Source organism: Streptomyces prunicolor NBRC 13075 (assembly GCF_000367365.1).
Classification (GTDB): domain Bacteria; phylum Actinomycetota; class Actinomycetes; order Streptomycetales; family Streptomycetaceae; genus Streptomyces; species Streptomyces prunicolor.
This window is the reverse complement of record NZ_BARF01000038.1, coordinates 1-55,765: the sequence shown is the minus strand read 5'-3', so window position 1 is coordinate 55,765 and position 55,765 is coordinate 1. Positions and strand designations below refer to the sequence as shown.

General features: G+C 68.4%; 54 protein-coding genes. 26 read left to right on the top strand and 28 right to left on the bottom strand.

Going from position 1 to position 55,765, the window contains the following annotated elements; genetic code table 11:
* Window positions 1-26 precede the first annotated feature (26 nt).
* Window positions 27-791: a GntR family transcriptional regulator gene (locus SPR02S_RS17535; protein ID WP_019058290.1), complete on the bottom strand. Its 765-nt coding sequence runs from the start codon at window positions 789-791 to the stop codon at window positions 27-29.
* A 309-nt stretch (window positions 792-1,100) separates the two neighbouring features.
* On the opposite strand from SPR02S_RS17535, the gene SPR02S_RS17530 reads away from it, so the two are divergent.
* From SPR02S_RS17530 to SPR02S_RS17515, 4 genes are all read left to right on the top strand, one after another.
* Window positions 1,101-2,387 (top strand): extracellular solute-binding protein, encoded by a 1,287-nt coding sequence (locus tag SPR02S_RS17530; RefSeq protein WP_019058289.1) that lies wholly within the window; start codon window positions 1,101-1,103, stop codon window positions 2,385-2,387.
* A 106-nt stretch (window positions 2,388-2,493) separates the two neighbouring features.
* Complete coding sequence (locus tag SPR02S_RS17525; RefSeq protein WP_019058288.1) at window positions 2,494-3,477, top strand: carbohydrate ABC transporter permease; 984 nt, start codon at window positions 2,494-2,496, stop codon at window positions 3,475-3,477.
* Complete coding sequence (locus SPR02S_RS17520; protein ID WP_019058287.1) at window positions 3,474-4,337, top strand: carbohydrate ABC transporter permease; 864 nt, start codon at window positions 3,474-3,476, stop codon at window positions 4,335-4,337. The genes SPR02S_RS17525 and SPR02S_RS17520 overlap by 4 nt, the downstream gene beginning before the upstream one ends.
* An 8-nt stretch (window positions 4,338-4,345) precedes the next feature.
* On the top strand, window positions 4,346-5,875 hold the full coding sequence (locus SPR02S_RS17515; RefSeq protein ID WP_019058286.1) for a glycoside hydrolase family 3 protein: 1,530 nt from the start codon (window positions 4,346-4,348) through the stop codon (window positions 5,873-5,875).
* A 475-nt stretch (window positions 5,876-6,350) separates the two neighbouring features.
* On the opposite strand, the gene nagB is transcribed toward SPR02S_RS17515, so the two are convergent.
* Window positions 6,351-7,136, bottom strand: a complete 786-nt coding sequence (gene nagB / locus SPR02S_RS17510; RefSeq protein WP_019058285.1) for a glucosamine-6-phosphate deaminase — start codon at window positions 7,134-7,136, stop codon at window positions 6,351-6,353.
* Window positions 7,137-7,350: 214 nt separating this feature from the next.
* Here nagB and SPR02S_RS17505 point away from each other — a divergent pair, with 214 nt between their 5' ends.
* Window positions 7,351-8,421, top strand: coding sequence for an SIS domain-containing protein (locus SPR02S_RS17505; RefSeq protein ID WP_019058284.1), 1,071 nt, complete (start codon window positions 7,351-7,353; stop codon window positions 8,419-8,421).
* A 65-nt stretch (window positions 8,422-8,486) separates the two neighbouring features.
* On the opposite strand, the gene SPR02S_RS17500 is transcribed toward SPR02S_RS17505, so the two are convergent.
* The gene (locus SPR02S_RS17500) at window positions 8,487-9,239 is read right to left on the bottom strand and encodes an SDR family oxidoreductase (RefSeq protein ID WP_019058283.1); all 753 of its coding nucleotides are present in this window, start codon (window positions 9,237-9,239) and stop codon (window positions 8,487-8,489) included.
* Window positions 9,240-9,346: 107 nt separating this feature from the next.
* Here SPR02S_RS17500 and SPR02S_RS17495 point away from each other — a divergent pair, with 107 nt between their 5' ends.
* Both SPR02S_RS17495 and SPR02S_RS17490 read left to right on the top strand, forming a co-directional pair.
* Window positions 9,347-9,976, top strand: coding sequence for a TetR/AcrR family transcriptional regulator (locus SPR02S_RS17495; RefSeq protein ID WP_019058282.1), 630 nt, complete (start codon window positions 9,347-9,349; stop codon window positions 9,974-9,976).
* A 372-nt stretch (window positions 9,977-10,348) separates the two neighbouring features.
* Entirely contained in the window at window positions 10,349-11,815 is a 1,467-nt protein-coding gene (locus SPR02S_RS17490) for a sensor histidine kinase (RefSeq protein ID WP_019058281.1), read from the top strand.
* Between the two features lie 243 nt (window positions 11,816-12,058).
* On the opposite strand, the gene SPR02S_RS17485 is transcribed toward SPR02S_RS17490, so the two are convergent.
* Window positions 12,059-12,316, bottom strand: a complete 258-nt coding sequence (locus SPR02S_RS17485; protein ID WP_006142322.1) for a WhiB family transcriptional regulator — start codon at window positions 12,314-12,316, stop codon at window positions 12,059-12,061.
* Window positions 12,317-12,636: 320 nt separating this feature from the next.
* Window positions 12,637-13,605 carry a diacylglycerol/lipid kinase family protein gene (locus SPR02S_RS17480; RefSeq protein WP_019058280.1) on the bottom strand — a complete coding sequence of 323 codons (969 nt, stop codon included), beginning with the start codon at window positions 13,603-13,605 and terminating at the stop codon, window positions 12,637-12,639.
* Between the two features lie 116 nt (window positions 13,606-13,721).
* On the opposite strand from SPR02S_RS17480, the gene SPR02S_RS17475 reads away from it, so the two are divergent.
* Window positions 13,722-14,180 (top strand): hypothetical protein, encoded by a 459-nt coding sequence (locus SPR02S_RS17475; protein ID WP_019058279.1) that lies wholly within the window; start codon window positions 13,722-13,724, stop codon window positions 14,178-14,180.
* A gap of 14 nt (window positions 14,181-14,194) precedes the next feature.
* Here SPR02S_RS17475 and SPR02S_RS17470 read toward each other — a convergent pair whose 3' ends face one another.
* From SPR02S_RS17470 to SPR02S_RS17460, 3 genes are all read right to left on the bottom strand, one after another.
* On the bottom strand, window positions 14,195-15,307 hold the full coding sequence (locus tag SPR02S_RS17470) for an RNA polymerase sigma factor SigF (protein WP_373283324.1): 1,113 nt from the start codon (window positions 15,305-15,307) through the stop codon (window positions 14,195-14,197).
* Between the two features lie 17 nt (window positions 15,308-15,324).
* The gene (locus SPR02S_RS17465) at window positions 15,325-15,738 is read right to left on the bottom strand and encodes an ATP-binding protein (RefSeq protein WP_019058277.1); all 414 of its coding nucleotides are present in this window, start codon (window positions 15,736-15,738) and stop codon (window positions 15,325-15,327) included.
* A gap of 277 nt (window positions 15,739-16,015) precedes the next feature.
* Window positions 16,016-16,276 (bottom strand): UBP-type zinc finger domain-containing protein, encoded by a 261-nt coding sequence (locus tag SPR02S_RS17460; RefSeq protein ID WP_026150638.1) that lies wholly within the window; start codon window positions 16,274-16,276, stop codon window positions 16,016-16,018.
* Between the two features lie 62 nt (window positions 16,277-16,338).
* Here SPR02S_RS17460 and SPR02S_RS17455 point away from each other — a divergent pair, with 62 nt between their 5' ends.
* A complete protein-coding gene (locus SPR02S_RS17455) occupies window positions 16,339-17,934 on the top strand; it encodes a Na+/H+ antiporter (protein ID WP_019058275.1) in 1,596 nt (531 codons plus the stop codon).
* 32 nt (window positions 17,935-17,966) lie between these two features.
* On the opposite strand, the gene SPR02S_RS17450 is transcribed toward SPR02S_RS17455, so the two are convergent.
* Together SPR02S_RS17450 and SPR02S_RS17445 are read right to left on the bottom strand one after the other, a co-directional pair.
* On the bottom strand, window positions 17,967-18,908 hold the full coding sequence (locus SPR02S_RS17450; protein WP_019058274.1) for a 1-aminocyclopropane-1-carboxylate deaminase/D-cysteine desulfhydrase: 942 nt from the start codon (window positions 18,906-18,908) through the stop codon (window positions 17,967-17,969).
* 58 nt (window positions 18,909-18,966) lie between these two features.
* Window positions 18,967-19,557 carry an N-acetylmuramoyl-L-alanine amidase gene (locus SPR02S_RS17445; protein ID WP_026150637.1) on the bottom strand — a complete coding sequence of 197 codons (591 nt, stop codon included), beginning with the start codon at window positions 19,555-19,557 and terminating at the stop codon, window positions 18,967-18,969.
* Between the two features lie 296 nt (window positions 19,558-19,853).
* Here SPR02S_RS17445 and SPR02S_RS17440 point away from each other — a divergent pair, with 296 nt between their 5' ends.
* From SPR02S_RS17440 to SPR02S_RS17405, 8 genes are all read left to right on the top strand, one after another.
* Window positions 19,854-21,260: a family 2B encapsulin nanocompartment shell protein gene (locus tag SPR02S_RS17440; protein WP_019058272.1), complete on the top strand. Its 1,407-nt coding sequence runs from the start codon at window positions 19,854-19,856 to the stop codon at window positions 21,258-21,260.
* Between the two features lie 86 nt (window positions 21,261-21,346).
* Complete coding sequence (locus SPR02S_RS17435) at window positions 21,347-22,435, top strand: family 2 encapsulin nanocompartment cargo protein polyprenyl transferase (RefSeq protein ID WP_026150636.1); 1,089 nt, start codon at window positions 21,347-21,349, stop codon at window positions 22,433-22,435.
* A gap of 295 nt (window positions 22,436-22,730) precedes the next feature.
* Entirely contained in the window at window positions 22,731-23,336 is a 606-nt protein-coding gene (locus SPR02S_RS17430) for a GNAT family N-acetyltransferase (RefSeq protein ID WP_019058270.1), read from the top strand.
* A gap of 4 nt (window positions 23,337-23,340) precedes the next feature.
* Window positions 23,341-23,538 carry a hypothetical protein gene (locus SPR02S_RS55870; RefSeq protein WP_043258339.1) on the top strand — a complete coding sequence of 66 codons (198 nt, stop codon included), beginning with the start codon at window positions 23,341-23,343 and terminating at the stop codon, window positions 23,536-23,538.
* 85 nt (window positions 23,539-23,623) lie between these two features.
* Window positions 23,624-24,037, top strand: a complete 414-nt coding sequence (locus tag SPR02S_RS17420; RefSeq protein WP_019058268.1) for a YciI family protein — start codon at window positions 23,624-23,626, stop codon at window positions 24,035-24,037.
* A gap of 5 nt (window positions 24,038-24,042) precedes the next feature.
* A complete protein-coding gene (locus SPR02S_RS17415; RefSeq protein WP_019058267.1) occupies window positions 24,043-25,260 on the top strand; it encodes an RNA polymerase sigma factor in 1,218 nt (405 codons plus the stop codon).
* 9 nt (window positions 25,261-25,269) lie between these two features.
* Window positions 25,270-25,629, top strand: a complete 360-nt coding sequence (locus tag SPR02S_RS64885; protein WP_019058266.1) for a DUF952 domain-containing protein — start codon at window positions 25,270-25,272, stop codon at window positions 25,627-25,629.
* Window positions 25,617-25,847, top strand: a complete 231-nt coding sequence (locus SPR02S_RS17405; protein WP_019058265.1) for a hypothetical protein — start codon at window positions 25,617-25,619, stop codon at window positions 25,845-25,847. The genes SPR02S_RS64885 and SPR02S_RS17405 overlap by 13 nt, the downstream gene beginning before the upstream one ends.
* Here SPR02S_RS17405 and SPR02S_RS17400 read toward each other — a convergent pair.
* The 9 genes from SPR02S_RS17400 to SPR02S_RS17360 all read right to left on the bottom strand — a co-directional run bounded on the left by SPR02S_RS17400 (window position 25,834) and on the right by SPR02S_RS17360 (window position 38,824).
* Entirely contained in the window at window positions 25,834-26,586 is a 753-nt protein-coding gene (locus tag SPR02S_RS17400) for a VOC family protein (RefSeq protein WP_019058264.1), read from the bottom strand. The genes SPR02S_RS17405 and SPR02S_RS17400 overlap by 14 nt on opposite strands.
* Before the next feature lie 106 nt (window positions 26,587-26,692).
* Window positions 26,693-27,109, bottom strand: coding sequence for a VOC family protein (locus SPR02S_RS17395; protein WP_019058263.1), 417 nt, complete (start codon window positions 27,107-27,109; stop codon window positions 26,693-26,695).
* 10 nt (window positions 27,110-27,119) lie between these two features.
* Window positions 27,120-27,530, bottom strand: coding sequence for a helix-turn-helix transcriptional regulator (locus SPR02S_RS17390; protein WP_019058262.1), 411 nt, complete (start codon window positions 27,528-27,530; stop codon window positions 27,120-27,122).
* Window positions 27,531-28,311: 781 nt separating this feature from the next.
* The gene (locus SPR02S_RS63140) at window positions 28,312-28,776 is read right to left on the bottom strand and encodes a hypothetical protein (protein WP_158697838.1); all 465 of its coding nucleotides are present in this window, start codon (window positions 28,774-28,776) and stop codon (window positions 28,312-28,314) included.
* Window positions 28,777-29,744: 968 nt separating this feature from the next.
* Window positions 29,745-35,888, bottom strand: coding sequence for a DNRLRE domain-containing protein (locus tag SPR02S_RS55865; RefSeq protein WP_245607573.1), 6,144 nt, complete (start codon window positions 35,886-35,888; stop codon window positions 29,745-29,747).
* A 510-nt stretch (window positions 35,889-36,398) separates the two neighbouring features.
* The gene (locus tag SPR02S_RS17375) at window positions 36,399-36,752 is read right to left on the bottom strand and encodes an ASCH domain-containing protein (RefSeq protein WP_019058259.1); all 354 of its coding nucleotides are present in this window, start codon (window positions 36,750-36,752) and stop codon (window positions 36,399-36,401) included.
* A complete protein-coding gene (locus SPR02S_RS17370) occupies window positions 36,749-37,864 on the bottom strand; it encodes a hypothetical protein (protein WP_026150634.1) in 1,116 nt (371 codons plus the stop codon). Before SPR02S_RS17370 ends, SPR02S_RS17375 begins: the two co-directional genes overlap by 4 nt.
* A 28-nt stretch (window positions 37,865-37,892) precedes the next feature.
* Complete coding sequence (locus tag SPR02S_RS17365; protein WP_043258341.1) at window positions 37,893-38,369, bottom strand: hypothetical protein; 477 nt, start codon at window positions 38,367-38,369, stop codon at window positions 37,893-37,895.
* Entirely contained in the window at window positions 38,363-38,824 is a 462-nt protein-coding gene (locus SPR02S_RS17360; RefSeq protein ID WP_019058256.1) for an ATP-binding protein, read from the bottom strand. Before SPR02S_RS17360 ends, SPR02S_RS17365 begins: the two co-directional genes overlap by 7 nt.
* A 104-nt stretch (window positions 38,825-38,928) precedes the next feature.
* Between SPR02S_RS17360 and SPR02S_RS17355 the strand changes: the two genes are divergently transcribed.
* Together SPR02S_RS17355 and SPR02S_RS17350 are read left to right on the top strand one after the other, a co-directional pair.
* The gene (locus SPR02S_RS17355) at window positions 38,929-40,266 is read left to right on the top strand and encodes a helix-turn-helix transcriptional regulator (RefSeq protein WP_019058255.1); all 1,338 of its coding nucleotides are present in this window, start codon (window positions 38,929-38,931) and stop codon (window positions 40,264-40,266) included.
* Window positions 40,263-41,087, top strand: a complete 825-nt coding sequence (locus tag SPR02S_RS17350) for a class I SAM-dependent methyltransferase (RefSeq protein ID WP_019058254.1) — start codon at window positions 40,263-40,265, stop codon at window positions 41,085-41,087. The genes SPR02S_RS17355 and SPR02S_RS17350 overlap by 4 nt, the downstream gene beginning before the upstream one ends.
* Window positions 41,088-41,099: 12 nt before the next feature.
* Here the strand turns inward: SPR02S_RS17350 and SPR02S_RS17345 are convergent, their stop codons facing one another.
* The 4 genes from SPR02S_RS17345 to SPR02S_RS17330 form a co-directional block, all read right to left on the bottom strand.
* A complete protein-coding gene (locus SPR02S_RS17345) occupies window positions 41,100-42,794 on the bottom strand; it encodes a relaxase/mobilization nuclease domain-containing protein (RefSeq protein WP_019058253.1) in 1,695 nt (564 codons plus the stop codon).
* Window positions 42,784-43,359: a MobC domain-containing protein gene (locus SPR02S_RS17340; RefSeq protein ID WP_019058252.1), complete on the bottom strand. Its 576-nt coding sequence runs from the start codon at window positions 43,357-43,359 to the stop codon at window positions 42,784-42,786. The genes SPR02S_RS17345 and SPR02S_RS17340 overlap by 11 nt, the downstream gene beginning before the upstream one ends.
* Before the next feature lie 308 nt (window positions 43,360-43,667).
* The gene (locus SPR02S_RS17335) at window positions 43,668-44,867 is read right to left on the bottom strand and encodes a DUF3631 domain-containing protein (RefSeq protein WP_019058251.1); all 1,200 of its coding nucleotides are present in this window, start codon (window positions 44,865-44,867) and stop codon (window positions 43,668-43,670) included.
* Window positions 44,868-45,504: 637 nt separating this feature from the next.
* The gene (locus SPR02S_RS17330; RefSeq protein ID WP_019058250.1) at window positions 45,505-45,699 is read right to left on the bottom strand and encodes a helix-turn-helix transcriptional regulator; all 195 of its coding nucleotides are present in this window, start codon (window positions 45,697-45,699) and stop codon (window positions 45,505-45,507) included.
* 120 nt (window positions 45,700-45,819) lie between these two features.
* Here SPR02S_RS17330 and SPR02S_RS17325 point away from each other — a divergent pair, with 120 nt between their 5' ends.
* Together SPR02S_RS17325 and SPR02S_RS17320 are read left to right on the top strand one after the other, a co-directional pair.
* On the top strand, window positions 45,820-46,323 hold the full coding sequence (locus SPR02S_RS17325; protein ID WP_019058249.1) for a helix-turn-helix transcriptional regulator: 504 nt from the start codon (window positions 45,820-45,822) through the stop codon (window positions 46,321-46,323).
* Window positions 46,324-46,344: 21 nt separating this feature from the next.
* On the top strand, window positions 46,345-47,499 hold the full coding sequence (locus SPR02S_RS17320; protein ID WP_019058248.1) for a tyrosine-type recombinase/integrase: 1,155 nt from the start codon (window positions 46,345-46,347) through the stop codon (window positions 47,497-47,499).
* A 7-nt stretch (window positions 47,500-47,506) separates the two neighbouring features.
* Here SPR02S_RS17320 and sodN read toward each other — a convergent pair whose 3' ends face one another.
* A complete protein-coding gene (gene sodN / locus SPR02S_RS17315; RefSeq protein ID WP_019058247.1) occupies window positions 47,507-47,902 on the bottom strand; it encodes a superoxide dismutase, Ni in 396 nt (131 codons plus the stop codon).
* A gap of 145 nt (window positions 47,903-48,047) precedes the next feature.
* Between sodN and sodX the strand changes: the two genes are divergently transcribed.
* Window positions 48,048-48,482: a nickel-type superoxide dismutase maturation protease gene (sodX, locus tag SPR02S_RS17310; protein WP_019058246.1), complete on the top strand. Its 435-nt coding sequence runs from the start codon at window positions 48,048-48,050 to the stop codon at window positions 48,480-48,482.
* Here the strand turns inward: sodX and SPR02S_RS17305 are convergent.
* Window positions 48,386-49,015, bottom strand: a complete 630-nt coding sequence (locus SPR02S_RS17305) for a CGNR zinc finger domain-containing protein (RefSeq protein WP_019058245.1) — start codon at window positions 49,013-49,015, stop codon at window positions 48,386-48,388. The two genes, sodX and SPR02S_RS17305, sit on opposite strands and share 97 nt — an antisense overlap.
* Window positions 49,016-49,115: 100 nt before the next feature.
* Here SPR02S_RS17305 and SPR02S_RS17300 point away from each other — a divergent pair, with 100 nt between their 5' ends.
* From SPR02S_RS17300 to SPR02S_RS17290, 3 genes are all read left to right on the top strand, one after another.
* Window positions 49,116-49,874 carry a class I SAM-dependent methyltransferase gene (locus SPR02S_RS17300; protein WP_019058244.1) on the top strand — a complete coding sequence of 253 codons (759 nt, stop codon included), beginning with the start codon at window positions 49,116-49,118 and terminating at the stop codon, window positions 49,872-49,874.
* Window positions 49,875-50,047: 173 nt separating this feature from the next.
* Entirely contained in the window at window positions 50,048-50,449 is a 402-nt protein-coding gene (locus SPR02S_RS17295) for a hypothetical protein (protein ID WP_245607572.1), read from the top strand.
* Between the two features lie 28 nt (window positions 50,450-50,477).
* Complete coding sequence (locus SPR02S_RS17290; RefSeq protein ID WP_019058242.1) at window positions 50,478-50,828, top strand: hypothetical protein; 351 nt, start codon at window positions 50,478-50,480, stop codon at window positions 50,826-50,828.
* 100 nt (window positions 50,829-50,928) lie between these two features.
* Here SPR02S_RS17290 and SPR02S_RS17285 read toward each other — a convergent pair whose 3' ends face one another.
* From SPR02S_RS17285 to SPR02S_RS17275, 3 genes are read right to left on the bottom strand one after another with little or no spacing between them, the layout of a single operon-like run.
* Window positions 50,929-51,729: an amino acid ABC transporter ATP-binding protein gene (locus tag SPR02S_RS17285; RefSeq protein WP_019058241.1), complete on the bottom strand. Its 801-nt coding sequence runs from the start codon at window positions 51,727-51,729 to the stop codon at window positions 50,929-50,931.
* Window positions 51,726-52,661, bottom strand: coding sequence for an amino acid ABC transporter permease (locus SPR02S_RS17280; protein ID WP_026150631.1), 936 nt, complete (start codon window positions 52,659-52,661; stop codon window positions 51,726-51,728). The genes SPR02S_RS17285 and SPR02S_RS17280 overlap by 4 nt, the downstream gene beginning before the upstream one ends.
* 28 nt (window positions 52,662-52,689) lie before the next feature.
* Window positions 52,690-53,649 (bottom strand): ABC transporter substrate-binding protein, encoded by a 960-nt coding sequence (locus tag SPR02S_RS17275; RefSeq protein ID WP_019058239.1) that lies wholly within the window; start codon window positions 53,647-53,649, stop codon window positions 52,690-52,692.
* A 501-nt stretch (window positions 53,650-54,150) separates the two neighbouring features.
* On the opposite strand from SPR02S_RS17275, the gene SPR02S_RS17270 reads away from it, so the two are divergent.
* The gene (locus SPR02S_RS17270) at window positions 54,151-55,374 is read left to right on the top strand and encodes an NAD(P)-dependent malic enzyme (RefSeq protein ID WP_019058238.1); all 1,224 of its coding nucleotides are present in this window, start codon (window positions 54,151-54,153) and stop codon (window positions 55,372-55,374) included.
* The last annotated feature ends 391 nt before the right edge of the window (window positions 55,375-55,765 follow it).

Sequence of the window (55,765 nt, the reverse complement as noted above, 5' to 3'; positions counted from 1 at the left end):
TGCGGGCGCTTCACTCGCGCCACGAACTAGTCCTGTGGTCGCTTGAGGCGCGCCACGAACTTGTACCTGTCCCCCCGGTACACCGACCGCACCCACTCCACCGGCTTGCCCTCCTTGTCGAGGGAGTGGCGGGAGAGCATCAGCATGGGCAGGCCGACGTCGGTGCTGAGCAGGCCCGCCTCGCGCGGGGTGGCCAGCGAGGTCTCGATGGTCTCCTCGGCCTCGGCGAGATGGACGTCGTAGACCTCGGCCAACGCGGTATAGAGGGACGTGTACTTGACGAGCGACCTGCGCAGCGCGGGGAAGCGCTTCGCGCTCAGGTGGGTCGTCTCGATGGCCATCGGCTCGGCGTTCGCCATGCGGAGGCGCTCGATGCGCAGGACCCGGCCGCCGGCGGTGATGTCGAGGAGGTCGGCGAGGGTGTCGTCGGCGGTGATGTAGCCGATGTCCAGGAGCTGCGAGGTGGGTTCGAGGCCCTGGGCGCGCATGTCCTCGGTGTACGAGGTGAGTTGGAGGGCCTGCGAGACCTTCGGCTTGGCGACGAACGTGCCCTTGCCCTGGATGCGCTCCAGGCGGCCCTCGACGACCAGTTCCTGAAGTGCCTGGCGCACGGTGGTGCGCGAGGTGTCGAACTCCGCGGCCAGCGTGCGCTCGGGCGGGACCGGTGTGCCGGGCTGCAACGTCTCCGTCATGTCGAGCAGGTGCTTCTTCAGGCGGTAGTACTTGGGCACACGCGCGGTGCGGACGGTGGCCCCACCCTCGTTCTCCGCACTGCTGACGTCGGTGCTCATGCTCCGCCTTTCCGGCTCCGGACAAGGGTCACTTGGTGATCCCCTCTGTATACCGTCGCCGCCTGTTTTGGTCTAGTCCACAGCGCCAAGTGGTCTAGCGGAAGACAGTACTCCGGCAGCGTTGTTTTCGCTGCCTTCTTACTTAAAGGTTCCTGCATATGTAGGTCGCATAACGGCTGGTCAGGGGTGTTTCGGGGGCCCTTGACAGGCTCTGTGGTCTGGTCCAAGCTCCCGGTACTGGTCTACACCATTGGTTCAGGTCCCGGCTCTTGGGCGGGAGGTGTGGCAGGCATCCCTGAGGAGGGTGGCGTGAAGCGCAAGCTGATAGCCGCGATCGGTATCGCGGGCATGATGGTCTCCATCGCGGCGTGCGGGGGCAACGACGACAAGAGCTCTTCGAACAGCGGCGCCGACGCCAAGGAGCTGACCGTCTGGCTCACCGTCGACGCGCAGAACAACTGGCCCGACCTGGTGAAGGCGGCCGACGCGACCGTGCAGAAGGCGCACCCCGGCGTCAAGATCAAGCACGAGTACTACGGCTGGCCCGACAAGAACACCAAGCTCGACGCGGTCCTCGCCACCGACAAGGCGCCCGACGTGGTCGAGATGGGCAACACCGAGATGCTGAGCTACATGGTCAAGGGCGCCTTCGCACCCGTCGACGCCTCCAAGTTCACCAACTCCTCCGCCTGGCTGGACGGCCTCAAGGCCTCGGTCACCTACGACGGCAAGACCTACGGCGTCCCCTACTACGCCGGTGGCCGCGTCGCCAACTGGCGCAGTGACATCGCCGCTTCGGTCGGCATCAAGAAGCCCCCGACGACGTACACCGAGCTGACCGCCGACCTGGACAAGATCCAGAAGAAGGAAGGCAGCAAGTTCAGCGCCTGGTACCAGCCCACCCGTGACTGGTACGCGGCCATGTCCTTCGTCTACGACGCCGGCGGCTCCATCGCCGCGGAGTCCGGCGGCCAGTGGAAGGGCAACCTCTCCTCGCCGGAGTCCATCAAGGGCCTCAACGAGTTCAAGACCGTCATCGACAAGTACATGCACGGTGACAAGACCAAGGACGAGTCCGACCGCTACATCGTCTACGGCCAGGGCAAGGCGGCCATGATCTTCGGCGCCGCCTGGGAGGGCGCGAGCGCGGCCGACCCGAAGGCCGACAAGACCGGCGGCAAGCTGAAGACCAGCCTGGTCAACTTCGTGATGCCCGGCCCGTCCGGCAAGAACATGCCCGTGTTCCTGGGCGGTTCTGACCTCGCGATCCCGGTCAAGTCCAAGGCGCAGGCGCTCGCCGCCGAGTGGATCAACGCCTTCACCGGTCCGTCCGGCCAGAAGGGCCTGATGGCCAAGGGCAACCTGCCGAACAACAAGACCGACCTCGCGACGCTGAAGAGCGACCCCGCGACGGCGGTCCCGGCCACCGCGGCCGAGTCCAACTGGTTCGTCCCGATGGCACCGGGCTGGGGCCAGGTCGAGAAGGCTCAGGTTCTGCAGACGATGCTGCAGAACATCGGCACCGGCAAGCAGTCGGTCGAGGACGCCGCGAAGGCCGCGGACACCGCGATCGACAAGGTCATCAACACCAAGTGACCTGAGTGCGGGGCCCTGTTGGACGCCATGCGTGTCCTCGGGGCAGGGCCCCGCCACTCGTACGAAGCACGGCCGTACGACCTGAGGGATCGCTGAGGAGCGCGCGATGAGTGCCGACACGACCACACCTGCCAAGGTGCCGCCGCAGCGGCAGGCGCCCCCACCGCGCGTTTCCGGCGCACCTCGCAGACGGCGGACAGCGAACGGCGCCGGGATCCCCTGGCTGCTGCTCGCCCCTTGTCTGCTCGTTCTCGCCCTGGTCATGGGCTATCCGCTGGTCCGCCTGGTCACGCTGTCCTTCCAGTCCTTCGGGCAGTCCCAGTTGTGGGGCTTCAAGCCCGCCGAGTGGGTCGGCTTCGACAACTTCTCCGGGATCCTCGGCGACGGCGAGTTCTGGGGCGTCGTCGTCCGCACGATCGTCTTCGCGGCCGGCTCGGTCATCTTCACGATGGTCGCCGGCATGGCGCTCGCGCTGCTCCAGCAGAAGGTCTCCGGCTGGGTGAAGACCCTCATCAACGTTGTCCTGGTGGCGAGTTGGGGCATGCCGGTGATCGTCGCGACCACCGTCTTCAAGTGGCTCTTCGACACGGACTACGGCGTCTTCAACGCGCTGCTCAGCAGGCTCCCCGGCGTCGACATGGTCGGCCACAACTGGTTCGCCAGCGGACCGCAGGGCCTCCTCGTCATCATGCTGCTGGTGGTGTGGGGCGCGGTGCCCTTCGTGGTGATCACCCTCAGCGCCGGACTCACCCAGGTCCCGCAGGAGTTGGAGGAGGCCGCCCGCCTCGACGGCGCCGGCGCGTGGGGCGTCTTCCGGTACGTCACGCTGCCCATCCTCAAGCCGATCATCGTGATGCTCACGACCCTGTCGGTGATCTGGGACATGGGCGTCTTCCCCCAGGTGTTCGTGATGCGCGGCGGCCACCCCGAGGCCGACTTCCAACTGCTCAGCACCTATTCCTACGACCGTGCCTTCGTCGTCAACGACTACGGACAGGGCTCCGCGATAGCCCTGGTCACGGTGGTGCTGCTGCTCGGAGTCGTCGCCGTCTACATGCGTCAGATGCTTCAGATCGGAGAGGTCGAATGAGCGCGCTCACGACCGACGCGCCCCGGAAGCCGACCGGTGGGCGCCGGAAGTCCAAGGTCGGCTGGAACCTCCTCGGCCTGCTCGTCTTCGTCGTCGTCGGCTTCCCGCTCTACTGGATGCTCGACACGGCGTTCAAACCGGCCAAGGACGCCATCGACCCGGACCCGAGCCTGCTGCCCACCGGCATCACCCTCGACAACTTCCGCCGGGCACTGGACATCGCCGACTTCTGGGGCCCGGTCGGCCGCAGCCTCATCGTGTCCCTGTCGGTGGTCGTGATCGGCGTCATCGTGGGCCTGCTGGCCGCGCTCGCGATCTCCCGCTTCGCCTTCCGGGGCCGCAAGATCGTGATCGTCGGCATCCTCGCGGTCCAGATGGTCCCGCTGGTCTCGATGATCATCCCGGTCTTCCTGCTCCTGAACGACCTCGACCAGTACGACAAGCTCTCCGGCCTGGTCATCACGTACCTGACCTTCATCCTCCCGTTCACGGTGTGGACCCTGCGCGGCTTCATCGTCAACATCCCGAAGGAGCTGGAGGAGGCGGCCATGGTCGACGGCTGCTCCCGCACCGGCGCCTTCATCCGCGTGGTCTTCCCGCTCCTGGCCCCAGGCATGGTCGCCACTTCCGTATACGGCTTCATCCAGGCCTGGAACGAGTATCTGTACGCCCTCATGCTGCTCAGCCAGGAGCACCAGACGGCGACCGTCTGGCTCGGCAACTTCACCACCAAGCACGGCACCGAGTACGCCCCGATGATGGCCGGCGCCACGATGATGGCCGTGCCGATCGTCGTCCTGTTCCTCATCGTCCAGCGCAAGATGGCCGCGGGGCTGACCGCGGGCGCTGTGAAGGGATAACGCAACCGATGACGACACTCGCCAGCGGTACAGACACCCTGACGCGCGACGCCCTCACCGTCCTGCAGCCCGGCTTCCCCGGCACCACGGCCCCCGACTGGCTGCTGCGCCGCCTCGGCGAAGGCCTGGCCTCGGTGGGCCTGTTCGGCCGCAACATCGCCTCGCCCGATCAACTGTCGTCCCTGACCGCCCAGTTGCGGTCGGAGCGGGACGACGTACTGGTCGCGATCGACGAGGAGGGCGGAGACGTCACCCGCCTGGAGGCCCGCACGGGCTCGTCCTTCCCGGGCAACCACGCACTCGGCGCGGTGGACGACGTGAACCTGACGAGGGAGGTGGCGCACGAGCTGGGCCGCAGACTCGCAGCCTGCGGAGTGAACCTGAACTGGGCCCCCTCCGCGGACGTGAATTCGAACCCCTCCAACCCGGTCATCGGGGTCCGATCCTTCGGCGCCGACCCGGAGTTGGTCGCAAGGCACACGGCGGCCTATGTCACCGGCCTCCAGTCGGCGGGCGTCGCCGCCTGCACGAAACACTTCCCGGGCCACGGGGACACGGCGGTCGACTCCCACCACGCGCTGCCGCGCATCGACGCGGACTCGCCGGTCCTGGAGCGGCGCGAACTGCTCCCGTTCCGCGCGGCCATCGCCGCCGGCACCCGCGCGGTGATGAGCGCCCACATCCTGGTCCCGACCCTGGACCCGGACCGCCCGGCCACCCTCTCCCTCAGCATCCTCACCGACCTCCTCCGTGGCCGGCTCGGCTACGACGGCCTCATCGTCACCGACGGCATGGAGATGCAGGCCATCGCCGCCACCTACGGCATCGAACGCGGCAGCGTCCTCGCGATCGCCGCCGGCGCCGACGCGATCTGCGTGGGCGGCGGCCTCGCGGACGACGAGACGGTACGACGGTTGCGCGACGCGCTGGTGGGGGCGGTGCGGTCGGGGGAGCTGCCGGAGGAACGCCTGGCCGAAGCGGCGGAACGGGTACGGGGGTTGGCCCAGTGGACGGCTTCGGGTGCGGCCGCGTCCACCCCGGCCGAGGGCTCCGCTTCTATGGCCTCTACGGCTTCTACGGCAGAGGTGACGCGCGTCGACATCGGCCTCGTCGCCGCCCGTCGCGCCCTCACGGTCACCGGCGCCGACGACTTCACCCCGCTCACCGAACCGCCGTACGTGGCTCTCCTCACCCCGGTCGCGAACATCGCCGTGGGCGACGAGACGCCCTGGGGCGTGGCCGCGGAACTCGCTCACCGGCTGCCCGGTACGGAGACGGCCGGCTTCGCCGGGGAGGACGCGGGGGACGCGGTCCTGAAGGCGGCCGGTACGCGGCGCATCGTCGTCGTGGTCCGGGACGAACACCGTCACCCCTGGATGGCGGCCACCCTCGACACCCTGCTGGCGGCCCGCCCCGACACCGTCGTGGTCGAAATGGGCGTCCCGCAGGCACCGCCCCGAGGCGCCCTCCACATCGCGACTCACGGCGCGGCCCGAGTCTGCGGCCACGCGGCGGCGGAGGTCATCGCCGGGACGTGACCGTGAGCCGGGGGAGTGACCCCGACCAGGGGAACACCCCCGAATACACCGGTGCCGGACCCTCCACGAGGGGGCCCGGCACCGGCACGTACACGGGGGGAACGGGGGCAGATCCCTTGCGGGTCGGGCTTGTTGAGGAGCCCGGGCCTCGGCTCTTTTGCCGGCCAGGCGTGTTGGGAACCCGGGCTGCGGACCCTTCGCGAGCCGGGCGTGTTGAGGACCCCGTTCCTCAGATGTCCTGCTGGTCGGGCACGTTGAGGAACCTGAACCTCAGAGGCCCCGCCGGTCCGGCGTGTTGAGGAACGCGTACCTCGGACCCTTTGCGAGCCGGGTGTGTTGAGGGCCCTGGTCCTGAGACGCCCTGTTGGTCGGGCACGTTGACGAACCTGAACCTCAGAGGTCCCGCCGGTCTGGCGTGTTGAGGCACTCGAACCTCAGAGGCCCCGCCGGTCCGGCGTGTTGAGGACCCCGCGCCTCAAATGCCCTGCCAGTCCGGCTTGTTGACGAACGTGTGCCGGAAATAGTCCGCGAGCTTCAGCTTCGACGCGGCGCCCTCGTCGACCACGACCGTCGCATGCCGGTGCAACTGCAGCGCCGATGCCGGGCACACCGCGGCGATGGGCCCCTCCACGGTCGCGGCGACCGCGTCCGCCTTGCCCTCGCCGGTCGCGAGCAACACCAGGTGCCGGGCCTCCAGGATCGTGCCGATGCCCTGCGTGATGACGTGGTGCGGGACCTGCTCGATGTCGCCGTCGAAGAACCGCGCGTTGTCCACCCGCGTCTGCTCGGTCAGCGTCTTGATCCGGGTCCGCGAGGCCAGCGACGAGCACGGCTCGTTGAACCCGATGTGCCCGTCGGTCCCGATGCCCAGTATCTGCAGATCGACCCCGCCGGCCTCGCCCAACGCCGTGTCGTACGCCTCGCACGCCGCCTGCACGTCCTCGGCCGTCCCGTCCGGCCCGAGGAACGCGTCGATCCCGACCCCGAGCGGCTCCAGCACCTCGCGCCGCAGCACCGAGCGGTACGACTCCGGGTGCTCGGCGGGCAGCCCCACGTACTCGTCGAGCTGGGCGATCCGCGCCCGCGAGGTGTCCACGGCCCCGGCGCGGACCTTCGCCGCCAGTGCTTCGTAGATGGGCAGCGGCGTCGACCCGGTGGCCACGCCGAGAAGGGCGTCCGGCTTGCGCCGGAGGAGCTGTGCCATGGCCTCGGCGATCAGCTCGCCGCCCGACTTGGCGTCCGGAACGATGACAACTTCCACGCTGGCCTGCCGTTCTGCAGAGGGGCTTCGAGGAGCCCGGAGGAGCTGTGTGGTTTAGACCAATCTGCGCACCAATCTAACAGAGGAGGCTCTTGCCTCCCAGAGTTCGCCGCCTGTCCGAAAACCGGTAACCGCCCAACGGAGGCGCACCTCCCGCAGAGGGGGTGAAATGGACACCGCACCACAGCCCCGACCGACCTCCGGAGGACCCCGCATGACCGCCACGACTTCGGCCCCTCAGGGCGACCTCCCCGGCCGGATCATGGCCCGCGAGATGGCCGAACAGCCCGCCGTCCTGCGCCGCATCCTGGACGAGGGCGCCCCGCGCATCCGCCAGGTCGCCCAGGACGTGGCCGCCCGCAGGCCCCGCTTCGTGCTGCTCACCGCCCGCGGCACCTCCGACAACGCCGCCCTCTACGCCAAGTACCTCCTGGAGATCCGCCTCGGCCTGCCCTGCGGACTCACCTCCATGTCGACCACCACGGCATACGGCGCTCGCCCCGACCTGACCGACGTCCTCGTCGTCACCGTCAGTCAGTCCGGCGGCTCCCCGGACCTGGTCGCCTCGACCCGGGCCGCCCGCGAGGCCGGCGCGATCACGGTCGCTGTGACCAACAACCCGGACTCACCGCTGGCCGCCGTCTCCGAGTACCACATCGACGTCATGGCCGGCCCGGAGAAGGCCCTCCCCGCGACCAAGACGTACACGGCCTCCCTCCTCGCGCTCTACCTCTTCGTCGAGGGCCTGCGCGGCGGCGACGGCGCGGCGGCCAAGGCGCTGCCCGACCTCGCCGAACAACTCCTCGCCCGCCAGGACGAGGTCCGCACCCTCGCCTCCCGCTACCGCTTCGCCGAACGCATGGTGATCACCTCGCGCGGCTACGGCTATCCCACCGCCAAGGAAGCCGCCCTCAAGCTGATGGAGACCAGCTACATCCCCGCCCTCGCCTACTCCGGCGCCGACCTCCTGCACGGCCCCCTCGCCATGGTCGACAACGTCTCCCCGGTCATCGCGGTCGTCACGGACGGCAAGGGCGGCACCGCCCTCCAGCCCGTCCTCGACCGGCTGCGCGGCCGGGGCGCCGACCTGGTCGTCATCGGCCCGGCCGGCCAGGTCGACCAGGCCTCGGCCGGTTTCGTCCTGCCGGTCGAGGGCGTCCCCGAGGAACTCCAGCCCATCCTGGAGATCCTCCCGCTCCAGCTCCTCGCCTACGAGGTCACCATCGCCCGCGGCCAGGACCCGGACGCGCCCCGCGCCCTGGCCAAGGTGACGGAGACCCGCTGAACAAGGTGGCGGAGACCCGCTGACCGCACGTCCTCACGTCCTCACGTCCTCACGTCCTCACGTCGTCAGGTGAGCGAACCTCCCGTCACATCCACCCAGCTCCCGGTGATCCACCGTCCGCCCTCGGACGCGAGGAACGCCACCACGTCCGCCACGTCGGCGGTCTCTCCCACCCGCCCCAGCGCGGAGAAGGCGGCCACCCGCGCCCAGCTGTCCTCGCTCCCGTGCAGCAGCTCGGCCGTGTTGTCCGTGTCTATGACGCCCGGCGCCACCGAGTTCACCGTGATGCCCCGGGGGCCGAGCACCTTGGACAGGTCCCGGGAGAAGACGTCCAGGGCGCTCTTCGTCATGGCGTACGCGATGTTGTGCGGCATCGCCGCGGTGCGGGCCAGCCCCGACGAGATGTTGATGATCCTGCCCCCGTCCCGCAGCCGGTCCATGCCGTGCGCGACCAGGAAGAACGGCGCCTTCACATTCACCGCGAAGACGCGGTCGTACTCCTCTTCCCCTATCTCCTCGATCGGTGCGGAGGATCCGATCCCCGCGTTGTTCACCAGAATGTCCAGCCCGTCCGCGTGCCGGTCGAACTCCGCCCAGAGCCCTTCGGCATCGCCGGGCCCGCCCAGCTCCGCACCGAGCGCGAACGCCGAGCCGCCCGCTTCCTCGATCGCGGCGACCACTTCCTTCGCCGCCGCCTCACTCCTGCCGTAGTGCACCGCGACCCGCGCCCCGTCCCGCGCCAGCCGCTCCGCGATGCCCCGCCCGATGCCCCTGCCCGCACCCGTGACCAGTGCGGTCCTGCCCGTGAGCACACCCATGTCGAAGCCCCTCCGTGTTTCTGTAGTGAGTTCTCTAGCGGTCGCTACAGAAAAACCGTACAACAGCCCGCCGACATTTCTCTAGCACTCGCTATACAATTCACTCCATGGTGCGCAGCGAGGAGACGAAACCGCAGGTCAAGGCAGCCAAGACCCGAGGTCGGCCGCGTTCCTTCGACCGTGCCACCGCGCTGGAGCAGGCGGTCCTCGCGTTCTGGGAGCACGGCTACGAAGCGACCTCCGTCTCCGATCTCACCCGCGTCATGGGTATCGGTGCCCCCAGCCTCTACGCGGCCTTCGGCGACAAGCAGGCCCTGTTCGCCGAGGTCGTGGCGGAGTACGGCACGCGCTACGGCTCCTTCACCGACCGCGCGCTCGCCGAGGAACCCACCGCCCGGGCCGCCGTGGCGCGGATACTGCGCGAGGCGGCCGCCGAGTACACCGCACCCGACCGGCCGCACGGCTGTCTGGTCGTCCACGCGGCCACCAACTGCACGACCCCCGAGGTGGAGGAGTCGCTGCGGGAGCGGCGCAACGCCAACCTCGTCACCTTGGAGCGTCGTATCGAGGCGGACATCGCGGCGGGGGAGCTGCCCGCGGACCTCGATGCCGCCGCGCTCGCCCGGCACACGGGGGCGGTCATTCAGGGAATGTCCCAGCAGGCGCGGGACGGGGCGGGCCGCGAGGAACTGGCGGCGGTCGCCGAAATTGCCATGACCATCTGGCCCCGCACATGACTCAACACCATTAGGCTTCCCCGTGCATGCTGGGACGTCCTACGAGTGGCGGACCGAGCGGATCGCAGCGGAAAAGCGCCACCATCAAACATCCTTCAACGCATGGACACGGATAGTGGTCTAGTCCACAATGTGTTAGAGGCGTAAGCCTCCGTCCTCCCCGCACAGGAGGACGGACCGAGGAACCGAGGCTCTCTGCCCTGACTGCCCCGGCTCCTCATCCATCGGCCGATCGGGACCGCACACCCCGTGGCCGTTGCTGCTCCGGGCTGCGGTGCCGAGAGGGCTGAGGGTCCCTCTCAGGCGCCGCGGCCCGCGGGTGTTTTTTAGGACAGGTACAGACCGGCGGGTACGCTCGCAGACGTGCCCTCCATGAACGAACTCGTACGCCAGCACACCGCACTCGACGACTCCGACCTCGAGTGGCTCCACCTGCTGGTCTCGGAGTGGCAGCTGCTCTCCGACCTCTCCTTCGCCGACCTGGTCCTATGGGTCCCCACGCGCGACGGCACCCGCTATGTCTCCGTCGCCCAGATGCGGCCGAACACCGGCCCCACCTCGTACCAGGACGACATGGTCGGCCACCTCGTCCCGCGCGGCCGCCGCCCCATGCTGGACGCGGCCCTGGACGAGGGCCGCATCGTCCGCGAGGGGGACCCGGAGTGGCGCGAAGAGGTCCCCGTCCGGGTCGAGTCGATTCCGGTACGACGGGACGGGCGCGTCCTGGGTGTCATCGCGCGCAACACCAATCTCCTCACCGTGCGCACCCCGAGCCGCCTCGAACTCACGTACCTGCAGAGCGCGTCGGACCTCGCGCAGATGATCGCGGCCGGTTCCTTCCCGTTCCCGAACCAGCAGGTCGACATGGACGCCTCGCCGCGCGTCGGCGACGGACTGATCCGGCTCGACGGCGATGGCATCGTGCAGTACGCCTCGCCCAACGCCCTCTCCGCATACCACCGCATGGGCCTCGCCACCGACCTCGTCGGCCAGCCGCTGGGCGTGACCACCGCCGAACTCGCCCCGACCCGGGGCCCGGTGGACGAGGCGCTAGCCAAGGTCGCCAGTGGATGGGCGCCGCGCGAGTTCGAGATCGAGGCGCGGGACGGGGTCATCCAGTTCAGGGCGATCCCGCTCAAACCCAAGGGCACCCGCATCGGTTCACTGGTGCTGCTCCGGGACGTCACCGAACTGCGGCGCCGCGAGCGGGAGTTGATCACCAAGGACGCGACCATCCGGGAGATCCATCACCGGGTGAAGAACAACCTCCAGACAGTTGCCGCCCTGTTGCGTCTCCAGGCCCGCCGGATCGACTCCGAGAGCGGCAGGGAGGCGCTGGAGGAGGCCGTCCGCCGGGTCGGTTCGATCGCGATCGTGCATGAGACGCTGTCCCAGAACCTGGACGAGCGGGTGGAGTTCGACGAGATCGCCGACCGGGTGCTCGCGATGGTCGCCGAGATCTCCCCGGGCAAGGTCACCGGCCGGCGCAGCGGCCGCTTCGGAATACTGGACGCCGAGGTCGCCACCCCGCTCTCCATGGTCCTCACCGAGATCCTGCAGAACGCCCTCGAACACGGCTTCCGCGAGGGCGAGACGGGCACGGTCGAGGTCTCGGCCGTCCGCGGCGGCACCTCGAAGGACGCCCGCCTCCTGGTCACCGTGCAGGACGACGGCGTAGGCCTCCCCGAAGGATTCGACCCGCACCGCTCCGGCAACCTGGGCCTGCAGATCGTACGGACGCTGGTGGAGGGCGAGTTGGGCGGCACGTTCGACATGGTGCCGGGGCCGGAGCGGGGGACCCGGGTGATCCTGGATGTGCCGGTGCAGGCGCACAAGTGACGTATGTGCACACGACCTACACATGCGTGGGCCCGAACTGCCGTGCACGCGCGGGCGTTTGAACGGCCGTACCTGAACAGCAAGGGTCGTACCTGAACAGCAAAGAGCCCCGGATCAATTGATGATCCGGGGCCAGTCGCTCGTTGCTATGCGCATCGGGGGTACTGCGCGCTGCGGCTCGGGGGCGGGAGATGCGTACTCGCTGTACGCGCCGCCAAGCTCAGGCTGTGAGCGGGGTGGACGTCAGGCGGAGGCCTGACGGGCACGGTTGCGAGCGGCGCGGCGCTTCATGGCGCGGCGCTCGTCCTCGCTGAGACCACCCCAGACGCCGGAGTCCTGGCCGGACTCGAGCGCCCACTGCAGACACTGGTCCATAACGGGACAGCGACGGCAGACGGCCTTGGCTTCCTCGATCTGCAGCAGCGCAGGACCGGTGTTGCCGATGGGGAAGAAGAGCTCGGGGTCTTCCTCGCGGCAAACGGCGTTGTGACGCCAGTCCATGGCTGCTACCTCTCCTTGGTATTACGTGCGGGTTGCTTGTGAATGTGAACGCTTTCACGAATCCCTCAACAAGTGAAGGGCCGAACGCCAGGTTCACTGGCGGAGGTCCTGTGGATTGAAGAGGGGTTCCGGTGATCCGTGGAGGCCGGTGTTGCGGGCCGTCTCGATCGCCACGTAGAGACTCGCAAACCTCAGCGGCGGATACAACCCCTTCCGGAAAGTTTTTTTTGATTCCTCGGTGTCGACTAGGTCACAGCCGTACTTCCATGGGGTGGACCCTGGTCTAAACGTTCGAGTGAAAGGACTTCAGCCCTTTCTGCTCACACAATCACACGCAGTGCACGGCGTACGCCTGTGAACGTCACGCTCGTACGCAGTCCGAGGTGGTCGCCGTCCATCTGGAGGGGCAGGGGGACCTTCGAATGCAAGGTGAACTCACTCAGGTCGTGCAACGTCGCAGCGTGCTTGCCATGGGGTCCGCGTTCGGGGGACGAAGTGAGCAACTGGGTGCCATACCGGGCAACCGCGGCGCTGGACAGGCGGCTGAGACCGAGTACGTCGAGGCCTTTATCGAACGACGCCTTAGGTGACGTGTACATCGGGCGATTGCCGAGATACGTCCAGGGCGAGGTGTTCGAGACTATGGCTACGACGAGATCGGTGACCGGGTCCGCGCCGGGCTGCTCCAGCGTGATCGTCCCGTGCCGGCGGTGCTGCTCGCCGAGGAACTGCCGGACCACCTGACGCACGTAGAGCGCATGCGTGGATTTCTTGCCCTGCTCCCGCTGCTGCTCGACCCGCCCGACCACCCCGGCGTCGAACCCGAGTCCGGCGTTGAAGGTGAACCAGCGCGAGGGCACGGCCTCGTCCTCGGTGCCGGGCGTCCCGGAGGTCAGCCCCAGGCCGACCGTGCGCTCGCTGCCCTCGCGCAGGGCGTCCAGGATGGCGCCGGTCGCCTCCACGGCGTCGTTGGGCAGCCCCAGGGCGCGGGCGAAGACGTTGGTGGAGCCGCCGGGGACCACGGCGAGGCCGGGCAGGCGCTCCGGGTCGGGGCCGGTGTGCAGCAGGCCGTTGACGACCTCGTTGACCGTGCCGTCGCCGCCGAGGGCCACGACCAGGTCGACGTTCCCGGTCTCCGCGGCCTGCCGGGCGAGGTCGCGCGCGTGGCCCCGGTACTCGGTGGTGACCGCTTCCAGCTTCATCTCGCTCGCGAGCGCGTGGAGCAGGACATCGCGCGTACGTGCGCTTGTGGTGGTTGCCGCCGGATTGACCACGAGAAGTGCACGCATGAGTTGCAGCGTACCTACTGGGGGGTACCCGGCCCATACCGAGGTAGGGGTTGGGTAAGAGGAGACGGCGTGAGCCTGAACACCTGGGGCCGGATCCCGGGGACTACCCTGCTGGGGTGAGTGCTGAGCAGATCCCCGCCCCGCAGACCGACGGCCCCGACGGACCCCGCCCGCGCCGCCTGACCTACGCGGCGGTCCTCGTCGCGCTGGAGGGCCTCGCGCTCGCCGTCGCCGGGGTGTGGATGCTCGTCCTGGGTCTCACCGGCGAACCGGACGACCGGCAGCAGGCCGTCACCGGTGGGGTGACCCTGGTGGTGCTCGCGCTGCTGCCGCTGCTGGCCGCGCGGGGACTGATCGGGCAACGAAGTTGGAGCCGGGGTCCGGCCGTCATCACCCAGGTCATGGCGTTGCCCGTGGCCTACAACCTGCTCCAGGCCGACAGCGTGGCGATCCCGGCCGGTATCGCGCTCGCGGTGGTCGCGATCGGCGCGCTGGTGCTGCTGGTGAACCCGGCGACGACACAGGCCCTCGGAATCCGAGGGCCCGGCCGTGGCACCGAAGAGCCGAAGAGCTGACTTCGGCAGGCGGATCACTCCTCGACGAGGAGCTTCTCCCGCAGCTGGGCCAGTGTCCGGGCCAGCAGCCGGGACACATGCATCTGCGAGATGCCGACCTCCTGCGCGATCTGCGACTGCGTCATGTTGCCGAAGAAGCGGAGCAGCAGAATCCGCTTCTCCCTGGGCGGCAGGTCCTCCAGCAGCGGCTTGAGCGACTCGCGGTACTCGACGCCCTCCAGTGCCTCGTCGTACGCGCCGAGCGTGTCCGCGACCGCCGGGGACTCGTCGTCCGTGTCGGGGACGTCCAGGGACAGCGTGGAGTAGGCGTTGGCCGACTCCAGGCCCTCCAGGACCTCCTCCTCCGAGATGCCGAGCTTCTCGGCCAGCTCGTGGACCGTGGGGGAGCGTCCGTGCCGCTGCGAGAGCTCCGCCGTCGCCGTGGTCAGCGACAGGCGCAGCTCCTGGAGCCTGCGCGGGACACGCACCGCCCAGCCCTTGTCACGGAAGTGCCGCTTGATCTCGCCGACGACCGTCGGGGTCGCGTACGTCGAGAACTCGACGCCGCGCTCCGGGTCGAAGCGGTCGACCGACTTGATCAGGCCGATGGTGGCGACCTGGGTCAGGTCGTCCAGCGGCTCCCCGCGGTTGCGGAAGCGGCGCGCGAGGTGCTCGACGAGCGGCAGGTGCATACGGACCAGCCGGTTGCGCAGCTCCGCGTACTCGACGCTGCCGCCATCGAGCGTGCGCAGCTCGATGAAGAGTGCGCGCGCCCCGCTGCGGTCCTGGGGGTCGTGCCGTGTGACCTGCACGCTCTGCGTGGCCGCCACGTTGTCCCGCTCGTGCTCGCTCATCGCCTGGCCTGTCGCCCCTTCCCGAGCTTTCGCCTCCTCCCCCACGCTCGACTCAGTCGGAGCGGGGGAACCCCCGGCAACGGGGGAGACCCCACCAATACGCACGGCACCGTCCTGCTCACGTTGACCGTCGTCCATCACACCGGCCTCCGAGGTTTCTTCCTCCGGGTGCGGCCGGGCCTGCTCGGGGATCTGGCCGCGTGGCACGAGGGCGCCGTCGTCCGCCGTGCGGCGGGATCCGCCTGAGCCGCCCTCGGCCGGCAGCTCCCGTGTGCCGCGCTCTTCGTCCCGCACCGGCCCGTCCCCGTTCCTCACGCCGGCCCGGGTCCCGCGCCGCGCTGTTTGTAGAGGCTGATCGAAACGGTCTTGTCCTCGTCGACTGCCGATGAGACCTTGCCCGCGAGGGCCGAGAGCACGGTCCACGCGAAGGTGTCGCGCGCGGGGGCGTGACCGTCCGTCGTCGGGGCGGAGACGGTGACTTCGAGCGAGTCGTCCACGAGGCGGAAGACACAGCTGAGCACCGAGCCCGGCACGGCCTGCTGGAGCAGGATCGCGCAGGCCTCGTCCACCGCGATGCGAAGGTCCTCGATCTCGTCGAGGGTGAAGTCCAAACGGGCTGCGAGGCCGGCCGTGGCCGTGCGCAGCACCGACAGGTATGCGCCCGCAGCCGGCAGCCGGACTTCCACGAAGTCCTGGGTCGCGGGCTCGCCTGCGATCTGGGACACCCTCACCTCCAAGGTGGTACAAGCTCTTTCGGGGGCCCAGGGGTCGCCCCCCGGGGTAACGCGATACTTGGTTCAGCGGTGACGCTACCGCGCTCCGAACTTTTCTGTCCCCGGGACCCCAACCCCATGCTGTCACTCATAGTAAACCTACGGATACGCTCCGTGGCTAGGGGTCCTGCGGGCCCAATTGGGAAGAGCGCGCGCCGGGTTGACGTACCCAGACGTCAGACGGTCGAACCGTCGAAACGGACGGGAAACAAGCGGCCGGATTACGGGGTCACAGGAGTACGTGGTCGACGAAGCACCAACGCCAGCTCTCCCCGACCTCGAACGTCCGCATCACCGGATGCCCGGAGTCCTTGTGATGTGCTGTGGCATGGCGCAGCGGCGAGGAGTCGCAGCAGGCGACATGGCCGCAGAAGAGGCACAGTCTCAGCTGCACCGGGTGGGTGCCTGCCGCCAGACACTCCAGACAGGTCTCGCTCTGGGGCCCCGGTTCAGGGAGCGGCAGCGCGTCGGCGTGCGTGCACTGTTTCATGATTGCCAGATTACGACGGGTGTGCGGTTGGCCGCGCGGAAAAACGAGGGCGGGCGAGGACGATGGACGTGATGCCACTGCTGTTGCTGGTGGCGGGGAGCGCCGTGGTGGCCGCCGCGGCCCGGCGCACCCCGGTGCCTGCACCGCTGCTGCTGGTCGCGGTCGGGCTGGTCGTCTCGTACGTCCCGGGGGTGCCCGACTACACCCTCGACCCGGAGGTCGTACTGCCGCTGCTGCTGCCCCCGCTGCTGTACACCTCGGCCACCGACAGCTCGTACCTCGATCTGCGGGCCCAAGTGCGGCCCGTGGCACTGCTGTCGGTCGGCTACGTGCTCTTCGCCACGTTCGTCGTCGGCTGGGCCGCGTATGTGATCGTCCCGGGGCTGCCGCTGACCGCCGCCCTGGTGCTGGGCGCCGTGGTGGCGCCGCCGGACGCGGTCGCGGCGACGGCGGTGGCCCGCCGGGTCGGGCTGCCGTCACGGATCACGACGATCCTCCAGGGCGAGTCCCTGCTGAACGACGCGACCGCGATCACCGCCTACAAGGTGGCCCTCGCGGCCGCGATCGGCGAGGGCGCCACCTGGGCCGGCGGCATCTGGGAGTTCCTGCTCGCGGCCGTCGGCGGTGTCGGTATCGGGCTGCTCCTGATGGTGCCGATCCACTGGCTGCGCACGCACCTCAAGGAGGCGCTGCTGCAGAACACGCTCTCGCTGCTGATCCCGTTCATCGCTTATGCGGTCGCCGAGCAGGTGCACGCCTCCGGGGTGCTCGCCGTCGTGGTCGTGGCGCTCTATCTGGGCCACCGCGCGTGGGAGGTCGATTTCGCGACCCGCCTCCAGGAGGAGGCCGTCTGGAAGATGGTCGCCTTCGTCCTGGAGTCCGCGGTGTTCGCCCTGATCGGACTCCAACTGCCGGTGGTCCTCAAGGGACTTGGCGAGTACCGGGGCCTGGACGCCGCCTGGTACGCGATCGCGCTCTTCCTGGTCGTCGTCGCGACCCGGTTCGTGTGGGTGTATCCGGCGGCCTTCATTCCCCGCTTCCTGTCGGCGCGGATCAGGGAGCGCGAGGACAGCCCCACCTGGAAGGGGGCGATGACCACCGCGTGGGCCGGCATGAGAGGCGTGGTCTCCCTGGCCATCGCCTTCTCGATCCCGCTCACCGTGCACGGCGGCGATCCCTTCCCGCAGCGCAACCTCATCCTGTTCCTGACCTTCACGACGGTCATCGGCACGCTGGTGGTGCAGGGCCTGAGCCTGCCCCCGATCATCCGGCTGCTGAAATTCCCCGGCCGCGACCAGCAGGCCGAGACCCTCGCCGAGGCCAACGCCCAGGCACAGGCCTCCCGAGTCGCCGAAAAACGCCTGGAGGCCCTCCTGGAGGACGAACGCAACGCCCTGCCGCCTCCGCTCGCCGACCGCCTCCGCGAGGTCCTGGAGCGCCGCCGCAACGCCGTCTGGGAGCGCCTCGGCGCCACCAACCCCGTCACCGGCGAGACGGTCGACGACACCTACCGCCGTCTCTCCCGCGAGATGATCAGCGCCGAACGCTCGATGTTCGTCCGCCTCCGCGACGGCCGCTACATCGACGACGAGATGCTCCGCACGTTGCTGCGCCGCCTCGACCTGGAGGAGGCGGCGGCTTACCGGGAAGCGGCCTAGCGGTTTCGGTTTCTACGGCACCTGGAGTGCGCTTATGGGAACGGCCGCCCGGTGATCACCGCGGCGACAGTGCTCCCGCGCGGGAAGGCGCCTTCGTCGGCGAGGGCGACAAGTCCGTAGAGCAACTTGGCGACATAGAGACGCTCTACGGGCACCCCGTGCCGCCGCTCGAAGTCCCCGGCGAAGGCGTCGAGTTCGGTCGGCACGCGCGCGTAGCCCCCGAAGTGGAAGCGGTCGTCGAGCGACCAGTCACCCCGCCGACCGCCGAAGGCGCGCTCCTGAAGGCCTTCTGTGTCGGCGGCCAGGAAGCCGCCCCTGAGGACCGGTATCCCCAAAGCGCGCTGGTCGGGGCCGAGTCCGGCGGCCAACCCGGCCAACGTGCCGCCGGTACCGCACGCGAGGGCGACGACATCCACATGGACATCGGCATCGGCATCGGCATCGACGTCGACGTCGGCACGCGCGCGTAGTTCCTCGCCCAGGGCCCGGCAGCCGCGCACCGCAAGGGAGTTGCTGCCGCCCTCGGGGACGACGTACGCGTCTTCCGCGTCCACCGCGCGCAGGACGCCGGCCAGCGTCTCCGGTTCGGACTTGCGCCGGTACGTCGACCTGTCGACGAAGTGGAGGCGCATCCCGTCGGCCGCGCAGCGGGCCAGGGACGGGTTGAGCGGGCGGTCGGACAGTTCCTGGCCGCGGACCACGCCGACCGTGGGCAGACCCAGGAGGCGGCCCGCGGCGGCGGTGGCGCGCAGGTGGTTGGAGTAGGCGCCGCCGAACGTGACGACTGTACGTCCGGCCGCCGCCGTGAGGTTGGGCGCGAGCTTGCGCCACTTGTTGCCGATCAGGTCCGGGTGGATCAGGTCGTCCCGCTTGAGCAGCAGCCGGATGCCGTGCCGCCCGAAGCGCCCGTCCGCGATCTCCTGCACCGGCGACGGGAGCCGGGGCCGTAGGGCGGCGAGGTCGGGGCTGGTCACGGCACCATTGTCACCCGGGTCGGCGGTGTCGCCCGTGTCGCCTGTGCTGTCCCGGGAGTCACTTCAGCCGGTCACGGACCCGGTCCCGCAGCCACGCCATCGTGAACCCGCGCGGGTCCACCTTTCCGGGCTGCCACTCCAGGTGCCCGATCACCGACCGCGCCGACCAGCCGTGGTGGCGGCAGATCGCCGCGCAGACCTTCTCGATCGTCTCCAACTGGGCCTCGGGCCAGGGGTCCTCGCCGTCGCCGAGGTTCTCGCACTCGAAGCCGTAGAAGTGCCGGTTGCCGTCGGTGTTGGCCTCGTTGTCGTGCGGCAGCGCCTTTTCGGCGATCACCGCGCGGAGCACGTCGTCGTCGCCGAGGCCCGCGTGGTTGGCGCGGCCGTAGCCGACCAGGTGGAGGTGGCCGTCCTTGGTGATGACGCCGTGACAGAGCGGGCCGGGGAGGTCCGGGCGGCCGTCGCGGCACAGTGCCACCGTCTGCGCGCTGCCCTTGGTGACCGTGTGGTGGATCATCACGCCGTGGACGGGTCCCCACGGGCCCTTGTGGTTGCGGTTGTGGTGCTCCCACTCGCCGACCTCGACGACCTTGACGCCCTCCGCCTTCAGACCGGCCAGGAAACCGCCCGCGGACATGGGTGAGGCCATGAACGCCTCCTTCGTGCTGTGCGACGGCCGCCGTACAAGGCCGTCTCGTATCGCTGCTTGTACCGAAAAAGCGCGGTACGGACGACTTCTTCGTACGGTGTGCGAGTCGATCCGGACACCGGCCGACCCGGCAGCAACTCGAACAACATTCGACGTGAACAGCCCCTGTGCCCAGCAGTTGAAGATCCATTCCCGCTCTTTCGGGTAATACCATCAGCACGCTCCGTGAGGAAGGCTGGTGCGCGAGAACGATGCCCGGCGCACAGGTGCCGGGCGAATGGGGAGGGCATTTCTCTATGTCGGTAGGCGAAGAGGTCCGCGCGGAGCAGAACAAGCCGCAGCAGAGTCTTGGTACGGCGGCTGCGCGGAACCTGGCCACGACCACGAAGTCCGCGCCGCAGATGCAGGAGATCAGCTCGCGCTGGCTGCTGCGCACACTGCCGTGGGTGAACGTGCAGGGTGGCACATACCGGGTGAACCGACGGCTGAGTTACTCCGTGGGCGACGGCCGGGTGACATTCGTGAAGACCGGCGACCGCGTCGAGGTCATCCCCGCGGAGCTCGGCGAACTGCCCGCGCTGCGGGACTACGAGGACGAGGAGGTGCTCTCGGAGCTGGCCGTCCGCTGCCGGCAGCGCGAGTACGCCCCGGGGGAGGCGATCGCGTCGTTCGGCGGCCAGGCCGACGAGGTGTACCTGCTGGCGCACGGCAGGGTGGAGAAGGTCGGCACGGGCCCGTACGGCGACGACACGGTCCTCGGGGTCCTCGCCGACGGTGCCTACTTCGGCGACGAGGCGCTGCTCGACCCGGAGGCCATCTGGGAGTACACGGCCCGCGCGGACACCGCCTGCACGGTGCTGATCCTGGCCCGCGGCGACGTCGAGCAGGTCGCGGAGCGCTCCGAGACCCTGCGGGACCACCTCGCGCAACTGCGCGCGATCCCCGAGCAGCGCACCAACAAGTACGGCGAGAAGTCCATCGACCTCGCCTCGGGCCACTCCGGCGAGCCGGACATCCCGCACACGTTCGTCGACTACGACGCCAAGCCGCGCGAGTACGAACTGAGCGTCGCCCAGACCGTCCTGCGCATCCACTCGCGCGTGGCCGATCTCTACAACCAGCCGATGAACCAGACGGAGCAGCAACTCCGGCTCACCGTCGAGGCGTTGAAGGAGCGCCAGGAGCACGAACTCATCAACAACCGCGAGTTCGGGCTCCTCAACAACTGCGAGTACGACCAGCGGCTCCAGCCCCACGACGGCGTCCCCGGCCCGGACGACCTGGACGAACTGCTCAGCAGGCGGCGCGGCACCAGGATGCTGCTGGCCCACCCGCGCGCGATCTCCGCGTTCGGCCGCGAGCTGAACAAGCGCGGACTGGTCCCGGAGTCCATCGAGGTCGGCGGCAACCGCATCCCGACCTGGCGCGGGGTGCCGATCTACCCGTGCAACAAGATCCCGGTCAGCGACCGGCGGACCACCTCGATCATCGCCATGCGTACCGGCGAGGCCGACCAGGGCGTCATCGGCCTCCAGCAGGCCGGCATCCCGGACGAGATCGAGCCGAGCCTCTCGGTGCGCTTCATGGGCATCAACGAACAGGCGATCATCAAATACCTGGTGACGGCCTACTACTCGGCGGCGGTCCTCGTGCCCGACGCCCTCGGCGTCCTGGAGAACGTCGAGATCGGCCGCTGGAGGTGACGTTTCAGCAGCTGGACGCGGTGTTCCCGCCCGCAAGGGCGGGTACACCCCAAGTCACCGTCCGCGGACTCTCCGAGGGGGACCCCATGGCCGAGCTCGGGACGGAGACGAAACAGCCCGCCGGCGGGACACCGGCACCGACACCGCCGTCCGAGGGGCACGAGGCGGCGGTGTTCCTGGAGGGGGCCAGGGCGTCCGTCGACCCCGAGCTGCGCTCGGCGATCGACTCGCTGCCCGGCTCGATGCGCCGGATCGCGCTCTACCACTTCGGGTGGGAGCACGCGGACGGCACACCGGCGGCGGGCAACGCCGGCAAGGCGATCCGCCCCGCCCTCGTCCTGGCCGCCGCCGGCGCTCTCGGCGGCGAGCGGGCACGGACGGGCGCGCTGCGGGCCGCCGCGGCGGTGGAACTGGTCCACAACTTCACGTTGCTGCACGACGACGTGATGGACCGGGACACCACCCGCAGACACCGGCCCACCGCGTGGACCGTGTTCGGCGACGCCGACGCGATCCTCGCCGGGGACACCCTCCAGGCGCTGGCCCTGCGACTGCTCGCCGCGGACCCGCACCCCGCGTCCCCGGCCGCCGCCGCCCGGCTCGCGGACTGCGTCATCGAACTGTGCGAGGGCCAGCACACGGACACCGCCATGGAACAGCGCGCCCCCGGCGAGGTCACCCTCGACGAGGTGCTCGCCATGGCCGAGGCCAAGACCGGCGCGCTGCTCGGCTGCGCCTGCGCGGTGGGCGCGCTGTACGCGGGGGCGTCCGCCGAGGACGTCGAGGCGCTGGACGCGTTCGGCCGCCAGGCCGGGCTCGCCTTCCAGCTGATCGACGACGTCATCGGCATATGGGGCGACCCCGCCCGCACCGGCAAACCGGCCGGTGCCGACCTCGCCGTCCGCAAGAAGTCCCTGCCCGTGGTCGCCGCCCTCACCTCGGGCACGCCGGCGGCCGTGGAACTCGCGGAGCTGTACGGACTGCCGTACGAGGAAGGGGAGTTGGAGCGCACCGCGCTCGCCGTCGAGCGGGCGGGCGGCCGGGACTGGGCGCAGGACCAGGCGGCCGACCATATGGCGCGCGCCGTCCAGGAACTGGCCCGGGCGATCCCGGACCCGCAGGACGCGGGCGGTCTCCTCGCGCTGGCCGAGTTCGTGACCCGGCGCAGCAGTTGATGACTCCGGAGCCTGACGGAACCGTGCGGTCCTGACCCCGCACGGCAACCGGGGCTCCGGACAGACGGGTCCCGCGCATCCCCACGGTGCGCGGGGCCCGCACCCCTTTATTTGTGGCTCGGTTCGCCTCCGGGGCGCCAAAGTCGTTGTCGAGAGGCCGACCGTGCTCGACCCTTCGGGCCTCCGCGCGCTCGCCCTCTCGACAACGACGCGCCCCTTCGGCTCACTCGCCCGTAAGTCCCGCTAGTCTCAACACCCTTTCAAGTGACGGCGGTTGAGAGCTAAGGGGCGGAACATGGGCGTGGCGATACGGGCGGCGGGCGAGGGCGACAGAGAGCTGGTCGTCCGGCTGTTGGACGAGGCCTTTCAGGACGATCCGGTGAGCGGCTGGATCTTCCCCGACGCCGAGTACCGCCGTACGACCCACCACAAGCTGATGGCCGCCTTCACCGACGCGGTGTTCGCCGACGGCCGTATCGACCTCGCCGAGGACGGCGCGGCGTGCGCGCTGTGGCTGTCGGTGCCGGGCGAGGCGCATGCGGAGAGCGGCGAGGACGAGGCCGTAGAGCTGCGGGAGTTGGTGGATCCCGACAACGAGCGGGTCGAGACGATCGCCCGGCTCATGGCGGAGGGACATCCCGCCGGCCAGGCCCACGAATATCTGTGGATGATCGCCGTGGCGCCGGGCCGGCAGGGCGAGGGGCTCGGCGCCGCGCTCATCCGGCACGTCCTGGAGCGCTGCGACCGCGAGGGCCTGCCCGCGTACCTGGAGGCGAGCAGCGAACGCAGCACCAAGCTGTACGAGCGGCTCGGCTACACCTTCACCGACAGCACCCTCGACCTCCCGGAAGGCCCGCGCATGTATCCGATGTGGCGCGAGCCCCGCACGGTCCTAGGCTGAGTACATGGGCAGAGAAGAGCACACCTGTCCCGACTGCGGACAGCCGGTGGCCACCGTCGTGCGGCGGTACAAGACGCTCGGCGCATGGGTACCGAAGTGGGTGGCCGGCCCGTGCCGGAACCCCGACTGCGAGGCGTACGTCGGCGAGGGCGCCGGGCCCAAAGAGGAGCCCGGGGCCGAATCCGGCCCGAAAGAATCCTGAACCCGTGTCGAGAATCCCGGCCCGGCTCCGATGTCTCCTGTGACAGCCGCCCGGCACGGGTGGCACGAGCCGAAGGAGCGGACTCATGAAGTACCTGGTCATGGTGCAGGGCACACAGGCGGACTACGACGGCATGCAGGGCAAGCCCACCCCCGGTTCCCCGGCCTGGAGCGAGGCCGAGATGCAGGCCATGTTCGCCCACATGGGAGCCATCAACGACGACCTGTCCGAGACGGGTGAGCTGATCGACGCGCAGGGGCTGACCGAGCCGGCGCGGACCCGGCTGGTGGCGCTGGGCGCGGACGGCAAGGCAGTGATCACCGACGGGCCGTACAGCGAGACCAAGGAGCTGATGGCCGGCTACTGGGTCCTGGAGTGCGCGAGCCTGGAGCGCGTCACGGAGATCGCCGACCGCGTCACCCGCTGCCCCCTGCCCGAGGGTGCCGCCAACCGCGCGGTGGTGATCCGCCCCATCGGGGACGGCGGCGGGGACATCTGAGCCGTATGCGGGACACCACCGGCACCACCGGCATCGAGGACCTGCTGCGCCGACACGCGCCGCAGGTCCTCGGCGCGCTCGTGCGCAGGTACGGCCATTTCGACACCGCCGAGGACGCCGTTCAGGAGGCGCTGCTCGCGGCGGCCCGGCAGTGGCCGGAGCGCGGTGTGCCGGAGAATCCGCGCGGCTGGCTGATCCGGGTCGCCTCGCGGCGGCTGACGGACGCGCTGCGTGCCGAGGAGGCGCGGCGGGCACGGGAGGAGAAGGCGGCGGCACTCGAGCCCCGGGAGCCGTACACGGCCGAGCCGCCGCGCGAGGACGACACCCTCTCCCTGCTTTTCCTGTGCTGCCACCCGGAGTTGACCCCGACCGCGCAGATCGCGCTCACCCTGCGGGCGGTCGGCGGACTGACGACGGCGGAGATCGCCCGGGCGTACCTCGTGCCCGAGGCGACGATGGCGCAGCGGATCAGCCGGGCGAAGGCGAAGGTACGGGGCGTGCGCTTCGGACGGCCGGACAACTGGGCCGAGCGGCTGCCGGCCGTCCTCCACACGCTGTACCTGATCTTCAACGAGGGCTATACGGCGACGTCCGGCCCGAGTCTCACGCGGCGCGAACTCGCGGGCGAGGCAATCCGGTTGACCCGCGCCGTGCACCAACTGCTCCCCGAGGCCGGAGAGGTGGCCGGGCTCCTGGCGCTGATGCTGCTCACCGACGCCCGCCGAGCCGCCCGCACCGGCCCGCACGGCGAACTCGTCCCCCTCGACGAACAGGACCGCGACCGCTGGGACCGGGCGGCGATCGAGGAGGGTGTCGCCCTCGTCACCCGGGCGCTGTCCCAAGGGCCCGCGGGGCCCTACCAGTTGCGCGCGGCGATCGCCGCCGTACACGACGAGGCGCCGTCGGCGCGGGCGACGGACTGGCACGAGATCCTCGGCCTGTACGAGGTGCTGGTGCGCCTGGTCCCCGGCCCCGTCGAACGCCTCAACCGGGCCGTCGCCGTCGCCATGGTCGACGGTCCGCACGCGGGCCTGGCCGAACTGGAGCTACTGGCCGACGAGTTGGGGGAGGGCCACCGCCCCGACGCGGTCCGCGGCCACCTCCTGGAACGGGCCGGCGAGTTCACCGCGGCCCGGGCCGCCTACGAGTCGGCGGCGGCCAGGACCCTCAGCCTGCCCGAGCAGCGATACCTGCGGGCGCGGGCGGCACGGCTCGGGCCGTAGCGTGATCCCATGCCGGAAGACGAACCCACCACAGCCCCCAGTCCTGCCCCCATCCTCCACATCACCGAGCGCGCCCTGTGGGACGCGGCCCGCGAGCGGGGGAGTTACGAGTGGTCGACCCGTGGCCGCACCCTCCAGCAGGAGGGTTTCATCCACTGCTCGACCCGTTCCCAACTCTCGCGCGTGGCAACGTTTTTGTACGGTTCCTACGACGGCCCCGACGAGCTGGTGGTCCTGGTCGTGGACCCGGGGCGGCTCGGCGTACCGCTGAAGTATGAGGCGCCGGAGCCGGGTGGGGAGGAGTTCCCGCATGTGTACGGGGCGATTCCGGTGGGCGCGGTGGTGGAGGTGGAGGCGTGGACGGCTTGAGCCGGTTATGGCGGCGGGTCCTGGTCGCGTGGGTGGTCGCGGTGGCCGTCGGGGGCGGGCTCACGCTGTCGTTGCGGGACTCCGGCGACGCGCGGGCGCCCGGCGGGGCGCACTGGCAGCGGCAGGAGAATCAGGACACGGCGAGCGCCTGCCCGAGGCCGACGGACTCGCGGTACGACGACCCCCGGGTGATCGTCGTCTGCGTCAGGGGCGGCTAGGGAGCCCGCCGGTCTCCGGGTCGCGCCCGGTCAGGCAGTAGACGCCGCCCGCCGGGTCACGCATCACCGTCCAGTGCTTGCCGTGGGAGACGACCGTCGCGCCCAGCTGCTCGTGCCGTTCCCTCGCCGCGTCGATGTCCGCGCAGGCCAGGTCGAGATGGGCGGCGGCGGGGCGTTCCTCGCCGAGGCGTTGGAGCAGGATCCGGATCGGCAGGCCGGGCGGTGGCTTGAGCACATGGAACTCCGGGAGCGCACCCGACAGCGAGGCCCAGTCGGGCAACAGGGCGCTCCAGAAGGCGACTTCGGCGTCGTAGGAGCCGGGCCCGAGGTCGAGGGAGACCTGGTCGAGGCGGGTGCCGGCCACGACGGGCGGTCGTACGGACTCGCCGTGCCAGGGGACGGCGCAGAACAACTGCCCTGCGGGGGACCGGAGTACGGCCCGGCCGTCGTGCTCGGCGACGGTCTCCGCGCCGAGTCGCAGCGCGGAGTCCACGAACGCCGGTACGTCCTCGACGGAGAAGTCGAGATGCGCGCCGCCCGGACCGGCCTCGACGCCCTGGACCTTCACGCAGGCGTCGGTGCTGTCGGACAGCAGGGTGACGAACTCCCCTTGTTCACCGCGGAGTTCGGACAGCCGGGTGTCCGTGACGGCCGTCCAGAAGGCGCGGGCGGGTTCGAGGAGACCGAGCGGGCGGTCGACGAAGGCGTAGGTCCAGCGGATGCCGGCGGGGGTGCTCATGGCGTGATCGTAGGCGGGAGGCCGCGACCCGCCGTGAGAATTTCAGCCCCACCTGTCCGTTCCGCTGTCCGCCCCGTCTTTCAGCCCCACTTGTCAGCTCCACCTGTCAGTCCCCGCTCCGCTCCATGAACCGCAGCATGTTCCCGGCCGGATCGCGGAACGCGCAGTCGCGGACGCCGTACGGCTGGTCCGTCGGCTCCTGGATCACCTCGGCGCCGGACTCCTGGACTCGGGCGTAGAGGGTGTCGAGGTCGGCGGTGGTGAAGTTGACCCCGCGCAGGGTGCCCTTGGCGAGGAGTTCGGCCATGGCCTGCTTGTCGGCGGGGGAGGCGTCCGGGTTCGCGGCCGGCGGCTCCAGGACGATCTCCACGTCCGGCTGCAACGGCGACCCCACGGTCACCCACCGCATGCCCTCGAAACCGACGTCGTTACGGATTTCCAGCTCCAGGACGTCGCAGTAGAAGGCGAGCGCCTTGTCGTGGTCGTCGACGGCGATGAAGCACTGGCGGAGTTTGAGATCCATGGGCATCAGGCTAGGGGCGGAGCGGCGGTCCCGCCCGGTTCGGGCGGGTGAAAGTGCGGGCCACGCAGGACGGGATCACCGCGCCCGCCTCGTGGGAACGGGCGCGGTAGGCGCTCGGGGTCTCGCCGACCAGCTCGGTGAATCGGGAGCTGAAGGAGCCCAGCGACGTACAGCCGACGGCCATGCACACCTCGGTCACACTGAGGTCGCCGCGCCGGAGGAGGGCCTTCGCCCGCTCTATCCGCCGGGTCATGAGATAGCTGTACGGCGTCTCCCCGTACGCGGCGCGGAAGCTGCGCTGGAAGTGGCCCGGGGACATCAGCGCGGTGCGGGCGATCGAGGCCATGTCGAGCGGTTCGGCGTACTCGCGGTTCATGCGGTCACGGGCCTGGCGCAGCCGTACGAGGTCGTCGCGGTTCACGTCGTCCAGGATGGCACGGGGGCTGCGGTTGTCGGGGCGGGAACGACGAAGGGGCTCCGCCGGTGAACCGACGGAGCCCCTTCCCCAAACCCACTGACCGTCGATGGTGCACCGATCGCCGGTCGGTCGGGACAGGCCGACTGGGTGTCAGGCCTTCTTGGTCTCCTAGTAATGGGCCAGGTTGGTGACCTGCGGGGATGTTTCTTGTGGGGCACTGACCTGGCCTTTTGGCGATTGGTGGCGATGGGGTGCGACGGTCTTGATTGGGTGTCTTGCGGACTGTGTGCGGACTGCGGCTCGCCCGAGACTGCGACGCGGAGGCATCGGTCGGTCGTACTCTCGGTCAGGGAAGAGGTGCGCAACTCGCGTCCATGGTTATGTCCCAGAAGCCATCGCCCGGCCCGTCCTCCCTGTCCAGGAACTTGTTGGTCCGGCCTGCTGTTGCATGTGGAGCAGCCGGGCGCCTTCGCCATCACTCGGTAACCTTCTCTCCCGTGACCGCGCGAATGGTAGCCATGGCGGCACCTTCAGAATTGTGCAACGCGCCAACCGCCATTGGATGCGTCGCCCTATTGGAGACGGCTGGAAAGTGGGACTGGCCGAGAGTCGCGGAATGTTCGAGAAGAGAGGATCCGAAGTATCAGGTCGCCAACTAGGCGCTATTCGATCCATGAATTATGGGCACCGAAGAGGAGAGTGTCACGCTGGCACTTTCCCGGTAACCGGTGCCGCGACGGCAGGGACTCATCCAGTAAGCATGCGGACCGCCTGGTTCTCGCCGTCATGCTAGGGAAGGAGTTGCTGGTCCACTGGCCGTATCTCCCGCCTCACCAGCGAATGTCAATATTCCGTGCACGCTAGATAGAGGATCGGCATTCCTTCGGCGATAGGTAAAGTTATCCAGCAATTCGTAGCCGGCGCACAGTACGGTCTCGTTTCCATCATAGGATTCCAGATTAATTACTGCTGCCTCAAGTAGACTAATCTCGCTGGCGAGTAATGGGATATCGTGGCGCCCATTAATTGAGGCCAGTCCGGCCCGCGCGTAGAGTGACGGTATCAGGGTGGATCCGCTGGCGCTGGAGATTGTTTCGTTGCTTGCGTCGCTCAACTCGGTGATTTGAGAATGGGCGTGCTCAAGAATCTCTATAACGGTGACTATTTCTTGAATTGCGATCGCAATCGCACCTGAGGTGGTCGGAGTGAAAGGTTCGTGAGGCTGCTCACGGTTACGACGTCGGCGCATCGATGTGCTCCCGGAAGGGCCGTGGTAGGGAATGAATGCCTCTGGGTATCCAGCCGTGCCGTGCCACGGCTGGTGGTGCAGTAGTCGCGCGATGTCTAAAGTGTAGCGTAAAGCGTTTTCTCAGTTCGCTGGCTTCGTTAACCTGAAGTCGCTTTTTGCCGCAGCTTGCCCTTTTTTGTCATGAGTCGAATTTTCGGCCAGCCCCGAGTGGTTGTTCGGCGAGTTGCTGGCTTCCTGGCAATCATGGGGTGCCTTGTTGCCTTCACTGTCGCTGGCGACTTCGTCGGTCGTCCAGCTGGCAGAGAAGCGTAGCTTCGCTCAGGCCGCGCAAGGTGGCCCATCGCGGAAGTGCAGGCGCCGGTGTTTCTCGCGATCGCGGATCCGCGCCCGGCATGGCACCCCACGGGATTCTGGCGCAGATGCTTCGTCGCAAGCGTCTTTTAATGATTGAGTGCCCCCATTGTCACCGCAGGGTGGCGGGCACGGGGGCACTCCTTTGGTGGCGCTTTTTGGTTTGTCCGAGGTGAACGGAAGCCTGCTACGGACGGACACTTCTTGCAGCGAGCCCAGATGCAGTCTCGAAGATCAGCGATGTGCTCGAATGACCTTGCCTGCCGAAGGTGAGCTGTCAGCGACGTGGCAGAGGCTGATTCATCCGATCCATGGAAATCCGCAAGTGATCTTACCGGAGACGTCGAGCTGCGCCAAGAGCTCGCATTTCGACGCCTCCGGAATCAGCAGTCAGTCGCCAAGGAGGCGTCAACGGCCAATTTGTCGCACGATCAGGTGGAAGAGAAGGCCGATTCCGAATCCGACGAAGAAAAGGCCGAAGGATGTTACGAGGCGGCTCCCCTGCATGTGACTGGAGACTGTCCAGACCAGCCCACCAAATACACCGACGAGAGCGTATTGGAGGGGAACGGGAAGGGCGGAGTCAAGTCCGCTCACCATCTTGCGGAATATGTCCACTAGAACCAACTTCTCGATCCGCGGAAGAATCCGTAGATTCCTCCAAAACTTGATCCGTAGAATCCCCCGTATCCGCCACCGGCGACTCCACCTGCGACGCATCCCATCGGGCCGAAAAAGGCTCCGTACAGACAGCCGCCGAAGCTTCCGCCGACCAGTCCAACACCGCCCCACCGAGAACCCCAGAAGACGGTACCGCGGATCCTTCTTCCGAACCAGTGGCGCACGCTCCAGCGGGATTTACGCTTTCCGTACCACGGCTTCCTTTTCTTCTTCTTGCAGGACTTGTGCTTCCACCACTCGCAGTACTTGCCGCTGACGTCGTACTTGTTGACCGGGTCGCCGTAGACGTAGTTGTAACCGGTGGCGTTGCCTCCTGGGACGGGGTCCGTCGACAGGAAGAGTCCACTCCTGGCGTTGTACAGGCGCACGCCCATGAGGGTCACTCCGCTGGGCGTTTCGGAGGAACGCTGCTTGCCGCCGAGCCAGCCGTAGCGGGCGGGGTCGGTGCCGGGCAACGGGTTGCCGTACTCGTCGTAGCTGTTGACCACCGGGGTGGTGTTGTCCACCAGCGGGATCTGTGTGGCTATGTCGCCGTGCAGGTTGGACAGTTGCAGGACGACGTTGCCTGTCGCACTGGTGGTGGCGATCAGGTTGCCGGCCAGGTCTTCGAGGCTGCGGCTGATGGTCCCGTTGTCCTCTGCGGTCCAGTCCGGGTTGTCGCTGTCGTCACCGTAGTGGTTGGTCGCGGTGACGGGCGTGCCCCAGGTACCGTCCTCTGCCTGCTCCTCGGTGGTCGAGGAGGCGAGGCGTTGGGCAGCGTCCAAGCCCCAGGTCGTGCGCTCGGAGTTCGCGGTGATCTGTCGGACGAGATCGTTGGCGTAGTAGCCGTTCTGCGAACCGTCGCTCGCTGCGGTGGCGCGGCCGAGGGCGTCGTAGACGGTGCCATCGGCGATCAACCGGTCGGCACTGTCGTAGGCCGAGTTGACGGTGTTGGTGGTGGGATCGCCTCCGTCGACGTCGTCGATGGTGGTGGTCAGGGACGTGCGGTTGGTGTTGTCGTCGAAGGCGTACGCCCGGTGAGTGGTGACGCCGGCCTGAGAGTCGTCCACCTTGGCCAGGCGGCCCGCAGCGTCGTAGGTGTACTCCTGGTAGGCGCCGCCACCGGTGTAGGTGGTGCGGCTGACGACCTGATCGTGGATGTTCTGGCTGGTGGACTCACCCCGGACCGTCCAGCCCGACTCCCAGTGCCAGTAGCGGGACGTCTCACTGCCAGTGGGGTCGAGGTCGAACTCGACGTTCATGTTCCACGGCAGCACCTCCTTGTACAGGCGGCCGTCTGAGTCGTAGGAGCCGGTGACATCGCCGATGGTGCCCATCACCGAGTCGTGGATGCGGCTGGGTAGGCCGGCGGGGTTGTCGTAGTCGTAGGTGACCGTGGACGTGGCCGAGTCGGTGACCCGGATCTTGCGGTCGCGGTTGTCGTACTCGGTGCGCGTGACGTTGCCCGCACCGTCGTCGTAGGCGATCTCCCGACCGAGCACGTCGGTGGTGTGGGTGATGGTGGCGGTGCCGTTGGAGACGGTCGCCACGTCGCCGCTTGCCGAGTCATAGGTGGTGGTCTGGGCAGGAACTGCCGTACCGACACCGCCCGTGACCTGGGTTTGCTTCAAACGGCCTGCGGCATCGTAGGTGTTGGCCGTGGTGCGGGTGACGCTGTTGGCCGTCTCGGTGACCTTGGCCGGGTTGCCCCAGCGGTCGTACTCCGTGGTTTTGAACGGCAGCTCGGTCGGATTGGAACCGCCCCCGGTGATCGCACCGGCCGGACCCGTGGAGCAGACCAGGTCAGCCCATTCCGGACGTCCGTTACACGTGCCGGTTCCGGTGGCCGCCCAGTAGCTGGTCACCGTGGCCCCGGCGTCCGAACCGGTGGACTTCGGCAGCGTGGTCTTGGTGATCCGGCCCTGGGTGTCGTAGCTGGTGGTCTTGGTCAGCTTGAGCCCGTTCGGGTCGGTGATTTCGCTGCTGGGCAGGCCCTTGACCCAGTCGTAGACGGTGGCCGTGGTGCGCACGTCCCCGTCCGTCGGGTAGCCGTCGATCGCGGCGCCCACTTTGGTGGTGGTCACCTGGTCGGTCACCGTGGCGGAGCCGTCGGTGGGTCGGCCTTCGTCATAGCTGTTGACGGTGTGCTCGCGCGCGGCGACCTGGACTCCGGCCGGGAGGTCGGGGCTGTCCGTGTCACCCGCGAGGGCGTGGGTGAGGGTGACCAGGTGCAGTGGGCCGGCCTCCTCCAGCTCCCGCTTGCCGTCGGCCGAGTAGACCGAGACGGTGCCGAGCAGGCGGGCCCGCTCAGCCGGAGATGCGGAGAGGATGTTGAGTTGGCTCTGCGTGTTGGCCTGGTAGTCCGCGCTGCCCAGAGCCAGTTCGCGGTTGGTGGCGGTCAGTTCGAAGGTGGTGTTGCCGAACCGGTCGTACTGCTTTGTGGTCAGGTGCCGTCCGGGCAGGCCGGTGTTGACCTCGCGCCCGGAGTCGTTGGTGTAGGTGACGGTCGCCTTGTCGTAGTCGGCCGCGCCCAGGTCGCTTCCGGTGTGGGAGAGAGGGACCTGGTCGGCGGGGAAGACCGCGGTGGCGTCCGTCGGGGCGTCGGTCTGGCCCCATGTGGCGGCATCGCCGGGCGAGACCTGGTTGGGAGCCTTGTCGCCGGACAGCGGCACGTCGTAGACGAGCGAGGTGGTGGCCTTGGCGCCGTCCTGCGTGTCCTTCGTGCCCGCCGTCAGGGTCGGGCGGGAAGCCGACAGCAGCATGCCGTCGCCGGCTACCGCATTGCTGCCGGCCTTGCCGTACTCGAACGTCCACGGCAGTTCGCCCGGCGGCGTGAGCGTGGTCACGCGACCGGCACTGTCGTAGGCGTAAGCTGTCTTCAGCGCCGGGGAGATACGCGGATCCCACTGCTCGCGCAAGCGGCCCTGGTCGTCGTAGGAGTACTGGGAGATGGTTGTGGCCGCGGCAGCCGAGGCGCCCGGGTCGGTGGCCCACAGACGGATCTGCTTGACCTCCCCACTGTAGTCGCCCAATACGCTGGATGTGGCCGTGGTGGAGGTCGCGTAGACGTACTCCAGCATCCGGCATCCCTTGGTCGACGGTGCCGTTTCACACGTCGACTGCGGCGCCGCCGAGGTCGGGGCGATGACGTACTTGGGGCGGGATAGAGGTTTGGTGTCCGGGCTGTTCGGGTCCTTTTCCGATATCACCTTGGTGGTGGAGTTGTCGGTGGGCAGGTACGTGGTCGACACCTGCCACGTCGTGGCCGCCGAACTCACCTTGGCGAACGTGGTGGTGGTGCCTTCGGTGTCCTTCAACGTGAAGGAACTCGTAAGCGCGCCGCTCAGCGTCAGATCCTCCGAGCCGGTTTCCGGCTTCCAGCCGCCGCCCTGGGTTGCGGTGAAACCTACCTCCTCGCCGTCGACATCGACGAGCGCTACTGAGGTGGCCGAGGTCTTGCGTACGTAGGCCCAGGTGCTCTCGGAAAGCTCGGCGACAGTACCGGCGGTCCACTGGGGCCCGAAGATCGCAGTCTGGCCCTCCTGCTGTGTGCCGTTGGATGGGCGGCGGGAGGAGAAGGAACGTGTGACCGTCAGGCCGAAGGCCGAGCCGTCTGTGGCCGACAGACCGAAGTCACCGGTGAGTGTGTTCAGGCTGCCGGGGCCGGCGTCCTCGCTGGGCGCCTGGCCGGCGTTGCGGTCCACCGTGATGGTGCTCGCGGGGGAGGCGTCGGTTGTGCTTCCGTCGGTGAACACCGCGCGGACATCCACGGGGCCGTCTTCGCTGAGGGTGTCGGTGACGTTCCAGGTAAGCGCTTCGGCGGCGCCGCTGGTGACGTTCACTGGCCATGCGGTCGGCGTCGAGCCGTCGGCCTTGCGGCGGACATCGGCGACCGGGATGTCCTGCCAGGTGTCGGTCTCACCTCGGCGGTACTGGTAGCGCACGCCAGTGTCGCTGGTCTTGCCCTGGCCCGTCAGCCCGGTGCGGCGGGCTGGACGGTCCCCGTTGCTGGGGGTGAGCAGCGCGGCGCCGGAGCCGGCGTAGAAGGTGTAGCTCGTGGAGGCGGAGACGTTGCCCGCCGCGTCCTTGGTACGCGCGGTCAGGGTGTGCTTGCCCGCGCGGAAGACCGGCTTGGTGGTGACCGCGGAGCCGGTGGTGGCCACCGACTGCCAGGTGCCGCCATCCAGGTTCCACTGGACTTGGTTCACATCGCTGCTCGGCGGGGTGAAGGTGAAAGAGCCAGTGAAGTCCCCATTGGCGTCCGGCGTGCCCGACCACTGTCCGGCCGGGAAGTCGGTCGAGGAGGCCGTTGTCGTCGCCGGGGCCGTTGTGTCGACCGTGAGGGTGCGGAAGCCCGACCAGGCGCTGTTCGCCGAGCCGTCCGAGGAGCGCGAGCGCCACTTGTAGGTGCCCTGCGCCAGCGCCGTCGGCGTAAAGGTGGCCGTCGCGCCGGAGGCAACGCTGCTGCTGGAGCCGGACTGCAGCGCGGAGGTGCCGTTGGAGGCCCAGACCTCGTAGTCGAGCGTGACCTGCGAGCCGTCGCCGTCCAGCGCCTTCGCCGACAGAGTCGGCGTGGTGTCGTTGGTGGCACCCTTGTCGGCCGGGGATATCAGGGTGGGAACGTCCGGGATTGAGTTGTACGTCACCGACACGTACGGCGTGTTGGAGGCCGCGTTGCCGGAGTTGAACCGCTTCCATCCATACGGATCGGTCTCGTCGGAAGCCTGCAGCCCCAAGTTGTTGGTGCTGTTGCCGTTGCCGGCCCACACCTTGACCAGCGAGGTGACGTCCGCGTTGACCCAGCCGTCGTTGCAGGAGCTGGAGTAGCCCTTGGTCTGCGTGCTGGTGGCGTACTTTGTCGTGCCCCAGCTCGGCTGGCTCGTCCAGCGCGTGCTGGTGGAGGCCGCGCCCGTGCCGTACACGTCCCAGCCCTTGGCCGTGCACGACCAGGAGTGGAACTCGTACAGGTTCAACTTCGCCGCGGTGATCTGCTTCCCGGTGATGTTCTTCATCGGGAACGACAAGAACGAACGGGCCACCTGACTGGAGCCGTTGTTGCCGATCTTCAGCTCGGTCGCGGCCGACTCGTCGGTGGTGTAGCCCTGCTCGACGAAAGTGTCGAAGCTGGCGCCGACGTTGATGGACGGGTCGATCGTGACCGGAAACTGGGTCTTCTCGTCCGCAAGGAAATCGGCGTCCGGGGTCAAGGTGATGGCGACTGTGTCGCCGTCCTGTGCGACTTTCACCCCGACGTTCGCGGTGTGGGTGTGCTCCCCCGAGTTCTTGTCGGTCTGCGCATCCCACATCACCGGCGACGGCAAAACCCCCGCGGTCTTGCCCTTGGCGTCGGTGAAGGTGACCGACCCGTCCTCATGCGCCTTTGCGGTCAGACCCTTGGCCTTGAGGCTGTAGCTGACCTGGCCGTTGGCATCGACGGCGGAACGATCCTTCAACTCTAGGAACTGCTCATAGCCCGTTCGCGTCGACTCGATGAGCAGGTCGGTGGCGGGCAACGCGTCCTTGTACCGGGCGACCGTGTCATCGGCCCCCTCGATCGTGGGCTCCGGCAGCGCGCCGTACCAGCCGAGTTGCAGCTGCCTGCCTGCACGGTCCTCCATCGTTGCCAGCGGCACTGCGGCCGATGCGCCCTTGCTGCCGGCGGTCTTCAGGCCCTTCGGAGCCGCCTGCTTACCCGCGAGGGTTAGCCCGTGGGGATGTCCCTTGGCTCTGATCGATCCATCGGTGGTTCGTTCCAAGGAAGGGTCGACATTTTGCCACTTGCCGTCATCGCCCTTGAAACGGATCGGTCCGGCGTATGCCTTCTCAGTGACCGTGCCATCGGGGTTTACATATGTTGTCGACGTCTCCGTACGCGCGTCGGTGACTTCGATCCGGCGCTTCTGGATCCTTGCTTTCAACCGCGCAGCAGCTTCCGAACCGGCGGTCGCGGGGCCCAGGTTCTTGGGCTTCTTGCTGGACGCCTGGGTACCCCGTGCTTCGTGGGAGAGGGCGAAAGCCTCACCTGTGGAGTCGATGACCACAGCCGCTTCGACGGCCATGAGCAGTGTTAACGCCGCTGCGACCGGGCGCAGACGGCGCAAGGACGGAGTTCTCAGATAGGGCTGTTCCGAGCCGACGGGTCTGTGCCGTGTGGTTCTGCGGAAGAGAGGTGACATGCGAACTCCTCACTGGCGCGGTTTCCTCTCCGCGCCGCACGGGATCTTCACACGCGCCTCACAACGTCTCATAGCTGACTCTTAGCAAGATGTCGGCCGAGGCCATATCCAGATTCCGAAGATGAGTCAGGTGTCCAAATTTTTGTGATTAATGATGGTTCGCGCCTTGATTGCGAGATGGGTAAATGTCTGACTGATGGTACTTCGTTAGCGTTACGCCTTGGCTAAAGCTTTGCTGGTTTGAAAGGTGGAATGCGTAGTTCAGGAGACATTTTGGGGTTCTTTGACGCAATCCGATGGCTGAAACCCGCTTTCCGGGATCTCGGCGGCTGCAGGGAGTGCGGAGATGGCGTGTCGTCAGCTGGCGGAACATGCGGTCACGTGGCGCGCGCAGTAGCAGACCGGCCGGGCGATGGCGCTTCGGTGGCAGTTGGGCTAGTGATCTGCTGCTCGCTGGATCTCGATGGCGAGGACGCCGAGGTTCTCCTTCTCGGATGGGTAAATGGCGCGGATGTTGGCGAGCTGCTGCTCTCGGGTGGCGGTCGGGTTGACGTTGGCCGGTCCCTCGCCGTCGAGCAGGGCCTCGAAGTCGGGGTACTCGGTGACCCGCTTGACCTTGACGTCGCACCTCTCGTCGCTGCCCTTGATGCGGAAGCGGATGGTGTCGCCCGCAGAGAGGTCGGCGAGGTGCGGATATTTCACCCGCACCTCGATGGTCTTGGTGCCCGCGGCGACGAGGTCGAAGTACTGGCGGTAGAGGTTGAGTTCGCGGGCGGTGGTGTCGGTCATGGGGCGGGAACGCTCCTGGGGGCTGGTGCGGTCATCATGCGGCCGATCTCGGCGGCCGAGTACGAGCGGAAGAAGTGGCGGGGGTCGGACAGCAACGTATCGGTCATGGCCAGCAGTTGCTCGGCGTACTCGGCGACGGTGCCGGGCCACTGCCGGGTATCGAGCATCCAGCCGGCCGCGCCCTCGGGTAAGGACGCGCGGCCCTCGCGGATCAGCGACTTGGACAGCTTGGCGCCGGTGTCGGTGACGACCTGGGGGCAGAACAGGCGGGCCGGGAGCTGTCCGCGGATGAGGCCGACGGCCTGGAGGGCCTCGTCGACCAGGTGGGAGCCGAAGACCCAGTCGCCGCCCTTGACCATGACGTGCAGGGTGCCGTGGGGGTTGGACAGGGCGAGTTCTTTGACCAGGTTGCGATACAGCGTGGCCAGGTCGAGGTAGGCGCCCTCGGCCGGGGCGATGGTGGCCTGGTAAGGACCGTGGTGGAGGCAGACGGCAGCCACTTGAGCGGCCTCGCGGTCGGTGAGTTGTACGCGAGTGCGCTCGGCGTCCTTCTCGGCCCAGCCGCAGCCTGGTTGTGGGCATGGGACGCGTACGTGTGGGGTGCCGGTGGAGGGGGCCAGCCACCAGCGGGCGGCATCGAGGCGCGGCAGGAGCCGCAGCCAGGTGCGGCGGAAGTGCTCGCCGGCCTGTTGCTGGCTGTAGGTCTCGACCCGGTGCGGGATGCCCAGGTGCCGGGACAGCGCGGTGAAGAGGGGTTGGTAGAGGGCGGTGACGAGGTCGGTCAGGGCCTCGTGACCGAGGGCCTGGGCGTAGGCGCGTTGGTAGCGGTGACCGCTGACCGGGTCGGTAGTCAACTCGTAGGGGGCGTTGTCGAGGGCGCTGAACAGGACCTCAGTTGGAATGCCGAAGCGGTCGCGCAGGCGGGCGGCCATGGCGAAGGCGAGTGACTGGACGAGCGAGGTGCCGATGTGCGGGGCGCCGTTGATCTGGGTGCCGACGACCAGCACGATCCGCTGGGGTGGGGTGGCCAGGATGCGTGGGGTCAGGACGTCCTCGGCATGGTGGAGGGCGTTGGCCAGGACGGTGTTCGGTGAGACGGGGTGGGTCATCACGGCGTGTCCCCCTGGGGTGGGTTGGGGTTCATTCGGTTCGGGTGTGACCGAAGAGGAGGCGCTGGCGGGGAGTGGCGCGGTCCAGGTAGGTGTCGATCTCTGCTGGCGTGGCACTGCGGGAGAGCGGGTCGAGGCCCAGGACAAGGGCTACCGGGGTCCCTCGGCCGAGGAGCAAGATCCAGGGGTGGCCTGCGGGGATCCGTTTTCGGTAGGGGGTGCCGTCGAAGTGCAAGGCCACCTCGGTCGGGGTGATCTGGCGCAGGCGCGGCCCGATGTCCGGCGGCGGTGCGGTGGCGGGGCCGAGGTGCAGAGCTTCGGCGACCGCACGCATGCGCTGCTCGATGACCGTCGCCGACTCGTAGAGGTTGCGGGGTTGTTGGGGCACCAGTAGGAGGCAGCACAGAGTGGTGCCGGTCGGTGCGGTGTCCAGCCATGTGGTGGTAGCCAGGGACGCGATCAGACCGGCGGTCAGCGTGAGCGCCTCGGTATTGGCGGCCGTCAGCATGTCGGCGCCGTGCTGCGGTGGAAGGCGGCCCAGACGCACTTGCCGGGGCCACAGCGTTCCTCCACGCCCCAGTGGTCGGCCACTGCGGATACGAGGAGCAGGCCGCGGCCTTCGGTGTCGGTGCTCCGTGCCTCTCGCTTGGTGGGTGTGCCGTTGCCGCTGTCGTGTACTTCGATGCGCAGCACGGTGGCGTGCAGTTCGACGCGTACGAGGACTTGGCCGCCTGCGGGGGCTCCGTGCAGGACGGCGTTGGTGGCGAGTTCGGAGGTGCACAGCCGGATGTCGTCGAGGCGTTCGGTCCGGCCCCATTGGGTAAGGGTCTCGGCGACGAAGGAGCGGGCGGCACCTGGGGTGGTCCGGCGTCGGTCGAAGAGCATCGATTCGTGCTCGACGGCGCCGTCGAGGGCTTGGTCCGGTGTGAGGGTGTCCGGCTCGCCGGGCAGTCTGCTGGGCATGGCCAACAGCCAACCGCTGTCGCTCGTTTGGGTCGGGAGCCAACACGGGGGCCATGTCAGGGGCCACTATGGGGGCCAGACTTCACGTGCTGCGGGGAGAGGGGATGGGCGACACGGGGATCGGTGCGCTGCTCATCAGGCTGCGTACCGAGCGTGGCTGGTCTCAGCAACGGGTGGCCGACGAGTACAACGTCATCGAGGGGCGCGCTACCAAGACTGGCAAAGAGATCGGGCGCTACGAGCGCGAGGTGCGCATCCCGGTGCCGTACACGCGGAAATACCTGGCGCAGGTGTTCGGCGTCGATGCTGGGGAACTCGACCGAGCGGTTGTGGTCAGCAAGAGCCGGCGGAACGGCGGCGGCCCGGAAGATGCGCAACAGAGGCTGCCCGCCCAGCCTATGGCGCGTCCGCACACCGTGGTGGGGGCTGTGTCGGTGGATGCGGTGGCCTCGGCGGAGTTCGCCCGGTTCATCGCGCAGCGCAACGCCGACGAGTTCGTCGTAGAGCAGTTGGAGGCTGATGTCGCTCGGCTCGCCCGTAGCTATGTCAGTCACCCGCTGCTGGAGCTGTATGTCGAGATCAAGCGGTTGCGGAACGGCGTGTTCGAGTTGTTGCGCGGGCGGCAGCATCCCCGGCAGACCACTGACCTGTACGTCGCGGCCTCCCGCCTGTGCGGCCTGACCGCTCATGTGTGCCTGGACCTGGGTGACTACGACTCCGCGGCCACACACGCTCGCACTGCCCGGGCGTGCGCGGAGGCCGCCGGCCACGAAGGGATGTTGGCCTGGGTGCGAGCCGTTGAGTCCTTGATCGCCTACTGGACTGGGCGGTACGAGCAGGCGGCGCGGTTGGCACAGGCGGGTCGCCAACACAGCGCCGGCGGGAGCATCGGGGCTCGGTTGGCGAGCCTGGAGGCGCGGGCGCTGGCCATAGTCGGAGACCGGGTGGGTGTGGTGGCTGCGCTGGCGGACGCCGAGCGCTCTCGCGAGGCAATGGTGGGTCTTGACGAGGTGCCGGGCATCTTCGCTTTCCCGACTGCCAAGCAGTTCACGTACGCCGGGACGAGCCACTTGGCGGTGGGCGGGCGGGAGCACGTCCAACAGGCCATCGTCAGCGCGGACACCGCGATCCGGCTCTACCGCAGTGCCGAGGACGACGACCAGTCCGTGGGCGACCTGTTCGCTGCCCATGTCGATCTCGCCCGTGGCCACCTGCTTCTGGGTGATCTGGACGGCACAGAGGCGGTGCTCGGCTTCGTCCTCGACTCCTCTCCGGAGCGCATGTCGGCCAGTATCGTGCGCCGACTCATCGCCCTGGGCCGGGAGCTGAGCGGGCCGCAGTACGGTGGAGCCGCGCAGGCGGCACACCTGCGTGAACGACTCCACCACACGGCCGTCCTCGCGGCCTCACCCGCTGCCCCTCCCACGGAGCTGCCGACGTGACCGAACTGTCCGCCGCACATGCCGCCGCCGTCACCGACCGGAGCCGCCTCGCCGGAAGCGCCTACAGCAGCGACCGGGATCTCGCCGCTCGCCAGTCGCTCTACCGGTGGCAGACGCCTCGTTACGACCTGCCCGGTATCGTCGCCGAGAAGCTGAGCGGTGTGCGGAAGCGCGGACGTGTGGTCGATGTCGGTTGTGGCAACGGCAAGTTCATCCAGCGGCTTCGCGAGGACCGTCCCGATCTGGCGCTGCTCGGTCTCGACATCGCCCCCGGCATCCTCGCCGGCGTTTCCGGCCCGGTTGCCGTGGCGGATGCCACCCGCCTGCCGCTGGCGACCGGGAGCGTCGATGCCGCCCTGGCGCTGCACATGCTCTACCACGTCTCCGACATCCCACAGGCGGTCAGGGAACTGTCCCGAGTAGCTACCCGTGGCGGGCTGGTGATCGCCTCCACCAACAGCGACCGGGACAAGGCGGAACTCGACGACCTGTGGCAGCGGGCTGCGGGCGACGTCCTCGGCACCGGACGCGGCCCGGCCCGTATATCGCTCAGCGCCCGATTCTCCCTGGAGATGGCCCCGGCCTTCCTGGGTGAGGAGTTCGGGCGGGTGGAGACGATGGAACTGCCCGGCACCATCACGGTCGACGATCCTGAGCCGGTCATCGCGCATATGGCTTCCTACCGGGCCTGGGCGGACCAGCACGACGTGCCCTTCGAGGCCACGATCGAGCGGGCCCGCACCATCCTCGTTGATCACATCGCCCAGCACGGGACCTTCGAGATCACGTGCCTCGGCGGCGTCCTCGTCTGCCGTCGCTGAGAGCCGAGTCGGCTATCGGTGTCGACCGCGCTCCGTAAGCCGATCGTTCTCCGTCGTGGGCGTTGGCTGTTGCGCGGGCGCGACGGGTGTGGCGATACGGGTGCTTCGCCTGCGCGCGGCCTGCGCTCGCCTGTTGGGCTGGACAGTAATGCGCCAGTGGAGGACTTCGGCGGGGCGATCGGCGGTATCGAGTTCCCGCAGGGCGGCGACCTCGGCCAAGAGATGTCGGGGGTTGTGGCCGGCGGTCTCGGCGCGGGCCAGGCTTGTGCTGAGGGCCGGCCAGGCGGGATCGGCGAGGACGCGGTCGGCGTCGTCTGGGAGGGCTGCGCGCAGATCCTGCTCGAAGCGGCTGATGGTGGTGGCGCGTGGGGCGCGTCGGGTGAGATCCGCCAGGACTGGCTGCGCGGCCTGCTGGTAACTGGCCTGTAGGTGGCGGAAGGCTTCTTCGGCTGCCGCAGCCTGCTGCTCATGGCCGCGTTGCTCGTGCCACATGGCGGCTGCGCGCGCCAGGTGGAGCGCGGCGAAGACCACGGCGATGGCGAGTCCACCCGGATCGTGTGTGGCGTAGGCGAGTTCCTTGGCGGCTTCCCGCAGAGCGGTGGCGGCCTGATGGTCGGCTCGGATCGCCGAGCGGCGGGCGCGGTTGAACGCCCTTGCTGCTGCTCGCAGTTCGGCTTGGTGCGGGCCGTGGGTGGCGAGGGCCAGGTTGTGGAGAGTGTCGCCGAAGGCATCCAGGTGGCCCTGAACCACGGAGGCGTCGACCGAGTCAAGGACGACGTGGCGGGCGTGGCGGATGGCGGTTTCGGCGCAGCGCCATGGTTCGGCCGGGTCCGCCACCTGCTGGGGCCGGTCGGCCAGGTCCTGGGTGGCGAGGCGTTCGCCCAGGCGGTTGTAGGACAGGTCGGGAGCGAGCTTTGAGCCGCCGTACCAGACCGGCTCGCCGCTGGCGGTGTCGCCCGGCGCGGCCAGGCTGTAGCCGGTCACCTCGCCGGTCTCGGGGCCGATGCGTGGCCTGACCTGGATGCCGAGGGACCGCAGCACTGTGAAGTACTCGTCGATGCTGCGTACGGCGGCGGCGACCGCGTACGACTGCTCGCGAAGCCACTCCCGCGCGGTCTCCTTCTGGCCCTGGCGCTCGGCCTTGGCTCGCTCGGCGCCGGTCGGGGTGCGCGGGGCGGTGAGGTCGCCGGACTTGAGGCGGCGCAGCCCGAACTCGGCCTCGATCTTGCGACATTCCCGTTGCGCCCGCCAGCCGTCTCGGTTCGTACGGGGGCGGCGGCCGTCGGCGCGGACGGTGGTGGCCATGATGTGGATGTGATCGTCGGCGTGCCGGACCGCGATCCATCGGCACGCCCGCTCGTCGCCTTTGGGGGCGATGCCCGTTGCGGCCACTACGCGGCGGGCGACCTCTGCCCACTCGGCGTCGGTGAGGTAGCGGTCGCCGGGCGCGGTGCGTACCGGGCAGTGCCACACGTGCTGCGGGGGCTTCTTGCCGCCCAGCTCGCGGGTGCGGAGGTCGACATGGTGGTCCAGGCGCCTGGCGAGCTGGGTGTATGTGGCTTCGGGATCCCGGCCGGGGTCGGGGGCGCCGGCCATGTCCCAGGCAGCGACGATGTGCGGGTCGGTGTGCTCGTCGCGCCGTCCTTTGCCGAAAAGGTAGTTGATCAGGCCCGGCGTGCTGGCACCGGTGGAGACATCAGGCACCATGGCCGGCACCCTCCGCCAGGAGCTGGTCGATGAGCCGGTAGCTGGCCTCGGCCGTCTGCTCGACGCGGGCCAGCACCGCCTCGGCGTGCTCAGGAACAGTTCCTCGGTGGATGGCTCCGGTGATCTGGTTGAGGTTGTTGCCGACGCGATTCAGCGCGACGGTGTGGGCCTCGATGGCTTCGATCAGAGGACGGTTGGGATCGTCCTCCGGGCTGCCGGTCAGGCCGGTCTTGCCGAGGGCGACGGCGAGCGCGGCGTCGCCGACGAACCCGGCGAACTTCTGGCCACGCCGCTCGGCCTCCGTGGCGATGATGCGGACTGCGGTCGGGGTGAAGCGGATTGTCTTCTCTTGGTCGCGCTTCTCGGTGGTGCGCTTGCGGTTCATGAGCGCAGGTAGCACCGGGGTGTCGGGCTCACGCCAGGAGAGCTGTTCGACACGGGAGCGGTCGACGGCAGGCGGTTCGGCGTACGGTGCAACGGAGTTGGCGGTGAGCGCGGTACTGGGTGCGGCCTTCCCCTCTTCTGGCTCGGGCGCCCGCTGGCGCTCGGCCTCCTCCTCCGCCACCCCTGGGGCGGGGGCAAGCGCGGACGAAGCCTCGTTAGAGGCTCGTTCGCTCCAGCTTGCTGCTGTTCGGCGGGCCAGGCCGAGCAGTCCCCTGCGGCGGTGGTTGTCGGTGCTGGTGTCGTGCATGGTGGTGCTCCGGTGGCGTGTGGCGGGGCCCTGTCACGTCCGTCCCATGCGTTGCAGGGCTGGTCAGGACAGGTACGGACAGGGCGGCAGGTACGGAGTGATCCGTCTTGGGGAGGAGATCCGTCCCCGCACTGACCTGCGCGGGGACGGATGCGACGGACTGATACGACCCCGGGCTGGGGTTAGCGGGCGCGCTTGAGGCCAGGAGTGCCGCCGGGAAGGCCGGTAGGCAGCGAACCCGAAGGGGCGGCCGGCGGAAGGCGGCGGCCCCGATGCGTGGGTGCGGGCGTCGCTTCGCACGGTTCGGGGCAGTAGCGGGCCCAGGCGTCAAGGAACTGGTTGCGGGCGTATGCCTTGGCCTGCCTGCCGTTCTCGAAGCGGTGGTTGGCCGGGCTGATCTCGAAACCCCGCAGCAGGTTGGCCAGGTGGTAGGCGTTCAAGCCCTTGGTCCCGTACTCGGCCCATGGCGCCTCAGCATCTTGGAGGAGGGCGGCCAGCAGGTCTTGGCTCCGCAAGGCGTCCTTGTTGCCCTCCTGCTCGAAGACGCGGCGGATGTCACGCAGCAGCCGCGTCTTCAGGGTCGTCTGCTCGTCCTGGACCACCTCGTTGCGCGTCATCGCCAGGCAGGCGGCGCGTGCCTGCGCGGGCCAGTCTCCGCCCGCCAGCTCGGCGACGATGACCAACGGCTCCCAGGTGTCCGCGGCCCGGTCTTCGACGGGCATCTTCGGCACCAAGCCCGCAGCCGTGCCACGCAGCGGGATCAGCCAGGCGGCCAGCCGATCGCGCAGCGCGTTCAGTTCGGGCACCGAGTACCGCGAGCGGAAGGGAGTGATCCGCTCGCCCGGCTTGCGCTTCTGCATGCGGAGCACGACCGCGCGGTCCATGATCGTGTCCGGCAGGTCGCCGATCCCGGCGAGCGCGGCCATGGCGAAGGTGGGAAACGCCGTCGGTTTGTGTTCCGGCCCGGAGATCCGCCAGGCGGGCCGGTTGCGCTGGTGCCCGGCGTTCAGCAGGCCGCGCAGATCCTCCTTATCGCCCGCCTTGGGGCCGAAGATGGTGTCGGCCTCGTCCACGAGCAGCGTCGGCGGGTTCTTGCCGATGATGCGGAAGACCACTGCGGGAGACGTGTTCACCGTCATCATCGGCTGGTGCACGGTCTCGTGGAGCACGTCCAGGACGCGGGACTTGCCGCATCCCTTGGTCGGACCCACCACCGCGAGTCGCGGCGCGTGTTGCAGAGCGGGCTGGATGTGGGTGGCCGCCACCCACAGGGTGACCGCGGTCAGAGCCTCCTCGCTCGGCAGCACCACGTACCGGCCGATCGCCGCACGCAGTTCGTCCAGCAGCACGGCTCCTTCGTCGATCGGCTCGCCGACACCCACACCGGCACGGTTCTCGGTCCCCGATCCGTCGTCGGAGACGACGGTCCCCGAAGTGCCGTGGGGACCGTCGGCCCCGCGACGGTCCCCAACTGCGGTCCCCGCGTCTGGAGTTCGGGGACCGGATCCGGGGACCGACTGACCGGAGAACATCGAATGGGCAACGCTCGGAGCGGCGTCCGTCCCGTCCGGACGAACTTGGTCTGCGCCCGGTGGTGCGATCTGCAGGCTGCTGACCTGGGTATGTTCCGCACCGGTGGATATCCGGTCCACGACCGGAAGGCTGGTCCCCGACGCGTCGCGGGACCGGTCCCCGACATCCGGCACCTGCGGATCAACAACGTCGTGCGCCTGGTACCCGGTCGCCAAGTCAGGGGACCCTGCGTCTGTCTGGTCTGCGCCGCGCCAGGAGACGCCCTGGCCGGGGACCGCGGCCTCGGGCCAGTTGGCTTTGGGGGCCGTGTTCGGACTGGTGGTGGACGTAGAGTCCTCCATAGATGTTCCTCTCAGGCGAGGGGTAGGACGGGCAAGGTCCAGCCCCTCACCGGCTTGTTCGTTCAGGGATGGGCGAAGTGCGGGGGACTCTCCGGCCCTCGGTGTTGGCGCGCCGAGGGCCGTTGCTGTGTCTGGCGCCGACGGCTCAGGAGGCCAGACCCCACTCGCCTCGGCCGTCGTTCAGCGCGCGCTCGTAGCGCAGCAGCTCGGCCTCGGCGTACAGCACCCGCTTGCCGATCTTGATCCCGCGCGGGCCTTTCTCGATCTGGCGCCAGTAGCGGACGGTGCTCTCGGCTGTGCGGTAGCGCTCGGCGACCTCGGTGGTGGTCAGGTATCGCATGCGTTCCTAATCGACTAGGTGGCGTTTCTATCTGCATAAAGTGTGCCCGACGATCGCCGGTTAACCAAATCGGATAGTGTGCGTTACAATTGGGATAGCGATGATCGTGATGGAGGTTCGATGGCAGGCGACAAGGTCGACGGCGGTGAGGTGCCGCTGCTCTACAGCGAGGGCAACATCGCCGCTCGCGTGGCGCTGGAGCGCGAGGTCAGGGGGTGGAGCACGCCGGAGCTGGCGGACCGGGTGTCCAAGGCCGGCGTCAAGATGAACCAGACCGCGGTCTGGCGCATCGAGAACGGCACCCCGCGCCGCCGCATCAACGTCGATGAGGCGCTCGCCTTCGCCCGCGTCTTTGAGCTGCCCCTCGAAGAGCTGATGTCGCCGTCGCTGGAAGGGCTTGATCTCGACAGCAGACGGCTCGTCCAGGAAGCCGTCGAGGCGTACTACGAGACTCGGGACGCCGAAGACCGCCTGCACCACGCCGTCGTCGGCATCGCCGAGCACATTCAGGCTCACCCCGACAGCTCACGAGCCATCCATGAGCAGTGCCTTCGCCTGATGGGTGACGAGCGTGATGCGCGCACCCTCACCGAGCACATCGAGGGCGGCGGCTACTACCGATAACCAACCCAAGGGAGAAGCCACTTGGCCAACATTCAAAAGCGCCCCAACGGCAAATGGCGGGCCCGCTACCGCGACCTCGACGGCAAAGAGCACGCCCGCCACTTCGACCGCAAACTCGACGCCCAGCGCTGGCTCGACGAGGTCACGGCCAGCGTGGTCACCGGCCTGTACGTCGACCCGCGCGCCGGCAAGATCTCATTCGAGAAGTACGCGACGAAGTGGGAGGGCGAGCAGATCGCCGGTGAGGCGGGCGCCCGTATCACCGACAACGCGCTGCGGGTTCACCTGATACCCGCGCTCGGCAACTACGCGATGGCGTCCCTGCGCCGCAGCCACATCCAGGCCCTCTTCAAGAAGCTCTCCGAGCAACTGGGCCCCGGCAGCGTACGCAACGTCCACGACGTCCTGGTCCGCGTCATGACGGCGGCCGTCGAGGACAAGGTCATCGCCGTGACCCCATGCAAGCGGATCACGCTCCCGTCCATGCCCGATGAGGAGTTCACTCCGCTCACCGTCGCGCAGGTCGAGGCGATGCTCGGAGCGATGCCGCCGTACATCCGAACGGCGATCGTCGTCCTGGCCGGATCAGGCTTGCGCATAGGCGAGTTGCTCGGCCTCAAGCTCTCGGACGTCGACTTCAAGAGCGGCACGATCCGCGTCGAGCGCCAGCGTCTCCAGTCCGGCCTGATCGGTCCGCCGAAGACCGGCAAGTCCCGGCGTACGGTCCCGGTCGGCGAGGTCGTTACGGACGCGCTCCTTACGCACCTCGCCGCACGGCCCTCGAAGGAGTGGCTGTTCACGATGGAGGAGGGTGAGCCCCTCAACTACCGCCGTTGGAAGACCGAATGGAACTGCGCCCGTAAGGCGCTCCAGGCGGCGGAGAACAAAGCGGCCGAGCACGGGGGCCGTAAGCCCGTCGAACTCCCGCACATGGTGACCCATGACCTGCGTCACTTCTACGCCTCGGCCCTCATCGCCGGCGGAGCGAGCGTCAAGCAGGTCCAACTCGTCCTCGGCCACGCGTCCGCCGTCATCACGCTGCGGATCTACGCCCACCTGTGGCCGGGCGAAGAAGACCGCACCCGGACCGTCATGGACGCCGTTCTCGGCGGCCTGCGGACCGGGTGCGGACCGGGAGACGCTGCAACGAAAGAAATCGCAGGTCAGAAGGCATGAGTAAAGATCAAGCCTTCTTGGTCTCCCAGAAGATCTTGTCGATCTGGGCGATGTAGTCGAGCGCCTTCTGGCCCGTCGCCGGGTCGGTGGACGCCTTGGCGGCCGAGAGGGCCTTCAGGGTGTCGTTGACCAGCTGGTGCAGCTCCGGGTACTTCTCGAAGTGCGGGGGCTTGAAGTAGTCGCTCCAGAGCACCGAGACGTGGTGCTTCGCGAGCTCGGCGCGCTGCTCCTTGATGACGATGGCGCGCGCCTGGAAGTGCGGGTCGTCGTTGGCGGCCATCTTGTCCTGCACGGCCTTCACCGACTCCGCCTCGATGCGGGCCTGGGCCGGGTCGTACACACCGCAGGGCAGGTCGCAGTGCGCGCTGACCTTCACCTTGGGGGCAAACAGGCGGGAAAGCATGGAGCGTTCCTTCCTCGTGATCGTCTTCTCAGGTGGGACATTACTCCCTGGAGAAGCTGATTTCGCGAGTGCCCCCATGGGCTTAGGACAAAAGTCCAGGGTCGGACTCAGACTGGTGGAGGATAGGACCGGGGAGGTGCCGGGGATGCCGGAGCTGTCGCAGGAGACCGAGCGTGGGAGGGCCGTACTGCCCTTCGGGACGGCCGAGGTGACCGGGCCGTCCATGGTGCCGACACTGGTCCACGGGGATCTGCTCGTGGTGCAGTACGGGGCGCGGATCAGGCCCGGCGACATCGTCGTGCTGCGGCATCCGTTCCAGCAGGACCTGCTGGTCGTGAAGCGGGCCGCGGAGCGGCGGGACGGCGGGTGGTGGGTGCTCGGGGACAACGCGTTCGCCGGGGGGGACAGTACCGATTACGGCGCCGTTCCCGAGGATCTGGTGCTGGGCAAGGTGCGTTTTCGGTACCGGCCGCCGAAGGCCGGTCAGCGTTCGCCGGTCGCGCTCGTCCGCTGGGCGTTCTCGGCCGCCAGGCCCGTGCTCTCCGACCGGTCGGCCTCCAGGCGCTTCCGGGCCCGGTAGGCGGCCACGTTGGCACGGGTCGCGCAGCGGTCCGAGCAGTAGCGCCGGGAGCGGTTCGTCGAGGTGTCCAGGTAGGCGTTGCGGCACGGCGCCGCCTCGCACAGGCCCAGGCGGTCGACGCCGTACTCGGTGAGGTGGAAGGCCAGGCCCATCGCCGCGATCGCCGCGTAGCCGGCCGTCGCGTTCGACGGGTGGTCCGCGAGGTGCATGTGCCACAGCGGGCGGCCGTCGTCGTCGCGGAAGTTGTGCCCGGAGATCTGCGGGCTGACCGGGAACTCCAGGAGCAGTGAGTTCAGCAGGTTCACGGAGAGGGTCTCGTCGCCGCCGTCGGCCGCCTCGAAGACCGCTCGCAGCCGTGCCCGGACCGAGCGGAAGCGCGTGACATCGGCGTCGGCGGCGCGGCGGGCCGCCTCCTGGTTGGTGCCGAACAGGTCGCGCACGGCCTCGACCGAGGTCAGGGCGTCCTTGCCCCGCGCCGGTTCCTCGGTGTTGACGAGGCGTACGGCATAGTCCGAGTAATAGGCCAGTTCCACTTGTAGTCCTTACGGAGGCGCTCTATCGTCGTGGACGCGGTCAGGTAACAGCTGATCGCACTTCCAGGGTATTACGACAGTGAGTGGACAGGGGGTCCTCATGGCGACCGGTGTCGGAACCGACTGGCAGGCCTGGCAGGAGAGCTGGGACAAGCAGCAGGAGTGGTACATGCCCGACCGGGAGGACCGCTTCCGGATCATGCTCGACATGGTCGAGGCCAGCGTCGGCCCCGAGCCGCGCATCCTCGACCTCGCCTGCGGCACCGGCAGCATCACGGCCCGGCTGCTGGCCCGCTTCCCGAACGCCACCAGCACCGGGGTGGATCTCGATCCCGCCCTCCTCGCCATCGCCCGCGGCACCTTCGAGGGCGACGAACGGGTCTCCTTCGTCACGGCCGACCTCAAGGACCCGCAGTGGACGACGAGCCTGCCCCACGACTCGTACGACGCGGTCCTCACGGCCACGGCCCTGCACTGGCTGCGCGTCGATCCCCTCGCGGCCCTCTACGGCAAGCTCGCCGAACTCGTCCGCTACGGCGGCGTCTTCATGAACGCCGACCACATGATCGACGACACCACGCCACGGATCAACGCGATCGAGCGCACCCAGCGCCACGCCCACATGGATCAGGCCATGCGCAACGGCGCCCTCGACTGGGCCGACTGGTGGCAGCTCGCCGCCCAGGACCCGGTCCTCGCCGAGCCGACGGCCCGTCGCTACGAGATCTACGGCGACCACGCGGACGGCGAAATGCCCTCGCAGGCATGGCACGCGCGCGTGCTGCGCGAGAAGGGGTTCGAGGAGGCGCGGGCGGTCTGGTGCTCGCCGTCGGACACCTTGCTGCTCGCGCTCAAGTAGACGTTCCCTAAAGCGAGTTCAGGTCTGCCGAATGGGTCGGTGAGCAGGCCTATTACGTCATCGATCGCACCCTCACGCTGAGTTGCTGAAGCGAAATACCTTGCTTCTCGGTGGGGGTGATGATCCAATGCCCACTCCAAGACCACGGGGCTTGGAGAGGGGATAGGTCTGAAATGAGAATTCGGCCTCTGTCCGCCGTTGCCGCGCTGACCATCGCGGCCGCGGGGACATTGCTGGCGGGTACTCCTGCCAGTGCGGCGAGCAAGACATGCGCGGTGGACCAGGGTTCCGTCTACGACGTCTGTTTCGACGCCGACGGAGACAAGTTCATCGTCAACGACCTTCGCAAGGACGGTATGCGTGCCGTCGTGAAGTGGAAGGCGATGGACGGTTCGGGACGGGTCGGCCAGTGCGCGGACACCGACGGCGCGTTCAACGCGGCGAAGGTCTGCGACTACGACTTCAAGGAAGGCCCGCAGAACTACGTCCTGTTCACCGGCTTCATCCAGGACGGGCCGCGCGGCGCCGCGCAGTTCATCTCCTACACGTACACCGGGTACATCAGCGCCAAGTGAGCCTCGGCCGCGCACTCAGGGGGAAACAGTGAGACTCAAGCAGCGAATCGTCGTCGGCGCGGTATCCGTGCTGGCGTTCAGCGGCCTTCCGGTATTCGTGGCCGGGGCCCAGGCCGACCCGAGTTGTACGGTCAGTGTCAGCGGCTCCACGAGCGGCAAGTCGTACACGGTGAACTTCACCAAGAATCCCTGCGGCCGCAAGGTCCGGGCGTATGTCGGCTGTATCTACACCGACACGTTCTACCGGTCGACGAAGTACGGAAAGACCATTTCCGGTACGGGCACCAGCAAGGCGACCTGCGACTCGCGTGACGTCATCGAAAAGCGCGGGCATCAGGTCTATGTGCCGGGTCAGGGCTGGACGACGTACCCGCACTGAATGATGTGCAGATGAAAAGGGCTGGTGCGGAAGGGAATTGCCTTCCGCACCAGCCCTTTTCCTGTCGGCCGTTTCCGAGAACCCGTCAGAGGACAGCGGCTCAGAGCACCTTCGACAGGAACGACTTGGTCCGCTCGTGCTGAGGGTTCATCAGGACCTCGCGCGGATGGCCGGACTCGACCACCACGCCGTCGTCCATGAAGACCAGCGAGTCACCGACCTCGCGGGCGAAGCCCATCTCGTGGGTGACGACGATCATCGTCATGCCGTCCGCCGCGAGGTCCCGCATCACGTCCAGCACCTCGCCGACCAGCTCCGGGTCGAGGGCCGAGGTCGGCTCGTCGAAGAGCATCAGCTTGGGCTGCATCGCCAGCGCCCGGGCGATCGCGACGCGCTGCTGCTGGCCGCCGGAGAGCTGGGCGGGGTAGTGGCCGATTCGGTCGCCGAGGCCCACGCGGTCCAGCAACTGCTGTGCCCGCTCCCGCGCCACGGCCTTGGTCTCGCGCTTGACCTGGATCGGCGCCTCCATGACGTTCTCCAGCGCCGTCATGTGCGGGAACAGGTTGAAGCGCTGGAACACCATGCCGATGTCCCGCCGCTGCGCCGAGACCTCCTTCTCCTTCAACTCGTAGAGCTTGTCGCCCTGTTGCCGGTAGCCGACCAGCCGGCCGTCGACGTAAAGCCGCCCGGCGTTGATCTTCTCCAGGTGGTTGATGCAGCGCAGGAAGGTGGACTTGCCGGAACCGGACGGGCCTACCAGGCAGAACACCTCGCGCGGGTTCACCTCCAGGTCGATGCCCTTGAGGACGTGCGACAGCCCGAACGACTTGTGCACGGCCTCGGCCTTGACCATCGGTTGGCCGCCGGTGCTCGGGGCGATGTCCTTCGCGAGACTGGTCATCGGGCCACCTCCGGGCGGCGGAACGAGCCGAACATGCGGAGGTACTTCCGCATCCGCTGCAGCGGGGTCGGCGGCAGGCTACGGCTCGAACCGCGGGCGTAACGGCGCTCGATGTAGTACTGGACGATGCTGAAGATCGTGGTCAGGAACAGGTACCAGATGCACGCCACGAAGTACATCTCGACGACCGCCAGCGAGGTGCTGGAGATGTCCGTGGCCTTCTTGATCAGCTCGGGCAGCTGGACGGCGTAGGCGAGCGACGAGGTCTTGAGCATGTTGATGAACTCGTTGCCGGTCGGCGGGATGATCACCCGCATCGCCTGCGGGAGGACCACCCGGCGCAGCGTCTTGCCCTGCGTCATGCCCAGCGCGTGCGACGCCTCCGTCTGGCCTTCGTCGACCGACTGGATGCCGGCCCGGACGATCTCCGACATGTACGCGGCCTCGTTCAGGCCCAGGCCCAGCAGCGCGGTCAGGACCGGCGTCATCACCTGGTTCATCTCGTCCTTGTAGAACCCCAGGTTCAGGATGGGGAACACGAGCGCGATGTTGTACCAGAGCAGCAGCTGCACCAGGACCGGGGTGCCGCGGAAGAACCAGATGTAGACCCAGGCCACGGTGCTGGTGACCGGGTTCGACGACAGCCGCATCACGGCGATGACGATGCCCAGTACGACGCCGAGGAGCATCGCGAGCACCGAGATGTACAGCGTGGTCCAGGCGCCGGTCACGATGCCCGGGTCGAAGAGGTAGTCGGGGATCACGCCGTAGTTGATCTTCGCGTTGGAGAACGCGATCCCGATCAGCACCAGCAGGCCGATGATCACGACCCCGGCCACCCAGCGGCCGTAGTGGCGTACCGGGATGGCCTTGATCTGCTCGGGCGGCACCGAGGGCGCGGGTGGCGGAATCCGGTCGGAAATCTCAGTCACGGTGACTGCCTTTCAACGTCGCGCGGGATCAGGAGCCGCCGTTGATCTTGGCTTCGGTCACCGCGCCGTCCGTGACGTTCCACTTCTGCAGGATCTTGGTGTACTCGCCGTTCTTCATGATCGCGGCGAGGGCGGCCTGGAGGGCGTCGCGCAGCTGGGTGTTCTCCTTGCTGACCGCGATGCCGTACGGACCCGCCTCGATCTGGTCGCCGACGACCTCGAAGTCCTTGCCGCTGCTGGAGGTCTTCGCGTTGTACGCCGCCACCGGGAAGTCGTTCAGGTCGGCGACGGACGCGCCCTGCTTCAGGCGGAGCAGCGCCTCCGGGTCGGTGTCGAAGGTCTGCAGGTCGATGGCCTTCTTGCCGTCGGTCGTACACTTCTTGCTCTGCGTCTTGGCGATGCCCTCGGACGTGGTGCCCTTCTGCAGGGCCACGACCTTGCCGCACAGGTCGTCGAGCGACTTGATGCCCTTCGGGTTGCCCTTCTGGACCAGGATCGACGTACCGGCGGTGAAGTAGTCGACGAAGTCGACGCCGTCGCCGACCTTCTTGCCGGTGTCCGAGTTGATGCCGTCCTGGCGGTCCTTGGTGTCGTTCATCGCCGACATGAGCACCTGGAAGCGCTTGGCCTGGAGGCCCACGATCAGGTTGTCGAACTTGCCGTTCTGGAACTTGAACGTCACGCCGAGCTGCTTGCCGAGCGCGTCCGCGATGTCCGGGTCGATGCCGACGGCCTTGCCGCTCTCCATGTACTCGACCGGCGGGTACGCGATGTCCGAGCCGACCTGGATGACGCCGGCCTTGCGGATGTCGGCGGGGAGCTTGCTCGCGAGCGGCGCCGAGGAGGACGACGACGAGTCCGAGCCGCCGCTCTTGTCCGTCTGGTCACCGCAGCCGGTGAGCACCAGGGTGCCGGCGACCGCGATCGCACCGACCGCTGCCAGCCGGGTGTGCGGGGCGGTCGTACGACGGGTGAATCTTGCGGTCATGGTGAGTTCCTCCGGCGGATGGATGGCGGTGCCGACGGGTCGACGAGAACACACACCTTCGGGTGTCGCGACCGCGTGTGATTAGGGCATCTTGCCATTCGGACTGAACCATTCAGGGGACTCTCCATGTCAAAATCGGATAACGGGTGAACCCCGAATCGCATCAGGTCGGTACATCGAGACGCCCTGATCACGGACCATCTGCTGGAATCACTCGTTCCGGCCGGAAGATCTTCGGTATGTCTCACGATGTGATCGATCATCGTTCCGCCCTCGGCGGACGAGATGTGACCTTGCGCCTATTGGGCTCGTCCTCGGCGGTGTCCGTCCGGTAAGAAGGGTCTTTACACCCCTCATCCGGGGCTCAGGGCGCGTGTGCGGCGTGCCCGTCGCGCAGGTGCTCGTACGCATCAATTCTCTGGGCCCTGCGCGGTGCCCGCCCACCCCTCACCAGGGAGTGGCCACCCTCAAAATCAATGAAGACTTAAGGGGTAAGACAAAGTGGCAGCGGAGATCGTCAATCCTCGCAGCGACAGCAGTACGGATCAGGACGGCGGGGCCGAGCCCCTCGATTCCTTCGATCCGGCGTTCGCGCTGCACCGCGGCGGCAAGATGGCCGTGCAGGCCACCGTGCCGATCCGCGACAAGGACGACCTGTCCCTCGCGTACACACCCGGCGTCGCGCGCGTGTGCACCGCGATCGCGGAGCAGCCGGAACTCGTCCACGACTACACATGGAAGTCGTCCGTGGTCGCCGTCGTGACGGACGGTACGGCCGTGCTCGGACTCGGCGACATCGGTCCCGAGGCCTCCCTCCCGGTCATGGAGGGCAAGGCGATCCTGTTCAAGCAGTTCGGCGGCGTGGACGCGGTGCCGATCGCGCTGGACTGCACCGGCGTCGACGAGATCATCGAGACCGTGGCGCGTATCGCGCCCTCCTTCGGGGGCATCAACCTGGAGGACATCTCGGCGCCGCGCTGCTTCGAGATCGAGCGCAGGCTCCAGGAGCGGCTGGACATTCCGGTCTTCCACGACGACCAGCACGGTACGGCGATCGTGACGCTGGCGGCGCTGCGGAACGCTGCGCGGCTGACCGGGCGGGAGCTGGGCGAGCTTCGGGCCGTCATCTCCGGGGCGGGTGCGGCCGGTGTCGCCATCGCCAAGTTCCTGCTCGAGGCCGGGCTCGGGGATGTCGCCGTCGCCGACCGCAAGGGCATCGTCTCGCGGGACCGGGACGACCTCACGCCGGTCAAGCGTGAGCTCGCCGAGATCACCAACAAGGCGGGTATCTCCGGGACGCTGGAGGCGGCGTTGGAAGGTGCCGACGTCTTCATCGGGGTTTCCGGGGGTACGGTGCCGGAGCCCGCGGTGGCTTCCATGGCCAAGGGGGCGTTCGTCTTCGCGATGGCCAACCCGCATCCCGAGGTGCACCCGGACGTGGCGCACAAGTACGCGGCGGTCGTCGCCACCGGGCGGTCGGACTTCCCGAACCAGATCAACAACGTGCTGGCGTTTCCGGGGATCTTCGCGGGGGCGTTGCAGGTGCGGGCGTCCCGGATCACGGAGGGGATGAAGATCGCGGCGGCCGAGGCGTTGGCCGGTGTCGTGGGTGACGATCTCGCCGCGGACTATGTCATTCCGTCGCCGTTCGATGAGCGGGTCGCGCCTGCGGTTACCGCGGCTGTGGCTGCGGCGGCGCGGGCGGAGGGGGTTGCCCGGCGGTGAGCGTCGGTGGCCCCGTCCGTCAGGGCGGGGCCCTTCTTTTACCCACCCGCCCGCCCGTTCAGGTGATCTGAGGGGTGGGCGTTTGCCGTGGGGGTTTTATTTTTTCCCGCCCGCTCACCCGTTCGGGGCGTCTATAGGTGAACCTTGCCCGTGGGGGGCCGGGGCCGGTCGGCGGCCGCGGGCCGTGGGCCGCGGGGGTCGGCGGGAGGGTGCCCGTGCGCTCTGGCGGGCAGGTGTCCGCGGGGGTCGGCGGGCAGGTGCCTGCGGGCTCTGGCCGGCAGGTGCCCATGGGGTCCGGCCGCGGGTGTCCTCGGGCTCCGGCCGGCAGGTACCCACAGGCTCCGGCCGCAGGTACTCACGGGCTCCGGGCATCTCAGCCCGTCCGGCGTTT

Excerpts from the sequence above, each read along its gene's own strand:
- SPR02S_RS17535 (WP_019058290.1), bottom strand. The coding sequence starts at position 791 with ATGAGCACCGACGTCAGCAGTGCGGAGAACGAGGGTGGGGCCACCGTC.
- SPR02S_RS17525 (WP_019058288.1), top strand. The coding sequence starts at position 2,494 with ATGAGTGCCGACACGACCACACCTGCCAAGGTGCCGCCGCAGCGGCAG.
- SPR02S_RS17520 (WP_019058287.1), top strand. The coding sequence starts at position 3,474 with ATGAGCGCGCTCACGACCGACGCGCCCCGGAAGCCGACCGGTGGGCGC.
- SPR02S_RS17515 (WP_019058286.1), top strand. The coding sequence starts at position 4,346 with ATGACGACACTCGCCAGCGGTACAGACACCCTGACGCGCGACGCCCTC.
- SPR02S_RS17505 (WP_019058284.1), top strand. The coding sequence starts at position 7,351 with ATGACCGCCACGACTTCGGCCCCTCAGGGCGACCTCCCCGGCCGGATC.
- SPR02S_RS17500 (WP_019058283.1), bottom strand. The coding sequence starts at position 9,239 with ATGGGTGTGCTCACGGGCAGGACCGCACTGGTCACGGGTGCGGGCAGG.
- SPR02S_RS17495 (WP_019058282.1), top strand. The coding sequence starts at position 9,347 with ATGGTGCGCAGCGAGGAGACGAAACCGCAGGTCAAGGCAGCCAAGACC.
- SPR02S_RS17490 (WP_019058281.1), top strand. The coding sequence starts at position 10,349 with ATGAACGAACTCGTACGCCAGCACACCGCACTCGACGACTCCGACCTC.
- SPR02S_RS17485 (WP_006142322.1), bottom strand. The coding sequence starts at position 12,316 with ATGGACTGGCGTCACAACGCCGTTTGCCGCGAGGAAGACCCCGAGCTC.
- SPR02S_RS17480 (WP_019058280.1), bottom strand. The coding sequence starts at position 13,605 with ATGCGTGCACTTCTCGTGGTCAATCCGGCGGCAACCACCACAAGCGCA.
- SPR02S_RS17460 (WP_026150638.1), bottom strand. The coding sequence starts at position 16,276 with ATGAAACAGTGCACGCACGCCGACGCGCTGCCGCTCCCTGAACCGGGG.
- SPR02S_RS17455 (WP_019058275.1), top strand. The coding sequence starts at position 16,339 with ATGGACGTGATGCCACTGCTGTTGCTGGTGGCGGGGAGCGCCGTGGTG.
- SPR02S_RS17445 (WP_026150637.1), bottom strand. The coding sequence starts at position 19,557 with ATGGCCTCACCCATGTCCGCGGGCGGTTTCCTGGCCGGTCTGAAGGCG.
- SPR02S_RS17440 (WP_019058272.1), top strand. The coding sequence starts at position 19,854 with ATGTCGGTAGGCGAAGAGGTCCGCGCGGAGCAGAACAAGCCGCAGCAG.
- SPR02S_RS17435 (WP_026150636.1), top strand. The coding sequence starts at position 21,347 with ATGGCCGAGCTCGGGACGGAGACGAAACAGCCCGCCGGCGGGACACCG.
- SPR02S_RS17430 (WP_019058270.1), top strand. The coding sequence starts at position 22,731 with ATGGGCGTGGCGATACGGGCGGCGGGCGAGGGCGACAGAGAGCTGGTC.
- SPR02S_RS55870 (WP_043258339.1), top strand. The coding sequence starts at position 23,341 with ATGGGCAGAGAAGAGCACACCTGTCCCGACTGCGGACAGCCGGTGGCC.
- SPR02S_RS17420 (WP_019058268.1), top strand. The coding sequence starts at position 23,624 with ATGAAGTACCTGGTCATGGTGCAGGGCACACAGGCGGACTACGACGGC.
- SPR02S_RS17415 (WP_019058267.1), top strand. The coding sequence starts at position 24,043 with ATGCGGGACACCACCGGCACCACCGGCATCGAGGACCTGCTGCGCCGA.
- SPR02S_RS64885 (WP_019058266.1), top strand. The coding sequence starts at position 25,270 with ATGCCGGAAGACGAACCCACCACAGCCCCCAGTCCTGCCCCCATCCTC.
- SPR02S_RS17400 (WP_019058264.1), bottom strand. The coding sequence starts at position 26,586 with ATGAGCACCCCCGCCGGCATCCGCTGGACCTACGCCTTCGTCGACCGC.
- SPR02S_RS17395 (WP_019058263.1), bottom strand. The coding sequence starts at position 27,109 with ATGGATCTCAAACTCCGCCAGTGCTTCATCGCCGTCGACGACCACGAC.
- SPR02S_RS63140 (WP_158697838.1), bottom strand. The coding sequence starts at position 28,776 with ATGCGCCGACGTCGTAACCGTGAGCAGCCTCACGAACCTTTCACTCCG.
- SPR02S_RS17375 (WP_019058259.1), bottom strand. The coding sequence starts at position 36,752 with ATGACCGACACCACCGCCCGCGAACTCAACCTCTACCGCCAGTACTTC.
- SPR02S_RS17365 (WP_043258341.1), bottom strand. The coding sequence starts at position 38,369 with ATGCTGACGGCCGCCAATACCGAGGCGCTCACGCTGACCGCCGGTCTG.
- SPR02S_RS17360 (WP_019058256.1), bottom strand. The coding sequence starts at position 38,824 with ATGCCCAGCAGACTGCCCGGCGAGCCGGACACCCTCACACCGGACCAA.
- SPR02S_RS17355 (WP_019058255.1), top strand. The coding sequence starts at position 38,929 with ATGGGCGACACGGGGATCGGTGCGCTGCTCATCAGGCTGCGTACCGAG.
- SPR02S_RS17345 (WP_019058253.1), bottom strand. The coding sequence starts at position 42,794 with ATGGTGCCTGATGTCTCCACCGGTGCCAGCACGCCGGGCCTGATCAAC.
- SPR02S_RS17330 (WP_019058250.1), bottom strand. The coding sequence starts at position 45,699 with ATGCGATACCTGACCACCACCGAGGTCGCCGAGCGCTACCGCACAGCC.
- SPR02S_RS17325 (WP_019058249.1), top strand. The coding sequence starts at position 45,820 with ATGGCAGGCGACAAGGTCGACGGCGGTGAGGTGCCGCTGCTCTACAGC.
- sodN (WP_019058247.1), bottom strand. The coding sequence starts at position 47,902 with ATGCTTTCCCGCCTGTTTGCCCCCAAGGTGAAGGTCAGCGCGCACTGC.
- sodX (WP_019058246.1), top strand. The coding sequence starts at position 48,048 with ATGCCGGAGCTGTCGCAGGAGACCGAGCGTGGGAGGGCCGTACTGCCC.
- SPR02S_RS17300 (WP_019058244.1), top strand. The coding sequence starts at position 49,116 with ATGGCGACCGGTGTCGGAACCGACTGGCAGGCCTGGCAGGAGAGCTGG.
- SPR02S_RS17295 (WP_245607572.1), top strand. The coding sequence starts at position 50,048 with ATGAGAATTCGGCCTCTGTCCGCCGTTGCCGCGCTGACCATCGCGGCC.
- SPR02S_RS17285 (WP_019058241.1), bottom strand. The coding sequence starts at position 51,729 with ATGACCAGTCTCGCGAAGGACATCGCCCCGAGCACCGGCGGCCAACCG.
- SPR02S_RS17275 (WP_019058239.1), bottom strand. The coding sequence starts at position 53,649 with ATGACCGCAAGATTCACCCGTCGTACGACCGCCCCGCACACCCGGCTG.